This window comes from Marinobacter sp. 1_MG-2023 (genome assembly GCF_030549045.1).
Classification (GTDB): Bacteria; Pseudomonadota; Gammaproteobacteria; order Pseudomonadales; family Oleiphilaceae; genus Marinobacter.
Window position 1 is genome coordinate 57,197 of sequence record NZ_JAUOST010000008.1, and the last position, 56,143, is coordinate 113,339.

The window sequence follows — 56,143 nt, forward strand, 5'->3', positions numbered from 1 at the left end:
CCTAGCGTCCCGGATGTTGCCTGGAAAGTGCGGCGCACCGTCGATAAAGAAGACTCAACGGCAGACCAGGTTGCCACCGCTGTATCAGCTGACCCCGCCATAGCGGCGAAACTGGTTCGTGCCTGTAACAGCCCCCTTTATCGCGGGTTCAGCGATGTGCGCAATGTGCGTGAGGCGGTTATACGCCTGGGCATGAGAACAACGCGGCAGCTTGTTACGGTATTCTCCATGCGAGAGGTGTTCAAAAGCCGCCAACCCTCTTTGCAGCACGAAATGGAAAATCTGTGGCGACATTCCCGTGAAGTCGCAGCCTTGTGCTGGGTACTGGCAGATCATGCCACGCGACTCAACCCGGAAGAGGCGCTGTTGGCGGGCCTGCTTCACGATATCGGTGTGGTGCCAATTCTGGTTCAGGCAGAGCACCATGTAAATCTGTTTGCCGACGACGCGAACTTGCAGAATGCGGTCAGCGAGCTCCGGGCAGATGTAGGTACAGCGATTATGGAAAGCTGGTCTTTCCCGCCCGCCTTTATCGATGCCGTTCGGCATGCAGAAGACTGGGATTACGAGAGTCGGGAGGAGGAGCCACAACTGGTGGACGTCGTGATCGTGGCCCAGCTTCATGCCATGATAGGTTCGAGCCAGAACGCAGGCTTACCGCCGTTCGACAAGGTGCCGGCTTATCGCAGGTTGGGCGATCTTGAATTGAACGCATCCCGCAGCCTTGAACTTCTGACCGAAGCGCGTGCGCGGGTCAATGAGGTTCAACAATTGCTGTCGATTCGATGACAGTTCCTATTTTTCCTCTCAATTCAGTTGTACTGCCAGGCGGCAGAATTCCGCTTCAGCTGTTCGAGCCTCGCTACATCGATATGCTGACCCGTTGCCTGAAGGATGATCAGGGCTTTGTTATAACCCTGCTGCGTGATGGCGCAGAAACCGGGCGCGTGGCGTCTTTTTACGATATCGGCACTTATGTGCGCATTATTGATTTTCAGCAGTTGGAGAACGGGCTGTTAGGGATCACGGTAGAAGGTGAAGCCAAGGTCGCTATCACGCAAAGTTGGCGCCAGGATGACGGGTTGAATCTTGGTGAGATGGAGTTTCTGCCGGTAGAGTCCTCTGGGGATATTCCTTCCGTTTTTCATGAGCTGCCATCCGTTTTGCGCGCACTTTTCCGGCATCCGGTTATTCAGGAGCTGGGTATGAGCGTTGATTATGCAGAGGCGCGAGATGTCAGCTGGCGGCTGACTGAGCTGCTACCCCTGGACAAGCAGGAAAAGCAGCATCTGCTTGAGATGCAGGATCCTCTGGCCCGTTTGAGTCGGCTGCAGGAATTGCTGGAAGCGCTCGAAGAGGGCTGAGGAAATCAGGAAGCTGGCGTGTAATGCTGTATGGCATCCGGCCACATGAGCCAGATGTAGTAGCCGCTGAACGTCAGCCAGGCTATTGCCGCCAGAAAAGTCAATATATCCGGAGCTATGGGAACCCGGTCAAACCGGCTGAAACTGGCCCTTGTTGCGCCGGTGATTGCCAAGCCCAGTAACAATCCCCCGACGATATCACTGAACCAGTGCACCCCCAGATAAAGCCGACTGAGGGCTACCGGAATCAGTGGTAACGATAACATGATGTATGTCTGCCAGCGCTTGCGGTTGCGAGCTTCGGCTGCCACAAAGCTGGCCAGTAGCGTTACGAGCACCGTAGTGCCTGTGGTATGGCCGCTGGGAAACGAGCCGGAAAAGGGTGGGTTGATAACCTGATCTGGACGCACAATGCCAATGGCAGATTTCAGGCCCCACACCAGCACGGTAGCCGTAACAGCAGCCAGCAGTATATGAATGGCGGCTGCGTAGTGCCCACGAAATACCAGTACCAGGCAAGCCAGCACGGCTGCCGCGAAAAGCACCGGTGAGTCGCCCATGAGGGTGGCAACGATTGCCGGGGCATCAAAGAGTGGCCGGCGTAAATCGCTGAACCATTGTAGTGCCAGCTGATCGAACGGCGTAATCAGGTCTGTCATGGCTGTGAGCTGCCCCCAGACAACCAGCAGGGCAATGGAGCCGAACGCCAGCATCAGCGAGGCTAACGGAAACTCACCCTCATGTGCCGGGCGCTCATTGGTGTAAAGGCGCCAGAAACGGTGGGTTGATTCATACTGGGCCATTTGCCGCTGTAGCCATAGATAAAACCTGCCATCTTCAGCGAGTCCCAGCTGAAAGCGAAAAAGTATGACGTAGATTGTCGCCAGAATCGCAAGACTGATACCAGTAACCAGGTAAAAATGCGGAGGTGGCTGAATTTCGCTCGCCAATGCGCTACCCACCAGAAACCCCGGCAGAATATAAACCGGTGCCCAGCCAAGGGCTGACGCTATATTGAATGCAAGGAAGCGGCGCCAGGGCATCAGAAGCGCGCCAGCGATGAGTGGGATTATCGGTCGGACAGGCCCGACAAAGCGCCCGATAATGACGCTTTTGCCGCCGTGACTTCGGAAAAAGCGCTCACCTTTTCTGATCAGTTCGGGGTGGCGGCTCAAAGGCCACACGTTTGTCAGCCGGCCCTGAAAAAGCCTGCCGATCGCAAAGCTTGTTGCATCTCCTGCGACCGCGCCCATTCCGGCCCACATTAGTGCAGTCATCAGAGGCATGCCGATCTGCGCCGCCAGTGCGGCAATGGCGAACAGCAGTGCGACACCTGGAACGATAATGCCTGCAACTGCCAGGGATTCAACAAATGCGGTGCTGAACAGCGCTAGCGACAACCATCCCGGGTTGGCACTTAGCCACGCGGTAAGATCCGTAAGCCAGACGCTGTTCATGAACGAAGCGTTTCTCCCGGACTGTACCAGGCAGTGTCAGCCCCGCGCCTGCGGGCTTCGAGCATGGCCTGGTGTGCGCGGTTGCGCAGAGTATCCGTACGAGTGTCACTGCTGCCGCGGGTTGTGCAGCCCAGGCTGACAGTGGCTTTGCCGATCACAGGCCAATGATGTTCCGAGATTGTGCGCCTTATGCGTTCTGAAATTACCCGAACGCCTTCTTCGGGTGTAAATGGAAGAATCAGGAAGAATTCCGAATCATTCAGTGTGTACAGGGTGTCGCCTGCCCGGATCACGTCGAACAGGTGCTGGGTCATATTGTAAAACAGCCCCTGTATACCCGGCTGTCCGTGAAGGTCAGCCGCCTCGTCGGCGTGATCTATGGTCAGGTTGATGACTGATAGGCTGTGACCGGTGGCAATGGCCCGGCTGATTTCTTTTTGTAGCGTTTCATCAAGAAAGCGAGCGTTGTGCGCGCCCGTAACCGGGTCGGTAATAGCAAGGTCTTCAGCCGACTGCGCCATATGGTCGTAATGCCATATATAAAGGGCTGCGACCGTCAGGACAATGAGCAGACCGCTAATCGCCGTCAAAGCGTCGGCGGGAGACTGCTTTACAAAGAGCACAATGGCCATTGGGGCAAGCAAAAGCAGAGACAGCATGAGCGCCTGGCGGAGCGGCAGTATCAGCAGATTGAGCACAAGTAGCGGCATGGCCCAGTGGGAGATGCCCGGGCTGTTCATGGTTAACATGGCCGCCAGAAGCCCACTGTTCAGACCCGAGAGAATAACCAGGTGGCCGGGCGCGGAGAGTTGGTGTCGGCGGCTAAGAAAAGTATAGGCAACGCCCGCGAGCGTCAGAGCTGCCATGCCAGCTGCCAGATAAAACAGTTCGTAAAAGCCATAGCGCAGGTTTTGTAGTGCCAGAGTAAAGATAAACAGGCTGGCAAGGCTGTAGCCAATGCTGTGTGTCCAGGTTCTCAGCCGGGTTTCTGTCATGGCGCAGATCCTTCCGCACGTGGCTGGGTGTTGTTGGGTGCCCAGGTGCTATAGGCTTGAGATCGGTTGCCGCCCTGTTGCTGTGCACGACGTAGAGCGTTGGCTGCGCTCTGATGCAGGCTGTTTGCATCATCGCCGATATTGAGCCCGGCAATGCCGGTGCTGACGGTCAAGTTCATGCCGTGAGTTTCGAGCAGCTTACCAAGCCCTTTGCGGATCGTTTCTGCCTGTGTGATGGCCTCATGGGTGGCTACGCCCGGTAGTATCACCAGAAATTGCAGATCTGCCGCCCGGTAGTAGGTGTCGAAATCCCTTATCTGAGAGTGCAGGAAGCGGCCGATTCGCGGAAGAATCGAGCGGATATCCTCGTCCGGATCATTGTCGCTGGCATGGGCGTCGAGACCAATCATGATGATGGACATGTCCGTTCCCTCGCGTTCGCTGCGCTGGATTTCCTTGTGCAGGTCTGCAGAAAGGTATTCGCGGCTGGCGGCCTGCGTGAGTTCATCTGTTCTCCTCAAAGGTGCCAGCTGGCGAGTTTTGTATTCGCGCAGAAAGATCAGCAGGGCAGAAAGTAGAATGGTTAGAAGAAAAGCGCTGATCATCTGGTGGCGATCAGCGATGCCTTCGGCCCAGTGTGCCGCGGCCATTGCAAGAACGACCATGATCACCGTTACCAGGGTGGCAATTCCCCTGGGGACCAGCGCAAATGCAATCAATACAAGGGCATAAAGCCAGTGACTGAGTGCCCAGGGGCCAGTCCAGAAACTCATCATCAGTAGTAGTATCAGGGTCGCAAAAAACAGTTTCTGAACGGTTGGCCAGGGGCTGGCTGCGCGCCCCGGATGGAAACTGCGCCCACTGATGATTATTCCCGCGGCAGCTGCAGCACATGCCGCGGTAAGCGGCTCTCCAAGTAAGGCGCACGCAACAGCCACGGCCACAAAAAATGCAAGGCTGGCGCGTGATAGCCGGCTGAGCAAAAACTTTTCGGCCTTCTGGGCCATGGTATTCGTCCTTTTCCGGGGTTCCCGTTGTACCGCAGCGGTATAATATCTGTTTGGGGTGCGTACTTGAAACGGGAAAGGTAAAGTTAGCGTCTTATTCCTGAATTCTGACTGAAAATACATAAGGTAAAGGGATGGATATTGCAGCTTATATGACCGAAGTCGGTCAGCAAGCCCGTGCAGCGGCAACACTTGTAGCCCGTTCGACGACAGAAACACGTAATCGCGCGCTGCTGGCAACCGCCGAAGCGCTGGATGCGGCTCGTAGTGAACTCGCCGAGGCGAATGCCCTGGATCTTGCCGGTGGAAGGGAAAGTGGTCTGGATGACGCTATGCTGGACCGGCTTGAGCTAACACCAGCGCGGATCGACACTATGATCGAAGGGCTTCGTCAGGTAGCCGGCTTGCCGGACCCCATTGGCGCAATTACCGACATGGCCTACCGCCCGTCCGGCATCCAGGTCGGTAAGATGCGTGTGCCCCTGGGTGTTATCGGCATTATTTATGAATCCCGCCCCAATGTAACCGTCGAGGCCGCGAGTCTGTGTCTCAAATCCGGCAACGCCACTATTTTGCGCGGCGGTTCTGAATCCATTCATTCCAATCAGGCTATTGCCCGTTGCCTGGCACAAGGTCTTGCGGAGGTCGGCTTGCCGGAATCGGCGGTGCAGGTTATCAAAACCACCGATCGCGCGGCTGTTGGCGAACTGATTACCATGCCGGAATATGTGGATGTCATTGTGCCCAGAGGTGGAAAGGGATTGATCGAGCGAATCAGTCGTGACGCACGGGTTCCGGTTATCAAGCACCTTGATGGTGTGTGCCATGTTTATATCGACAGCCATGCGGATCCGGAAAAGGCAGTGAAAGTTGCCGTTAATGCCAAAACTCACCGGTACGGCACCTGCAATACCATGGAAACCCTGTTGTTGGATAAGGAAATCGCTGCTGACATGCTGCCTCTGCTGGGCCCGGCTTTTATCGAAAAGGGCGTTGAGCTGCGTGGGTGCGAGCAGACCCGGGAAATTCTTACAGATATAACAGCAGCCACGGAAGCAGATTGGGAGGAAGAGTATCTGGCTCCAGTGCTGGCTATCCGCGTGGTAGAAGGCCTGGACGGAGCCATCGCCCATATTAATCGGTACAGTTCCCAGCATACTGACAGCATCATCACGGAGAACTACACTCGCGCCAGACGATTTATTACAGAAGTTGATTCAAGCTCGGTGATGGTTAATGCATCGACGCGCTTTGCTGACGGATTCGAGTATGGTCTTGGGGCCGAGATCGGTATCTCCACCGACAAAATACACGCCCGCGGCCCGGTTGGGCTTGAGGGCCTGACATCGCAGAAATACGTTGTCTTTGGCGATGGCCATATCCGGGCCTGATGCCGATGCATGTGATTTATGGCGGTACCTTCGACCCGGTGCATCATGGGCATCTGCGTCTAGCGCTTGAGGTCAGCGAGCGGCTGGGAAATGTGCCGGTCAGCCTTGTTCCCTGTCATATTCCGCCGCACCGGGGGCAGACCGGCGCCACGGCCGCGCAACGGCTGCGCTTGCTGGAGCTGGCAATAGAGGGCGAACCCCGCCTGAGCATTGATGACCGCGAATTGCGCCGCGAAGGAGCCTCCTATACGGCAGATACGCTGCGTCAGCTGCGCGGTGAACTGGGTGCAGATATACCTCTGGTGATGGTTGTGGGTACGGATGCATTCGCCGGTTTTGACAAGTGGAAAGAGTGGCAGAAGATATCAGGTCTCGCCCACATTATTGTTGTGCGGCGCCCGGGTGCTGAGCTGGATCCTGTTGGTGAACCTGCCAGATTGCTGGCGGAACGTGGCGTTGGGAATGATACCGGCAGTGAAGCTGGGAACATCGAAGCCTTGAGTCGCGAGGTGTCCGGCCGCATTCTGGAGCTGGATCCGCCCTGGTTGGACATCTCCGCAACCGGTATCCGTGAGCGCATTGGTAGCGGGCGATCCCCTCGTTATCTTATGCCCGATAGGGTCTGGGTGGAGATTCAGCGTATGGGGCTTTACGGGGCATGCCCCGTAAAGAACTTTTAGTGTTACAATCGCGTTTGAATACGACTTTTCGGGTGGCCATTCCGGCCGGCACCCGGACAACAGGGTGATTATGCAGGCAGAGCAACTCAAAGATCTGATAGTGAATGCACTTGAAGACGTAAAAGCAAAGGACATCAGCGTTATTGATGTACGGGACCGCACCAGCGTTACCGACTTTATGGTTCTGGCATCCGGAACGTCCAACCGCCACGTAAAATCCCTTGCGGATTCTGTTGTCGTCGACGCCAAAGAGAAGGGTGTCCGTGTCAGCAGTGTAGAAGGTGGTGGTGGCAGTGACTGGATTTTGGTGGATATGGGAGATGTCGTTGTCCACGTGATGCTGCCTGCTACCCGCGAGTTTTACGACCTGGAGCGCTTCTGGCGCGATGCGCCGGATGTCGGTGCTGCGGGCAGCGAGTAACCGTGCGGTTGCGTCTGATCTGCGTGGGGCAGAAAATGCCCGACTGGGTCAGTAAGGGCTACGACGATTACGCTCGGCGTATGCCCCCGGAAATGCCGCTTGAGTTGGTTGAAATCGCCATGCCTCATCGTGGCAAAAATGCCGATATCCCGAGGTTGATGCAGCGCGAAAGCGACGCTGTATTAGCGGCTACAGGTTCCAGAGACCGAGTTGTTGCTCTGGAAGTGACTGGCCGCCCCTGGTCCACCGAAAAACTGGCCAGCCAGCTCGAAAACTGGCAGCAGGATGGTCGGGATGTGAGCTTTCTTGTAGGCGGCCCTGACGGCCTGGCAGAGCCATGCCGTCAACGTGCCGATCAGCAGTGGTCGCTCTCACCGCTTACCTTGCCCCACCCTCTGGTTCGAATCCTGCTTGCGGAGCAGCTTTATCGGGCCTGGTCGATTACCCGTAACCACCCGTATCATCGGGCCTAGGAAGCATCCATGCCGTGGGGTGAATTCAAGGACACAGCCGCCGAGCGCCGGCTTTTCCAGCGTCGTGCAATGGTTATGCTCGTGGTCGTGTTTTTGCTCCTGGCAACGCTCGTAGCGCGGATGTATCAGCTCCAGGTCGTGGAGCACGATATCTACACCACTCTCTCCGATAAAAACCGTGTTCAGGTCCAGTCTGTGCCGCCTCCCCGGGGGCTGGTTTACGACCGGAATCAGGTGTTACTGGCGGAAAATCGCCCGGTGTTCAGTGTAACCGTAGTGCCAGAACGGGTTGGCGGTATGGAAGCGACACTAGAGCAGTTGGCCAGGATTCTCGATGTTTCCGAAGAGGATATGGAGCGGTTTCAACGCCGTCTTCGTGAGCCCCGGCGCCCTTTTCAGGAAATTCCACTGCGTTATGACCTGACCGAAGACGAGATTGCTCGCCTGGCGGTGCATCGGCACGAACTGCCCGGCGTAGAAGTTGAAGCTGAGCTGGTTCGGTATTATCCCCATAGTGAGCTGACGGCCCATGCGTTGGGTTTTGTTGGTCGTATTAATCGCGATGAGTTGCAACGGATTGATCCGGTCAACTACGCCGGCACTAACTACATTGGGAAATCCGGTGTCGAACGCTTTTACGAAGAATTGTTGCACGGAAGAGTTGGTTATCAGCACGTAGAGACCAATGCGCGTGGACGAACTCTGAGGGTTCTGGAGCGGGAAAATCCCGTGCCAGGTGAAGATCTTGAACTGCACATTGATCTGCGGTTGCAGAACCGGGCGCATGAGCTTCTGGATGGCCGTCGGGGGGCTATCGTCGCCATTGAGCCTGCAACCGGCGGGATACTGGCGCTAGCCAGCGTACCGGGATTCGACGCTAACAAATTTGTCACTGGTATCAGTGTATCGGATTACCGCGAGTTGAGTGACAGCAAAGACAAACCTCTATTTAACCGGGCACTGCGTGGACAATACCCTCCCGGTTCCACGCTGAAGCCCATGCTGGCAATTGCAGCACTTGATAGTGGCGCAGTAACCCGGGATCTCACCATTTGGGACCCTGGACACTTCCAGATCAACTCCGTCGGCCGTCGTTGGCGAGATTGGAAGCGAGGGGGGCATGGTTGGGTTGATCTAACCTATGCAATGGCCCAGTCCTGCGACGTTTATTTTTATGAAGCTGCTGTGGAAATGGGCGTTGATACCATGGTCAGCTATTTATCCCGCTTCGGTTTTGGAGAAGACGCAACCCTGGATGTGTCCGGGGCTTTGAGTGGCCTTCTGCCGTCTCCCGACTGGAAGAGGGCCACGCGCAATGAACCCTGGTACCCGGGCGACACTGTCAATCTCGGGATCGGTCAGGGCTTCATGTTATCAACGCCCTTGCAGCTCGCCACCGCGACAGCACTGATCGCCAATCGAGGGGAGTGGGTCGAGCCCCGGCTTTTGAAGGGTATACAGGGGGATCGATCTCCAGAGGAGTTTTTGCCGGGTGAAACTCATGAGCCCCTGCAGCTGAAAGATCCCAGCGACTGGGATTTTATTGCCGATTCCATGGCCGAAGTTATGCATGGCGTGAAGGGAACAGCGCGCGGAGCGGGCCGCGGGGCGTCTTACCGTATGGCCGGGAAAACCGGCACGGCCCAGGTTTTCAGTCTTGCCGAAGATGAAGAATACGATGCTGAAGAGGTGCGGGAGCGGTTGCGTGATCACGCTTTGTTTGTTGGCTTCGCGCCCTTGAAAAACCCGCAGATTGCAGTGGCGATAATTGTCGAGAACGGAGGCGGGGGCAGCAGTACCGCAGCGCCTGTTGCCCGGGCGCTGTTCGACGCATGGATACAGGAGTTTTCTGAATCTGGCGACGGCGCGCTGGTCAGCCAGACCGATATTGAGAACGAGGTTCGTTAATGGCCACTCGGGAAGTGTTCAGTTCAACGGCAAGCAACCCTCTAGGGCGTCCAAGGGGGTTATGGTCAGCTCTGCACGTCGATCCGATACTGCTTCTGCTGCTTTTAATCCTGGTTTCCGGCGGCCTGTTTGTGCTTTATAGCGGCGCAGACCGCAATTTTGATGTGGTCAAAGCGCAAGGTCTACGTTTTGGCGTTGCCTTTATTGTGATGCTGGTTTTTGCCCAGCTTGACCCCTCCGTATTTCGTCGCTGGGCACCCTGGCTGTATGGCCTTGGGCTGGTGGGTCTGATAGCAGTATTGGTCGTGGGTGTCGGCGCGAAAGGAGCTCAGCGCTGGCTTGCACTGCCAGGGTTGCCCAGGTTTCAGCCCTCAGAACTGATGAAGCTGGTCGTACCCATGATGGCTGCCTGGTACCTGTCGCGGCATTTTTTACCGCCAAGGCTTTCCCGCATCGGTGTAGGCCTCGCGATAGTGCTGCTTCCCATGGTGCTCATTGTGAAACAGCCGGACCTTGGAACCTCCCTGTTGGTGGGTATGGCGGGGTTGTTCGTGGTGTTTTTCGCTGGCATGAGCTGGAAGCTGATCAGCGCATTTTTTGTTATGGTCTCTGTCGCCGCACCCGTGATGTGGTTTTTTGGTATGCGCGACTATCAGAAGCAGCGAGTGCTCACACTACTCGACCCCCAAAGCGACCCGTTGGGTGCAGGCTGGAACATTATCCAGTCCAAAACGGCCATTGGCTCCGGTGGTTTTGATGGAAAAGGTTGGCTTCAGGGTACCCAGTCGCATCTCGAGTTTCTCCCGGAGAGCCACACGGACTTTATTGTCGCCGTGCTGGCGGAGGAGTTCGGCTTCATTGGGGTTCTGGCGCTGCTCAGCGTATATTTTCTGATTATTCTACGGTGTCTCTTTATATCGGTTACCGCTCAGGATTCATTCAGCAGGCTGGTAGCGGGCGCGCTGACTATGACCTTTTTCATCTATATATTCGTAAACGTCGGCATGGTGAGTGGTTTGCTACCCGTGGTCGGGGTGCCCTTGCCGCTGGTGTCCTATGGGGGCACATCGACAGTCACGCTGATGGCCGCGTTTGGAATTCTGATGTCCATACACACCCATCGCAGGATGATCACGGCCTGATGTCAGGCTGGTAATGGTGATACGTGTAGGGAACCCGTTACAATAGTATACGCCGCGGTGTTTTATTCATTTTTCGGCGACTATTTCAGAGGGCGTCTGGACAGTGATATCAAATTGTTTTCGTTTTTGGCTGGCGGTATCGGCAGCTCTGGTAATAGCTGGCTGCGCCTCCTCCCCGACACCGGTCGGCACCGATCATTCGTCGCGCTACACCATAAGCCAGGACAGAGCTCCTTCCGGAAACTTTGATGCCTCCGGGTTGTCAGATGCCGTGCCGGTTTATCACGAGCCTGCCAGAGCCGGAAACATGTCATCGTATACGGTTTGGGGCAAGCAATACTCTGTCATGGATAGCAATGACGGTTATGTTGCCCGTGGCACAGCGAGTTGGTACGGCGAGAAGTTTCACGGTCACAAAACATCCAACGGTGAAACGTTCGACATGTACAAAATGTCGGCGGCCCATAAATCACTGCGGATTCCCGGATATGCAAGGGTGACCAACCTGGATAATGGTCGTACAGTTATCGTCCGGGTTAATGATCGCGGACCATTTCATGGTGACCGACTCATCGACTTGTCTTACGCTGCGGCCAAGAAGCTGGGTTATCAATCACGCGGAACTGCCCGGGTAGAAGTTGAAGCGATTACGGTCGAGTCGGATGGCCGCATGTTTATCGCAGGTCAGCCTTTTGCGCCAGGCGAAGAGCCGGTAGTGAAGCAGGCTGGACCCACAAAGGAAAGTACTGTAGCCGTAAACTATGGCGAGGGTGACGGTGGTGGGCTGTTTGTTCAGCTCGGGTCGTTCAGCAGTCGTGATCCCGCAGAACAGCTGCAGGTGCGCGCGAAAAGCGTGCTCAGCAATCCCGTACGGGTGCGTTCTGTAGACACTGACTCCGGGCGATTTCACCGGGTACAGGTTGGACCTTTCGAGGATGAGGGTAGCGCGAGAAAGACCCAGAGTCTGCTGGAGGCAAGAGGATTTTCTCAGTCAATTGTGCTGACCGATTCACACTAGGCGTCAGGCCAAACTTAAAAATACACTTAACGACGAATGAATGGACCCATGGCATTAAAATCAGTTTTTCGCTCGATTTCCCCTATTTTTGCGTCTTTCGCCCTGGTGTTGATGCTTTCTGTATCAACCAAAGCCATGTCGCAGACAGTGCTGATTCCTTCCCCGCCACAAATTGCTGGCAGCTCTTACGTGCTGATGGATCCGACAAGTGGTCGCATCATTATGGAGGAGAACAGTAACGAGCGGTTGCCGCCGGCCAGCTTGACCAAAATGATGACGGCCTACATTGTTGAGCGTGAGCTGGACGAAGGTCGGATCAGCATGACCGACATGGTGCCCATCAGCGTAAAGGCCTGGAAAACGGAAGGCTCACGGACATTTGTCAAAGAAGGTACCAGTGTATCCGTAGAGGATCTCCTCAAGGGCGTTATCATTCAGTCCGGTAACGATGCGTCTGTCGCGTTGGCAGAGTTTGTCGCAGGCAGTGAGGGAGCATTTGTGGATATCATGAACCAGCAGGCTCAGCTGCTGGGCATGAAGGACACCAACTTCGAGAATGCAACGGGTCTGCCTTCCCCGGATCACTTTTCCACGGCCTATGACCTGGCTGTTCTGGCACGTGCGATTATCAATGATTACCCGGAAAATTATCCGATTTACGCGGAGAAGCACTTTACCTACAACAACATCCGACAGCCTAACCGAAACAGCCTGTTGTGGCGCGATGACAGTGTTGATGGCTTGAAAACCGGCCATACTGAAGAAGCTGGATACTGCCTGGTTGCTTCTGCAAAACGCAATGATACCCGGTTTATTGCGACGGTAATGGGTACCAACAGTTCCCAGGCCCGATCCCAGGAAATCCAGAAAATGCTGAACTATGGCTTCCGCTACTATGAGAGCGAGCGCTTATTTCGCGCGGGTCAGGAGCTGATTGAAGCCAAGGTATGGGGTGGCCAGTCGGATACACTTTCTGTGGGCATGCTTGAAGACGCTCACGTGACCATCCCCCGTGGATCCCGGGAAAGCCTGGAGTCCAGTGTGGATCTCGATTCGGTAATCAAAGCGCCCATCAGTGCAGGTGATGAGCTCGGCCGAGTGAAGGTGTCGTTCAACGGAGAAGTGCTGATAGACCAGCCCGTGCTGGCCTTGACGGACATACCCGAGGGTGGCCTGTTCAAGCGTATCTGGGATGCCATCAAGCTCTTTTTCATTCAGTTATTCTAGTAAGGGCGATTTGAACCCGGGAGTAAAACGGCATGAGTGAGCCGAAAGCACCAAAAATTGAGTTTCCCTGCGACTATGCCATCAAGGTGATTGGTGACTCCGCTCCGGATTTCACGGAATTTGTGATCGGGGTTGTTGAGCAGCATGCACCGGGAATCAGTGAGTCGGATGTTTCCGTTAAAGACAGCAGCCAAGGGCGCTTCTGCTCGATCCGGATGACCATAGTCGCGACTGGCGAACCGCAGTTGAAAGCCTTGTTCGAAGAACTTAAGGCCAGTGGCCGCATACACATGGTGTTGTAAATCCGATGCCTGAGCTGATTGTCAGGTCGTTGGGGCGCCAGCCCTATCTGGAAACCTGGGAAGCTATGCAAAGCTTCACGGCCGACAGAGGCGATGACACAGAAGATGAGCTCTGGTGCCTTGAGCACCCCAGGGTCTATACACAGGGGCAGGCCGGAAAAGCCGAGCATATTCTGGCGCCCGGCGATATTCCGGTTATTCCGGTTGACCGGGGCGGGCAAGTGACCTACCACGGCCCGGGCCAGTTGGTGGTGTATCTGATGATTAACCTATCGCGCCGCAAGATGGGCGTGAGAGCGCTGGTTGATCTCATTGAGCAGGCTATTGTGCGCACATTAGCAGGCCTGGACATTACTGCTGAACCGCGGCCAGATGCCCCGGGCGTATATGTTGATGCTGCAAAAATCGCATCCCTCGGCCTGCGTGTGCGCCGTGGATGTTCTTTTCATGGCCTGGCACTAAATGTCGCCATGGACATGGAGCCATTTCAGAGAATTAATCCCTGTGGTTATGCCGGACTGGCCATGTGCCAGGTTAGCGATTTTGTTGCCTCCGCGACCATTGATGATGTTGAACAGCGCCTGGTGGCCGAGCTGGTCTCGGGCCTGGGTGACTCCAGTGTGAGCTACCGACAGAACCGCTAAATACAGCTCGAATCGGGTGGGTCAGGTGGTTACAGTATTCGTATAATGATTCAAGCCACCTGTTGCTGTTACGCTAAAGAGATTGAACCAGGTGGTTAAATTCTCCGATTCGGACAGGTGTACATGTCATCCAGACACTCAGGTAAATCCGTCTCACGCATCAAGACAGGTAGTTTTGAACGCCGGCTGAGCCTGACTCGTGCGGGGCTCTTTGCCGGAACACGTGTGGCTTCGCACATGGCGACCAATTGGTTCAGCAGCAAGGAGCGGCGGGATGAGCGCCATCGCGCCATGCTCTCCAAGCAGGCTCGCTTGCTGGTGGATGAGCTCGGCAAGCTGAAAGGCAGCGTAGTGAAAATCGGGCAGGTGATGGCGCTTTATGGCGAGCATTTCTTGCCCGAAGAGGTTACCGAAGCGCTGCATACATTGGAGGATCAGACGACCTCTCTGGAGTGGCCAGCCATAGAGCGGGTGCTCAAGGCAGAGTTGGGCGGTGAGCAGCTTGCTGAGCTGGATATAGACCCAGAGCCTATAGGCGCCGCTTCTCTAGGGCAGGTCCATCGCGCACTTCGGCGCAGTGATGGACTGGAGCTTGTGCTTAAGGTGCAATACCCGGGCGTTGCAGACGCTGTCGATAGCGACCTGAATTCTGTGGCCCAGTTGCTCAAAGTGGCTCGTTTGGTGAGTTTTGGGCCAGAGTTTGATGACTGGCTGGAAGAAGTTCGTCAAATGATGCACCGGGAAGTCGATTACCGGCTCGAAGCACGCACCACCGAGAAGTTTCGCCAGATGCTGGCAGATGATCCGCGCTTTGTGGTGCCCAGGGTGCTGCCGGAGTATTCCAGTGCACAGGTTATCGCCTCAACTTTTGAACATGGTCATTCGGTCAGCTCCGGTGCGGTTCGGGAGTTGTCTCTTCAACGCCGCAGCGCGCTGGGAGAAGCGGCCCTTGAGCTTTTCTTCCGGGAGTTGTTTGTTTGGGGCGAAATCCAGACAGACCCTAATTTCGGAAACTACCGTATTCGTATTGCCGGAGAAGACGGCGCGGATGTGGAGTATGACCGCATTGTGTTGCTGGACTTTGGCGCAGTTCAGGCCTATTCAAGGGGCTTTCTTGATCCAGTCATGCAGATGATCCGGGCCTCCTATGAAGATGACCTTGATGCAGTAATCGATGGTGGGGTAAAGCTGCGCTTCATGAGCAAGGACTGGCCCAGTGAAGTGCTCGAGAAGTTTGGTCAGGTATGTATGTCAGTTCTGGAGCCTTTATCCAGTGATCATGAATCTTGGCCCGACTACGCAGTTAACAGCCAGGGTCAGTATCGCTGGAAGCAAAGCGACTTGCCATCTAGGGTGGCCCGGCAAGCCGCGCGATCGGCCATCAGTCGCTATTTCAGGGTGCCACCGAGCGAATTTGTTTTTCTTAACCGCAAACTGATCGGTGTGTATACCTTTATAGCCGTGCTGCACTCTGAGTTTAACGGTGAGACGTTGTTGCGCAAATACCTTTACGGCGAGGGCGACGACACGCCCGACGCTTCGGCAACCAGCCAGATCACAAAGGCGTAACGCAGTCCTTTTCCGATACCCACGAGCACAACAAAGTTGAGCCAGGGCACGCGCATGATTCCGCCGACCAGTGTCAGAGCGTCGCCGCCCAGTGGCAACCAGCCCAGCAGCAAAGACCACTGGCCGTAACGATTGAAGCGGTTTCTGGCCTTGTGGAGCTGGGCTTCGCTGATAGGAAACCAGCGTTTATGCTTCAGACGATCAACCTGCCTGCCAATAATGCCGTTAACTACGGATCCCAAAGTGTTGCCCAATGTGGCCCAGACCCACAGCCACCATACTGAGTATCCCTGTACAACCAGCGTGCCTGTCAGTATTTCTGAATAGGCCGGCAACAGCGTTGCCGCGGCGAACGAGGTCAGAAACAGGGTCAGGTAGACCACAAAGTTCTCCTTGTCGTGATAAGTAATTGCTCCTTGAGTTCAATGAAATTGATCTACGTATGGTCCTGTACTATAGCGGCCATTCAAAGCATCAATTTTTAATTTTCCACAATCATGTCATCATGTTTTAAGAACTTTTGACACCCCTTTTAAATATCACCCCGGAATTATTCCGGGTTAACTCTTCCGGAGGTTTTTATGGAGCAGGTGACTATTTACGGTCGTTCGAGTTGCGGATTTTGTGTGCGCGCAATAAGCCTGTGTGAGTCTCGTAACATGCCGTATACCTGGATTGATATGATCGAACAGGGTATGACGAAAGCGGATATAGCTGACAAGATTGGCCGCGCCGTGCATACCGTTCCACAGATTCTTGTGGGCAGCAGATACATTGGCGGCTATGACGAATTTGCGGCTTATGTGCGCGAGTTGGAAGCGGGTAAAGTGCACTGAGGCACGTTCGGGAGATGTAAAAAAGGCCCTGCAAAAAGCTGCAGGGCCTTTTTTTGAGTGCCCAAAAAATTCCGGGCGGTCAGGCTGTCATTCAGAGCTGAAAATCTGTTTTCAGCTTCTTTTCTGCAAGCGTGTTTTTCAGTTTGGCAACCCGGGGTAAGCCGTTGTCGAAAGGAGGGAAGCTCTCGCCGGCAATCAATGGTTCGAGGTAGTCCCTGCAATCCTTTGTAATACCGAAACCATCATCCGTAATGTAGTGGATCGGCATTTTCTTTTCCTGGTTTGCAACTTCGCTCAGCGGTGCCTCTCCAATCTTCCAGGTGTAAGGCTTTGCCTGCTCTCGTACGATGGTGGGCATAAGTGCCTGTTTACCGTTCAGAGCCATTTCCACTGCTGCTTTTCCTACCGCATAGGCCTGCTCAACGTCTGTTGCTGATGCAATATGACGAGCACTGCGCTGGAGATAGTCAGCGACGGCCCAGTGGTATTTGTGTCCCAGTGCCTGCTTGACCATGTTGGCCAGTGCCGGCGCTACGCCACCGAGCTGGGTGTGGCCGAATGCATCTTTAGCGCCGGCATCGGCCAGAAAACGGCCATCTTCATACTGGGCACCTTCAGAAGCGACAACAACACAGTAGCCGTATTCTTTGACGCAAAAATCAACCCGCGCCAGAAACGCATCGCGGTTGAAAGGGATTTCCGGGAACAGAATGATGTGAGGTGGCTCGCCCTCTTCCTGCCCCGCCAGGCCACCGGAAGCCGCAATCCAGCCAGCGTGGCGCCCCATGACTTCCAGTATGAATACCTTGGTGGAAGTCTCGCACATGGATTTGATATCCAGACTGGCTTCCAGGGTGGAGGTGGCGATGTATTTGGCTACTGAGCCAAAGCCCGGGCAGCAGTCCGTAAACGGCAAGTCGTTATCGACAGTTTTGGGAACACCGATACAAGTAATGGGATAACCCATTTTCTCACCCATCTGCGAGACCTTGTATGCGGTGTCCTGGGAGTCACCGCCACCGTTGTAGAAAAAGTAACCAATGTCGTGGGCACGGAATACTTCGATAAGCCGCTCATATTCCCGGCGGTTTTCCGAGAAGTTTTTCAGCTTGTGCCGACAGGAACCGAAAGCGCCGCCCGGCGTGTGGATAAGCGCCTGAATGGCGTCATCACTTTCAAGGCTGGTATCAATCAGCTCTTCGTTCAGGGCACCCAGAATGCCGTTGCGCCCGGCAAAGACTTTGCCGATCTTGTCCGAGTGCTTGCGGGCGGTCTGAATGACCCCACAGGCACTGGCATTAATAACGGCGGTAACACCGCCGGACTGAGCGTAGAATGCGTTCTTGATGGCCATGTCGGGGTGGAGCCTCCTGCAGTTTCAATAATGGCGCAGATGATACGTTAAATGCAGACGATTTTCATGGCGGGAAATGCGAATGGTTGCGCTCTTGACGGGGTGGGGCGGATACGGGAGGCTTGTCGGGTTTCAACGGAGAGGACAGTCGGCGAATGCACATTCATATTCTAGGAATCTGTGGCACGTTTATGGGCAGCCTGGCTGTTCTGGCGCGGGAACTGGGCCACACAGTGACCGGTTCCGACCAGGGTGTTTATCCGCCCATGAGCACACAGTTAGAGGCGCAGGGCATCAGCCTGATGGAAGGCTTCAATAAAGACCACCTTGAGCCAAGGCCTGACCTCGTGCTGATCGGCAACGCCATGTCTCGGGGTAACCCCGAAGTTGAGGCGGTTCTGAATCGCAACATCGATTACATGTCAGGCCCGGAATGGTTGTCTCGCGAAGTGCTGCGGCACAGGTGGGTGCTGGCTGTGGCAGGGACCCATGGAAAAACCACGACTACCGCCATGCTGCTCTGGATTCTTGAGCAGGCGGGGCTGGCGCCCGGTTATCTGGTCGGGGGTGTACCCAAGGATTTCCCGGTTTCGGCCAGTCTAGGGAAGAGTGATTTTTTTGTAATTGAAGCCGATGAGTACGACAGCGCCTTCTTCGATAAACGTTCCAAGTTTGTTCATTACCGCCCTCACACTCTGATACTGAACAACCTCGAATTCGACCATGCGGATATTTTCGACAATGTCGAAGCGATTGAGCGTCAGTTCCATCACCTCGTACGCACGGTTCCCTCCCAGGGACTGATTATTCGCCCGAGCCTCGATGCGCATCTCGACAAGGCGTTGGCCATGGGGTGTTGGAGCCCGGTGCAGGATACGGCCATCGGCAGCGAGATAGCCGGGTCTGCAGATTGGCGCGCCGAGCTCTTATCGGAAGACGGTAGCCGGTTTATGGTTATCCATCATGAACAACCGGTTGCGGTAGTGAAGTGGGGGCAGGCCGGGATGCATAACGTACGCAATGCCCTGGCCGCGATTGCCGCCGCGAAGCACGTAGGCGTAACACCGGATCATGCGGTAGCGGCCCTGTGTCGGTTCTCTGGTGTGAAGCGCCGTATGGAATTGCTGGCCGATATCGGTGGAATTAGGGTGTATGACGACTTTGCCCACCATCCGACGGCCATTGCGACTACGTTGGAAGGTCTGCGCAATCAGGTTGGGGACGAACCGGTCGTTGCACTTATTGAACCCCGGTCCAATACCATGAAACAGGGCGTTCACCAGCATACGCTGCTGCCGAGTGCCGCGTTGGCCGACAGGGTTTATTGGGCCAACCTCAACAATATGGACTGGTTGCCGGAGCTGGTATCAGCATGGCAGACGGAAAACCCCGAGTCCGGGCAGCACAGTGTAGAGTCCAGCGTAGAGGCGTTAATTGAGCGCGTCGTGAAAGAGCTGCCCAGCCCTTGTCAGATAGTCATCATGAGTAACGGCGGTTTTGGCGGAATTCACGGTAAGCTTATTGCGGAACTTGAGCGTATTCATGGCTGATCCGACACTCAGGGAGCCAAAACGATGACAGAAACCACAGCCACCAGTCTGTCGAACGCCAGAACGATTAATCTGGCTTTTACGGGCGCTTCCGGTGCCCACTACGGCCTTCGCCTTTTGCAGTGCCTGGTGGCGGCTGGTTGCCGGGTTAACGTGATGATCAGCAAGGCCGCGCAAATCGTTATTGCGACGGAAACCGATCTGAAACTTCCGGGAACCCCACCGGCAATGCAGAAAAGTCTTTCTGAGTACGCGTCTGCCGAGCCCGGGCAGGTTCTGGTGTTTGGCCGCGAAGACTGGTTTTCGCCCCCCGCATCCGGGTCAGGTGAAAAAGCGCCTCTGGTGGTTTGCCCCTGCAGCACCGGAACCCTGTCTGCCCTGGCCACCGGTGCCAGCAATAATTTGATTGAACGTGCCGGCGATGTGGCACTCAAAGAAAGGCGCCAGCTGATTCTGGTGCCTCGCGAAGCACCTTATTCAGAAGTGCACCTGGAAAACATGTTGAAACTCACCCGAATGGGTGCGGTGATTATGCCGGCCAGCCCCGGGTTTTATCACCAGCCGGGCTCGGTGCAGGACCTTGTGGACTTTATTGTCGCCCGCATCCTCGACCATTTGGATGTTGCTCAGGATCTCATGCCCCGTTGGGGCGAGGCGCGCGTCAACGCAAAAGCGGAGCGTGACGATGGTTTTGGTCAGCATGATTGATGGTTTTAACCATTGAGCAAAACTGCCTGCCGGCAGAGACTTGGTGAACGCTAAAAACAATATTGTTCACTGACTGAGGTTCACCATGATTCCACGCACGCTCTTCGACGCTGACCTTGATGGTTTTCGGGATTCCGTTCGGAAATTCCTGGAGCAGGAAGCCGCGCCTTACCATGAACAGTGGGAGAAAGATGGACAGGTCAGCCGCGAGTTGTGGCAGAAAGCCGGCGAGCTTGGTTTTTTGTGCCCAACCATGCCGGAAGAGTACGGCGGCGTTGGCGCTGACTTCCGTTACAGTGCGGTCGTGATGGAGGAAGTTTCACGGGCAGGGCTTTCTGGCATTGGCTGGACCCTGCATTCGGATATTGTCGCACCCTACATTCTGAACCACGGCTCTGAAGAGCAGAAAAAGAACTACCTGCCCAAAATGGCCTCGGGAGAGATAATCACCGCTATTGCCATGAGTGAGCCAGGCGCCGGCTCTGATCTCCAGGGAGTCAAAACGACAGCGCTGAAAGATGGCGACCACTATATCCTGAACGGTTCCAAAACCTTTATAACCAATGGCCAGATGGCAGACCTGGTGATAGTCGTTGCTAAAACAGACCCGAAAGAAGGTGCTAAAGGCATCAGCCTGCTGCTGGTTGAAACCGCTTGGGAAGGCTTTGAAAAAGGCCAGAACCTGAATAAAGTCGGCATGAAAGCTCAGGATACCTCGGAGCTATTTTTCCAGGATGTAAAGGTTCCGGTTACCAACCTGCTGGGCAAGATGGAAGGTCAGGGCTTCTTTCAGCTCATGCAAGAGCTCCCTGCTGAGCGATTGCAGATCGGTCTCACCGCGATTGCTGCGGCAGAAGCAGCCTGGCAGTGGACGCTCGACTATGTAAAAGAACGCAAGGCATTCGGCAAGCCGGTCATCAAATTCCAGAATACTCGCTTTAAAATGGCTGAGATGAAGGCAGAGATTACGGCTGCCAGGGTATTCACTGATCGCTGCCTTGAACTTCACCTTGATAAGAAACTGGATATTCCGACCGCAGCAATGCTTAAGCAGTACACAACGGATCTTCAGTGTCGTGTGATGGATGAGTGTGTTCAGCTGCACGGTGGCTACGGCTATATGTGGGAATACCCGATAGCCCGCGCCTGGGCCGATTCGCGGGTTCAGCGTATTTACGGTGGAACCAACGAAATCATGAAAGAGATCGTTGCACGCGCATTTTAAATAGTAAGTTGCAAAACACCCGGGGGGCAGCTCCCGGGCTTGCCTGTTACCAAACTTTACAAATTGCCAAGCCTATCAAGGTCTCCGAAACTCACTTCCCCTAAAGTAACGGCACAACCTCTAACAAGGATAAATGGTTGCCGTGATGAATCGTCTGATTAGCCTGCCTGTTTCCGTTCTTTTACTCACCATTGCCGGCTGCGGTAAAGAATCTGATGAGTTGCCAGTCGATGGGCGTGACTTTGATGGTGAACAATACAGCGAGCCTGCACCCTATACAGGCAGGGTGATAGACGGGTACCTGAAAAATGCCAGGGTCTGGCTGGATATGGATGGTGATAGCCAGTACACCCCCGGGCCGTTCGTTTACGAGTTGCCCTCTGGGCGGAAGGTAACGCTGTTTTCTGGGGAGCCCACTGCCATGAGCGGTGAGGGTGGCCGGTTCTCGCTGGATACCTCTGAACTGTCGCTGGACCCGGAAGTGGGGCCGGATATCGACCCGCGCAGTTTTCCTTTATATGCCCTGGCCCTTCCGGAGAAAACCCTGGAGCAGACATACCGTGGAGATGTACCGGTTCTGCGTGCCTTCATGCTCTCTGCTGAACCCGGCGTACGCAATATTACCCCTCTGACAACCCTCGCCCGTTATCGCGGCTTGGCGGCATTGGGGCCATTGCTGGAGTCGACAGATGCATCGCTGTCTGGTTTGGCTGGTATCAACCTTTGGAAGGACTATGTGCTCGCCGAAGATGACCGGGCTCATGCGTATGCCCGCGCTATGGCGCGCTTCATGGCGAGCCAGTTCCCGGATGCGTACAACGATGAACTGGCCAGGCCCGACAGCGATGGCACAGAACGTTACCTCAGCCCTCAGAGTGCCTTCCTTCTGGGTATCTCCCTGGTACGGAACGTCGGTGACGTGGTTGCGGGCGTTGATTCGGCAGTTCAGGGCAGCTATGCAAACCTGGACGTCGATCTGGTCGATTTGCCTGAGGTACCGCTGGAGCTGAGTGATCCCGTGCTGCTGACAAACCAGCGAATCTATGCTCAGCCTGAGCGGTCGGATACGCTCCCCGCCAATCGTTCAGACCTGCTGATTTCGGCTGAGTTAATGTTTGATTACAGCGAGGATGGGCGTTTGCAATCCGTCAGCGCTGAAGGTTGCCTTGCGCCGTCTATGCAAGAGATTGCGAGGTTGGTCAACGTTAACGGCTATATGGCTAAGCTCAGTACCCAGTGGTTGCCCGAAGTCTCTCTTTCACCCCGAAGCAGAACTGCGTATCTGGATTCGGGGGTCGATGAGCGACTCGTGTTTGACTGGGCCGCCGGCACGGCCCGTTTTGAAACTGGCACGACGTGCCACCTGCACGAGGGCATTCAGCCAGGCTCCACCGAGTTGGGCGGAAACCCCGAGATAACCTATAGCTGGAGTTTGAACGGCGGTAAGTTAGCGGAGTTGGTCGCTCGGATTCCGCAACAAACCGGCACTCTCACCCGGGCGCTGGAGCCATTGTTTTCCAGTGCTCCCTCCGGGTTCCCGGGGTATCGGCTTCTGGAAGAGGGCGTAGAACTGGAATCCCTGGCTTACACCGGAGCGTTCCAGGGGTGCGCAGTTGAGAACGGTGTTGATGCTCAGAATACGGCACAAGTGGTAACCGGGTATCAGAACTATGCGTTCTCAGGATATGAGCCTCAACCGGCAAGTTTTAACGGGGGTGCATGGGAGTTCGATGTACGAGGCGACCTCAACCGCCCGCTCAGATACAGCTTTTTGTCGCCCGAAACGGCTGGGCTTGGCAACGTGGACGCCGATCGCGGGTTCGAGTGGGCGCTGTATTATCCTGCAGGAAGCACGGTCACTTCTCCTGGCGGCACTCCCAACCTCATTCGGGAAGCTTATCTCAAAAGCTACGCTGGAAGCCGCTCATGTGGCCGTGAGTTCGAGGGAGTGCCGTCGGGTGTTTATGCGCGGGTAGATTACGAATACAGGAATCTTTCCGAGTATCTTGTGGAGCGGTTTGAGTAGTGTGTACAAGGATGCGAAGCGCTGCGGGTAATTTAAATGCTGTTCCATTTCCTGGGGAAAGAAATGGTGCCGAGGAGAGGACTTGAACCTCCACGCCCTTGCGAGCACTAGCACCTGAAGCTAGCGTGTCTACCAATTTCACCACCTCGGCAGGTGATTTGCAGAATTTACCGTTAGTTTGTTGAAAACTGGGTGTTTCTGCCATAGATGAAGGTGTGCTTCATCAGATGGCGCGTACTTTAATAATTTCAACTGTAGCTGTCAAACGTTTTTTCCGTCGTTGGGCGGCAAGTAATTGTGCTTATAAATGGTGGGTTGTTAGGCAGTCTACCCGTACCAACGTATACTGTATTGAAAATGAATCTGAATAGCGCCGTTGTGGCGCCGCATTTAAGAGCAAGGATTTGAATGGTTTCCAGGAATAAAAAGCACAAGGACCCTCACGCAAATCGTGAGGCCCAGAATTACGAGAACCCGATTCAGAGTCGGGAATTTATCCTCGCGCACCTCAAAGACCGGGGTGCGCCGGCAACACACGAAACGTTGTGTTCTGAACTCGGTCAAACCTCTCCTGAAGGCATCGAGGCGTTGAGGCGCCGTTTGATTGCGATGTGCCGGGACGGTCAGCTTGTTTGTAACCGTCGCGACGCTTACCTTCCGATTGAGGAGGCCGATCTGGTCAGTGGCCGGGTTATTGGTCACAAGGATGGTTTTGGCTTTTTGGTACCGGACGATGGCGGGTCTGACCTGTTTCTTACCGCCCGACAGATGCGCCAGGTGTTTCATGGCGATCGGGTGGTTGCGCGAGTAGACAGGGTGGACGATCGTGGTCGGCGCGAAGGCGTTATTGTGGACGTTACCGAGCATCACACGCATCAGACTGTCGGTCGCTTTTTCAAGGAAAGCGGTATTGCTTTCGTGGTACCGGAAAATGCACGAATCAACCACGAAGTACTGATTCCCGAAGAGCACGCGGGCGGGGCGCAGCATGGCCAATACGTTGTCGTAGATATCTTGCGCCAGCCCACCATCCGTACTCAACCCACCGGCAAGATTGTTGAGATTCTGGGCGAGCACATGGCTCCCGGTATGGAGATCGACGTAGCTATTCGCTCTTACGATATTCCTCACAGTTGGCCTGAAGAAGTGGGGGCCCAGGCCGCAGCTATTCCAGGCGAGGTGGAAGAAAAAGACAAAAAGAACCGGGTGGATATCCGCAATATGCGGCTTGTAACCATTGATGGTGAAACTGCCCGGGATTTTGATGATGCTATTTATTGTGAGCCTCGAGGTCGCGGCGGGTATAGATTGGTCGTGGCAATCGCCGACGTGTCCCATTATGTGCGTGCAGGCTCTCCCCTTGATGATGAGGCGTTACGTCGCGGCAACTCGGTGTATTTCCCGGACCACGTAGTGCCCATGCTTCCCGAGAAGCTGTCCAATGGTTTGTGTTCGCTGAACCCGGATGTTGATCGGTTGTGCATGGTGGCCGATATGACCATCAGCGCAGCGGGTAATATCAGCGGATATACCTTTTATCAGGCGGTTATGCGCAGCCACGCCCGGCTGACCTACACCAAAGTCAGTGACATGCTGGAGAGACCGGATTCAGAGCCCGGTTATCGGTTGTCTGCCCAGTACGCGGATGTGCTTCCGCACCTGCATAATTTGTACGACCTATACAAATTATTGCGCAAGGCGCGAACAGCCCGTGGCGCCATTGACTTTGAAACCACTGAAACGCGAATTATTTTCGATGCAGAGCGCAAGATAGAAGAAATCGTGCCGGTGCATCGTAATGACGCCCACAAGATTGTCGAAGAGAGCATGCTGTGTGCCAACGTGGCTGCTGCTCGCTTCCTCAAGAAGCATAAAGTGCCAGCGCTTTACCGGGTGCACGATGGCCCTTCCGAGGAGCGGCTCAATGCCGTTCGCCTGTTCCTGGGTGAGTTGGGTTTACAGCTGGGCGGTGGCGATCAGCCGACTTCGGCGGATTATCAGGAGTTGCTGTCCCAGATAGTGGACCGGCCGGATGCCAATGTGATTCAGACTGTCATGTTGCGTTCGTTAAGTCAGGCGGTCTACAGCCCGGAAGAAAGTGGCCACTTTGGTCTTGGTTTTCCAAGCTATGCTCACTTTACTTCCCCGATTCGCCGCTACCCTGACTTGATTGTGCACAGGGCGATAAAGTCCCGGATTCACAATCCGGAAGTGACGAAAGATATTGTGTCGCCCACGGTTTTCGACGAGGAACTGGCGCACTATCCTTACGATTACGCGCGCATGCAGCAGTTCGGTGAGCACGTTTCCATGACTGAGCGGCGGGCTGACGATGCAACCCGTGATGTTATGGCGTGGCTCAAGTGTGAATTTCTGAGTGAGCACGTTGGAGAAGAGTTCGACGGGGTGATTGCCTCAGTTGTGCCCTTCGGGTTTTTTGTTGAATTGGCGGATGTCTATGTTGAGGGTCTGGTCCACATCTCAACGCTCAGTGGCGATTACTTCCATCATGACTCTGCGAAGCATCGCCTGATAGGTGAGCGAACTGCTGTAAGTTTCCGACTCGGTGACGAAGTGCGCGTTCGCGTTGTGCGGGTAGGGCTTGAAGATCGCAAGATTGATCTGGAGTTGATCAGTACGCCAAAACGCCGCCAGGCTGACCGGGATGCACTTGATGTGCCCAAGCGGGATAGCCGTGGAAAGAGTGGTAAGCGTGCAGATAAAGGGCGTGGCCGTGCGCCAGGCGCGGACAAATCCGGAAAAGCCAGGAAACCCCGCGAGGCGGGTAAGCCTGGTAAAGCGGGTAAGCCGGGCAGCGCTAAAGCGCAGTTAGTGGCTGAGGCCGCCCAGCAGGCTGGGAAAAAACCGAAGAAAAGCTCGGGCAAGCCCGGGGGTGCCAGCAAGCCCCGAAAAGCACGCAAGACAGATAAATAACAGGAAGCCGAACCAGTGTCCGGAGAATTTGTATTTGGCTGGCACGCGGTTGAGGCCGTTCTCAAGCGTGAGCCGGGAAGGTTGCAGCAGGTCTGGATTCAGACCGGGCGGCAGGATAAGCGGGTAGGTACTATTACGGATGCTCTGGATGAGCTCGGAGTAAGGTGGGCCGTTGTCCATCGTCGGGAGCTTGACGGGCGTGTTGCCGGTGTTCACCAGGGAATCGTTGCGGCAGTCAGTGAAAGCCGGGAATGGACAGAAGATGATCTTCTGACCCATCTTGCGTCGAGCGAAAAGCCCCCGTTCCTGTTGGTGCTGGATGGCGTGACGGATCCTCATAATCTGGGGGCCTGCATGCGCACCTGTGATGCTGTGGGCGTGCAAGCTGTGATTGCACCCAAGGACAAGTCAGCGTCGTTAACGGCGGTGGCCCGTAAAGTAGCCTGTGGCGCAGCCGAAACGGTTCCTTTTGTGCGTGTGACCAATCTGGCCCGTTTTCTTCGCACGATTAAAGATCAGGGCGTTTGGTTGATTGGTACCGCTGGTGAGGCGAATGCCACGTTGTACCAGGCTGATTTCAAAGGCCCGATTGCCCTGGTGATGGGAGCTGAGGGTGCGGGGATGCGGAGGCTCACGCGGGAACACTGCGATCAGCTCATTAATATCCCCATGCTTGGCCATGTCGATAGTCTTAATGTTTCGGTGGCAACCGGCGTCTGTCTATACGAAGCGCTGCGTCAGCGTCTTGGTTAACTCTTGCACAGAACGTTGTGTGCGCCTAGAATACGTCACCCCTTTTAGTAGGGGGAGGTTTTGTATTGTCTTTAATCAGGTAGGCAACGCCTCGCTTTTGATCAAGCCTTTCTCGTAAAGCCTTATCGATAAAGCAAAAAAAACCGGCGGCTCAGGCTGCCACCTCCTTGCTTTCATGCTTCCCGGTCCGTCCGTGAAGAAAGAAAGCTGTTCAATCCGTAGGGAGAACTCATGCGTCACTACGAAATCGTGTTTATGGTACACCCGGATCAGAGCGAGCAAGTGCCCGCTATGATCGAGCGCTATACCGGCGTCATCACTGAAGATGGCGGCAAGGTACATCGCCTGGAAGATTGGGGCCGTCGTCATATGGCTTACCCGATCAACAAGATTCACAAAGCTCACTATGTGCTGATGAACGTAGAATGTTCACAGGCAGCAATGGACGAGCTGACTCACAACTTCCGGTTCAACGATGCCATCATCCGCGACCTGATCCTGCGTCGCGATGAAGCTGTTGCTGATATCTCTCCGATGAAAGCCGCTGAGTCCCGTGAGGACCGTCGTTCAGGCGGAGATGATCGCCCGCGTCGTTCAGCTGAATCTTCTGATGATCGTCAAAACGACAGTCAGAAAGCTGAAACCCAGGACGAAGAAGAGTAATTAACCGGAGTTGAGGAGTTACGTTATGGCTCGTTTTTTCAGACGTCGCAAGTTCTGCCGGTTCACGGCAGAAGGTGTTAAAGAGATCGATTACAAGGATCTGGACACCCTGAAAGGTTACATCACTGAAACCGGCAAAATCGTGCCCAGCCGTATCACCGGCACCAAAGCACGTTATCAGCGTCAGCTGGCAACCGCTATCAAGCGTGCCCGCTACCTGGCACTGCTGCCGTACTCGGACAGCCACGATAACTAAGTAACAGATTTACAGGACTTGGGACCATGCGTGCACTGGCACAATTTGTAATGCGCGGTCCCCTGCAGGCCAGCGGGGTAGCAGCAGTTACGACTGCGATACCTTTGTTGTTCTGGATTGGCGCAGCGGTTGTCGGTCTGGTTATTCTCAGGCTTGGCATCAGTCAGGGACTTACAATCGGTCTCTGGGCACTGCTCCCGGCGCTTGGCTGGGGTGTGTTTGGAGGTGACCCGACGGCCCTGGGGGTGTTGCTGCAAGTGATGCTGATGGCATCATTGCTCAGAGCAACACTGTCCTGGGAAAGAGCCCTTCTCGGAGGGAGCTTTCTGGCGATAATTATGGGGCTTGTACTGCCCATGATTTATCCCGGGTTGCTGGACGACCTCGTGCGCGCCGGTGTCAATTTTTACGAACAGTACAATGCTGAAGTGGCTCGTTCGCTCGGAGAAGACCTCGAGACGGTTATACGGGACACCATGAACGCCAGTATGGCGGGCAGTTATCTGGCAGTAGGTGTGGGCATGACAATGCTTGCAAGATCATGGCAGGCGGGATTGTATAATCCCGGCGGATTCCGAACGGAATTCCATGGTTTGAGGTTGTCACCCGCAGTTGCTGTGATTCTTGTCGCCACCATGGTTATAGGTCCCTTTCTCGGGCTGAACTCCATGTTACTGGCCTGGGTAGCGGGAACGCCTATGTTCCTGGCTGGCCTTGCACTGATTCATGGCATTGTTGGGCGTAAAAAGTTGAGTGGGCAGTGGCTGGTAATGTTTTACATTGCACTGGTGCTTCTGGGCCCAAGTCTGATGATTCTGTTAGTGGTTCTGGCTTTTGTGGATAGCTGGCTGGATATCCGGAGGCGAATAAAGCCTGCCGGGCCGGCTGAATAAAGCACGAAGAGGTTAACGAGATGGAAGTTATTCTGCTCGAGAAAGTTGCAAACCTTGGCTCCCTGGGCGACAAGGTAAATGTTAAGTCCGGCTACGGCCGTAATTACCTGCTTCCGTATGGCAAGGCTGCGCCTGCCACTGAAGCGAACCTGAAGGCGTTTGAAGAGCGTCGCGCTGAGCTTGAAAAAGCTGCAGCCGACAAGCTGGCAACGGCTCAGACTCGCGCCGAGGCTCTGGAAGGTGCATCCTTCACAGTTACCTCCAAAGCGGGTGACGAAGGTAAGCTGTTTGGCTCCATCGGTGTTCGTGACATCGCAGACGTTATTACTGCTGCGGGCACTGACGTTGAGAAGAGTGAAGTTCGTCTGCCAGAAGGCCCGCTGCGGGCTACCGGTGAGTACGAAATCGAGCTTCACCTGCACTCAGACGTTGAAGTTACCGTTAAGCTGGCGGTTGTTGCCGAGTAATCCGCTTTCTCTGAAAGTGGAGTCGGGCTTGCCCCGACCTCTGTAGCACGCTAGTGGCAAACAGTGAGCTTTTTGGAGCTCATTGCTAGCCAAGCTAACAGGCCCGAACCGTTTAATACGGCTTTCGGGCCTGTTGCTTTCTGGTATGCTGTCAGAACCAAACCCCCTCCCATTGCTGCGACTATCTGCTTACACTGTCGTGGTTATGACGTTCAACTGAAGATGTGTTCATGGCAAAGCCTAATCTGAAGCCCGCGAGTACTGATCCCGAAACCAGCCGAATCAAGGTTCCTCCCCACTCCGTTGAAGCCGAGCAGGCTGTTCTGGGTGGCCTGATGCTGGACAACCGGCGATTTGATGAAATTACCGAGGTGATCTCGGCTGGTGATTTCTATCGCCAGGATCATCGGCTGATTTTTGGGGCTGTTGAGCGCCTGGCCAGCGAGAATGAGCCGCTTGATGTCGTTACACTGGCTGAGTTTCTCGAGCGTGCCGGAGATATCGAAGATGCCGGCGGGTTGTCTTATTTGGCTGAGATGGCAGAAAAAACTCCGGGAGCGGCCAATATCCGGGCCTATGCGGAAATCGTTCGCGAGCGCTCTATTCTGAGGCAGCTTGTGGAAGTCTCGGGTAAGATTTCAGATTCGGCCTTTAATCCCCTGGGGCGAAACAGTAATGAAATTCTGGACGAGGCTGAGCGCAACGTATTCCAGATTGCCGAATCCAGAGTTAAAGAAGGTTCCGGCCCTCAATCGATTAACCCTATCCTGACCAAAACCCTGAGCCGCATAGAAGAGCTGTTCGAGTCTGGTGAGCAGACGACAGGCATGACCACAGGGTTCAGGGATCTGGATGAGCAAACTTCCGGTATGCAGCCGGCAGATCTCATCATCGTGGCAGGCAGACCCTCAATGGGTAAGACCACCTTTGCCATGAATATCGTCGAGAACGCTCTTATAAGCACAGGAGCGCCGGTTCTGGTGTTCAGTATGGAGATGCCGGCAGACGCGCTTGCCATGCGTATGCTTTCGTCTCTGGGCCGGATTGATCAAAGCAAAGTTCGTGGTGGCAAGCTGGAAGAGGATGACTGGCCTCGGCTGACATCTGCGGTAAGCCTGCTTAAAGATAAACCTTTGTATATTGACGACACCCCTGGCCTGAGCCCAACCGAACTGCGTTCACGCGCTCGCCGGATTGCCCGTGAGAACGGAGGTAAAATCGGCTTGATAATGGTCGACTACCTGCAGTTGATGCGAGTTCCGGGCAACACGGAAGGCCGGACGGCTGAAATCTCTGAAATCTCCCGCTCTCTGAAGGGCATTGCCAAAGAACTAAGCTGCCCCGTGGTTGCGCTTTCACAGCTGAACCGAAGTCTGGAGCAGCGCCCGAACAAGCGCCCGATCAACTCTGATTTGCGTGAGTCCGGTGCGATCGAGCAGGACGCCGACGTTATCATGTTTGTCTATCGTGATGAGGTTTATAACGAAGATACGCAAGACAAAGGTATTGCAGAGATTATTATTGGTAAGCAGCGTAATGGTCCGATCGGGACGGTTCGCCTGGCGTTTATCGGCAAATACACTAAGTTTGAAGACTTGGCTCACGGTGACTACGGCGACTATGGTGGTGATTACTGATGCCGCGTAACACGGCCGCATACATTGATCTGAATGCCTTGCGCGCGAACTATCGCACGGCTTGCGAGCGTGCGGGAGATGCCAGGGTGATGGCTGTTGTGAAGGCTGATGGCTATGGCCACGGTATTGCCAGGATTGCATCCGCCCTTGCGGATATGGCGCCAAAGTACGCCGTTGCCTGCATTGAAGAAGCTTTTGCCATTCGTGCAGCAGGTCATGCTCAGCCCGTGGTGTTGCTTCAGGGTGTGCATGCTGCGGAAGATCTGGCGGATTGCGCAAAAAGTCAGTTCGAACCCGTGTTGCATGGGGAGCACCAGTTGCAGTGGCTGGAACAGAGTGGCCAATTGCCCGCTTTCTGGCTGAAGGTTAATACCGGCATGAACCGCTTGGGTTTTCGGTCAGAAGAACTCTCCGAGGTTATGGCCAGACTTGAGAAAATGCCAGCTTTTCATGGGCTTCAGGGTTTTGTCAGTCATTTTGCCTGTGCCGATGACGCCGGAAGCGCAATGACTTCTGTACAGACAGCCAACTTTGAGGCGGCAACCTTGCCCTGGCCCTCGCTGATGAGAAGTGTTGGCAATTCTGCAGCCCATTTTATTCCTGGCCAGCCATTGTTTGACTGGAGTCGTCCGGGTGTCATGCTTTACGGCGGTTCACCTATAGTTGGCAAGACAGGTCCTGAGTTGGGGCTTGAGCCCGTAATGACCCTTGAAGCGCCTTTGATAACCACCCGGACGGTCAGGGCCGGTGAAAGCGTTGGTTATGGCGCTGCCTGGGTGGCGGAGCGCGACACCCTGATGGGTATGGTGGCTATCGGATACGGAGACGGCTATCCACGGCATGCTGGCACGGGTACGCCGGCCGCAATTGGTGGTCGTCGCATCCGGCTGATTGGTCGGGTATCCATGGATATGTTGGCGGTGGATCTGAGTAATGTGCCAGAGGCCCGGGAAGGCGATTTGGTTGAGCTTTGGGGGCGCACCGTTGGAGTGGATGAAGTGGCGAGCTGTGCTGGCACCATTTCTTATGAATTGCTGACAGGCATCACCAGCAGGGTTCCTCGCATCTGCCGATAGTGTGTTCAGGTATCGCGTTTCAAATCAGTTTTATCCGGAGGCATTGAACTCTAGTGCATGTTCTTGTTGTTCACGATTACAGTCCCTTGGGGAAAGTTCTGCTTGAGCTGCTTCGGGAGACATCGTTGCATGTCAGTCCTTTGCTGGTCAGTGACCCGGCAAACGCAAACCTCAGTGCTCTGGAAAGCTGGATCCCCGAAGACACGGATCTGATCGTCAATGCGCTGTGGTTGGCAGACCCTGAGGCTGCAGAGCAAGATCCTGAGGGCACGAAAAAAACCGCGTTTTCCATGCCATTGGCAATTGCTGAGCATGCCCTTGACCGAGGTATGGCACTGTTCCAGCTCTCGTCGTGCTATGTGTTTGATGGCCGCAAGCAGAGTGGTTACATAGCCTCCAACCCGGGCCAGCCAGTAAATGAGCTTGGCAACTGGCAGTGGGAGTGTGAGCAGGCGTTGCGTACGCTTTTGCCTCGACACATCATTTTACGCACTGGCTGGAGCCTCAGCCGCTTTATTCGTAAGGTTCAGGCGAGCACCGCTTCGGAGGAGGCTCTGTCACTGCCTGGCAGGTGTGTGGGGCAGCCGGTTTCTGTAAGAGATCTTGCGCGGGTAATAACCGCCGTTATACAGCAGCTGGATTGCGGCGCCGAAGTGTGGGGGACATTCCAGTATGCTGGCGCGGAAGTTATCAGTCTGTATGAGCTGGGGCTGGCTATTGCCGGTTTGCCAGGTATTCCTGAGGTTCTTCACGTGGTGGATGGAATGCCGGCATGGGGAGCGGTGGAGCCGCCAAATACCACTTTGATCTGCACGAAAATTCGCAATACCTTCGGTATCAAGCAGTGTCCCTGGCGCTCAGGGCTGGTTGATGAGCTGGAATTACTGAGGCGCGATGAGACGCATGTAAAAAAACGAACGCCGGCCGAATAATGCCGGCTGTTCCCGGTTAAACCATGTTATTGCTGGCAGCCTTGGCGGGAAAACTCCCGGGTTACCAGCTGCAGTGCTTCGATATCAAGCAGCTCCACTTCACGGCCACGTGCACGGATGATGCCCTGATTCTGGAAGCGTGTGAAAACACGGCTTACCGTCTCAACCGCAAGTCCCAGGAAGTTGGCGATGTCGTTCCTTGCCATCGGCAGACTGAAATTAGTCCCCGACATGCGCCTGCGCTGGAACCGGCTGGAAAGCGAAAGCAGCAGAGAGGCGATACGCTCCTCAGCTGTATTTTTGCTTAACAGCATGGCGAGCTGGTGACTGTTCTGAATTTCATGGCTCATCAGGCGGTACATATGGTGTTGCAGTTCAGGTAGCTTGCCGGTGAGCTCTTCCAGCTTGTCTATCGGGAACTCGCATACGCTGGTTCGCTCCAGGGCCTTGGCAGTGCAGGCATAAGATTCACCGCTCATGCTGTCGAGACCGACGAGCTCGCCAGGCATGAAGAAGCCTGTAACCTGTTCCTCACCACCTTCGGTAATAATCGATGTTTTGACTGAACCGCTCTTCACAGCAAAGCAGGAGCGGAAGGGCGTGCTCTGGTCAAAAATGTGTTCGCCACGGTTGTACATGCGTCCCTGCTGAACAATGTCTTCCAGGCTGTCCAGGTCATTATCCTGAACGGCGAGTGGCAAGCACAGGTTGCTCAGGCTGCACTGATGACAGGACGCTTTCAGCGGAGAAGGGGCTTGGCGGAATCGTAGTGCTTGGGCCATCGCTTATAAACCGTCCAGATTGATGTAAGTCAAAATACTACTTTAATACGCAGAAGTCCGTTTGCCAATGACCAAACTTAAGGACATGTGCATATATCGAAAATAAAAGGTAAGGCTTGGTGCCAGGCCCTACCTTGACCTTCGTCAGGCGGGCAGCCTCTCAAATACCAGTGAGGCGTTTGTTCCCCCAAAGCCGAAGCTGTTGGACATAACGGTGTCGAGCGTTGTTTCGCGGCCCTGAGGGCCTACAAGGGGCATATTACCGATGGCTTCATCTACCGAGGCCAGGTTGGCGGTGCCGGAAATAAACCCGTTCTGCAGCATGAGTAGAGAGTAAATGGCCTCATGAACACCTGCGGCACCCAATGAGTGCCCGGAGAGGGATTTGGTGGATGAAATAGCGGGAATGTTTGAGCCGAAGGTGTTTTTTACCGCGCCAAGTTCCGCGGCGTCGCCGACAGGAGTGCTGGTTCCATGGGCGTTGATGTAATCAATCTTGCCGCGGATGGTTGCCATAGCCTGCTCCATACAGCGCTTTGCGCCTTCACCCGAGGGCGCCACCATATCGTAGCCATCTGAGGTGGCGCCGTAGCCGGTCAGCTCTGCAATAATGTTCGCGCCGCGCTTACGTGCGTGTTCAAGCTCTTCCAGTACCACCATACCGCCGCCGCCGGCGATAACAAAACCATCGCGCCCGGAATCGAACGGGCGTGATGCGGTTTCCGGCGCATCATTGTATTTTGTGGAAAGTGCGCCCATGGCATCAAACATCATGGTGAGGCTCCAGTCTTCCTCCTCACCCCCGCCCGCGAATACAATATCCTGCTTGCCGTTCTGGATCTGCTCCATGGCATGGCCGATGCAATGCGCACTGGTGGCGCACGCTGAGGACATAGAGTAGTTCACGCCGCGAATTTTGTAAGCGGTGGCCAGGCAGGCAGAAACCGTGCTCGTCATGATGCGTGGCACCATATAGGGCCCGATACGCTTGACGCCTTTTGCTCGCATTATATCGGTTGCTTCAACCTGGCTTGAGCAGGAAGAGCCGCCGGAGCCTGCAATCAGTCCAGTGCGATCGTTGGAAATCTGCTCTTCACTCAGACCTGCCTGGGCAATAGCCTGTTCCATCGCGAGGTAGCTGTACATGGCAGAGGGGCCCATGAAACGCCGCACTTTGCGATCAATAACGGTGGTATCAACAGTCGGAGAGCCAGAAACCTGGCTGCGAAACCCCATCTCTTTATAGGTTTCATTGAAGCGGATGCCCGAGGTTCCGTCCTTGAGGCTTGCGAGAACCTCGTCAAGTGAGTTTCCCAGGCAGGAAATGATGCCCATGCCGGTAACGACGACTCGTCTCATAATATTCTCCTTATTGCCGGCGGCCAGAACGGGATGCTTTGGAAGCGGCCTTCTTTTCTGCAAGTTTAGACTCTTTTTCAGCTTCGGCAGCGGCGGTTTCCTGTATTTCCCGTTCTACCATCGCAGGCGTTTCAAGAGAAATTCGCCCCAGAGTGCCAGCGCGAAATTCGTTGATTAGTACTTCAGAGACCTTGTTCAGGTCGGGAATGCCGCCACGGCCAAGGAACCTGCGCCTGGCTGCAATTTCGTCCATTACGGCCAGGCCATCTACGGGCAGCTTATCGAAACCGTAGCGGGCTTTGACCAATTCAGGGTAAGCCTCTCGCAGGTATTCGGCTTCAAACAGAGCGATATCTTCGAAATCCAGAACCGAGCTGCGAATGGCTCCGGTAATGGCCAGCCGATAACCGCAAGCCTCAGGCGAGAGCTTTGGCCACAGGAACCCCGGGGTATCGTAAAGAAGAATGTTGTCCGGCAGCTTGATGGTCTGCTGCGCTTTTGTCACGGCCGGTTCATTGCCTGTCTTTGCGGCCGGGCGCCCAGCCAGCGTATTGATCAGCGTGGATTTGCCCACGTTTGGTATGCCCAGAATCATTACCCGAAGAGCGCTCTTCTGGCGATCATGGTCTGGCGTCATCTCTGCGGCCAGACTGAGGATATCAAGTGCCTCGCCCCGTTGGTTGTGGGTGAGGGTAATGGTTCTTACCCCGCGCTCTTTCTCCAGCCACGTTTGCCACTGTGTGGTGATGTCCGGATCGGCCAGGTCGCGCTTGTTCAGAACCCTGATCAGTGGCGTTTCCCCACGCAGGGACGGCACCAGCGGGTTTTCGCTGCTGAAGGGGATGCGGGCATCCAGTACCTCAATGATGAGATCCATCTGAGGCATGATCTTTTTGATCTCCTTGCGGGCTTTGTGCATGTGCCCAGGAAACCAGTTAATAGCCATTTCTCTGCTCCAGCGTTGGTGAATCGCGCCATTATGAAGGGGAATGACCAAACTTTCACATTTGTTTCGATTCGCTGGTGGGGCGGGGTTTGAGCGGGCATGGTGACCAATATGTATAAAAACAGGGGATACCGGGGTGAAAATCAGGGCCGGGATGTTTTAGGGTGTCACCTCAGGTATCTATCGAGATCAAATCGCATAATCAATTTGTTAATGGAGATTTTCATGAAGCTAGCAAAACTGTTCGGTACCGCTCTTGTTGCCGTAAGCCTGTCCGCACCGGTATTGGCCCAGCAAGCAGCAGGTGGTCAGCCGGATCAGGTTGCCCAACTGGCACAGATGGTTGGTCTTTCGGAAGATCAACAGAAAGAGATCCGCGGAATTCTTGATGAAATGCAGGGCGAAATTGGAACATTGCGCGAGGAGGCCCGTGCGCTGCAAGAGCAGATGCAGAGTGAAATCAAAGCGGATTACGATGAAGACGCCATTCGCGAACACGGTGAAGATCTGGGTGATGTGACAGGTGAAATCGCCGCGCTTTCAACTCTGATGCAAGCCAAGGTAGACAGCGTATTCACTCAGGAGCAGCGTGACGAGCTCGAGATGAAAATGCAGCAGATGCGTCAACAGATGCAGCAACAGCGTCAGATGATGCAGCAGCAGGGTCAGTAATGGCCTGATGGCTGACTGAGGCCGTCCCACATGCCACGGTGGGGCGGCTATCCTTTAACCGCAGGTTGGTTGTCTTCTCAGTCGAGCGCTTTTACCGGAATCTGCATGGCGTTAGAACTGGGGACACTGGGCACTGCAAGCCCGAGATTATTCTTGTCGAATACCTTGTCTGCCCGGTAGCTGGAACGCACCATGGGGCCGGAAGGCACTTCCATAAAACCTTTTTCAAGGCCAATTTCGCGATACCTGTTGAAGTCTTCCGGTGTTACATATTTCTCGACCGGCAGGTGATTCGGTGTCGGGCGCAAATACTGGCCAAGAGTCAGAATGTCCACTCCGATTGCGCGGAGGTCGTCCATTGTGGCGAGAATTTCCTCTTCGGTCTCGCCCAGGCCCAGCATCAGGCTGGTTTTGGTAAGTACATCGGGTCGATATTGTTTGGCATGGGCCAACACGCTGAGAGTCTTCTGATAGCCGGCGCGAGGGTCCCGCACGCGACGCGTAAGCCGTTCCACGGTTTCTACATTCTGGGCAAACACCTCAAGGCCGGAATCCACCACCTTCTCTACGTTGGACATGACCGCATCAAAGTCGGGCGTCAGCGCTTCCACAGCGACGTCGGGTGTGCGTTGTTTGATCGCTGAGACGCAGGCGGCGTAATGGGCAGCACCACCATCATCCAGATCGTCCCGGTCTACGGAGGTAAGCACGATGTAGCGCAGCCCCATGAGCTCGACAGACTTGGCCGTGTTCTCCGGTTCGTCTTTATCCAGCCATCCGTTCGGGTTGCCCGTATCTACCGCACAGAAGCGACAGGCGCGGGTACATACGGAGCCCATCACCATGATGGTCGCTGTGCCGGCTGTCCAGCACTCGCCTATGTTGGGGCAGTGAGATTCCTGGCATACGGTACTTACCCGGTTATCGGTAACGTTTTTGCGCACCGCTTCGTAGCGTTCGCCACCCGGCATGCGCGCTCGTAGCCAGTTAGGCTTACGTTCAACTTTTACGGGCTCCTGATGCGTCGATCGCTTTACGCCATCCTTGATAGCCGAAAAGCCATGCTCATTGCGGAATTTGGAACCACTGGTGACGCGGGGCTTTGCGCTTTCGCTCATTGCAACCGGACTCTCATCAAGACTATAGGGAACCTTAGAGAATAATGGGGCGGCGGAGCAGTTACAAGGCGGGTAAGGGCAATCACTGGGTGCGGTAAGAGTTACCGGGTGCGACATTCGTCGTACCCGGTTGGGAGCTAGTGGCCAGGAGCAATCAGGCCTGGGCTTTTTCCAGTGCCTGAGTGATGTCGGCAAGTATGTCGTCTACGTGCTCAATCCCGATCGACAGACGCACCAGGTCTTCACTGACACCCGCGTTTTCGAGCTCTTCCGCATTTAACTGGCGGTGAGTAGTGGTTGCCGGGTGGCAGGCCAGAGACTTGGCGTCACCAATATTCACCAGGCGGTAGATCATATCCAGCGCATCGATAAATTTGGCGCCGGCTTCACGTCCGCCCTTAATGCCGAAACTCACGATGCCAGATGCTTTGCCGCCGCAAATCTTGTCGCAAGTGGCTTTGTATGGGCTGTTCGCCAGCGCTGCGTAATTCACCCACGCTACAGCCGGGTGATTCTGCAGGAAGTCGGCCACTTTTTCGGCGTTCTCGCAATGACGCTCCATGCGCAAGCTCAGAGTTTCCAGGCCCTGCATGATCAGGAACGAGTTGAATGGCGAGAGAGCAGAGCCGGTGTTGCGCAGAGGCACAACGCGGCACCGACCGATGAACGCAGCGGCGCCGAGGGCTTCGGTATAAACCACACCATGATAGGACGGGTCTGGCTCGTTCATCATCGGGAACTTGGCACCGTTGGCCTTCCAGTCAAACTTGCCGGAATCGACCACGCACCCGGCTACGGTTGTGCCGTGGCCGCCAATATACTTGGTCAGGGAGTGAATCACGATGTCTGCCCCGTGCTCGAACGGCCGGCAGAGATAGGGCGTGGCGACGGTGTTATCCACGATCAGCGGAATACCGTGCTTGTGTGCGATTTCGGCCCAACGGGCAATATCCACCACGTTACCAGCAGGGTTGCCAATGGATTCGCAGAACAGTGCGCGGGTCTGGTCATCAATAGCGTTATCGATGGCGTCGAAATCGTCGTGGCGGACCATGCGGCACTCAATGCCCTGATTGGGCAGCGAGTGGGCGAACAGATTGTAGGTGCCGCCATAGAGCTGGCTGGTGCTGACAATATTGTTACCAACCCGGCAGATTGTTTGCAGGGCATAGGTAATGGCAGACATGCCGGAGGCAACTGCGAGAGCGCCAACGCCGCCTTCAAGGGCCGTCATGCGCTCTTCAAGGACCGAGTTGGTCGGGTTCATGATCCGGGTATAAATGTTGCCCGCAACCTTCAGGTTGAACAGATCTGCACCGTGCTGGGTGTCGTCAAACGTGTAGGACGTGGTCTGGTAGATCGGTGTGGTAGCTGCCTTGGTAGTCGGGTCGCCTTTGAAGCCGGCGTGGAGGGCGAGCGTCTCGAATTTCATGTTAACTTCCTTGCGAATGGATAGTCGTTGTTATCGGTTTCGGACGTCAGTATGCCATATAGATTTAGCGGGGTTTATAACGGTATGCAATCGAGACATGCCGGAAGGTCATATGTACATGGTGAGGCAAGCTGGTACCGGGTAGTCCTTCGCGGTATGGAGCCTTATTTACGGGCTTCGGGCGCTGGCGATGATGAAGTTTTTTGGGTTGTTTCAGCTGTATCCGGGTCAGGAAAGATCGTGTCGTAACACCAGGTGAACACGAAGGCGTACACCAGATAAAACAGTGCAAATGAAACATCGACCAACAGCGCTTCGAGCAATCCGATGCCCATCCACCAGGCAATAATCGGAAGGAAGGCAATTAACAATCCCAGCTCGAAGCTGAAGGCGTGCAGAATGCGAACCTTGAAGGACTTGCGTGTTGAGCCTGTCAGCTTTTTAAGCGTGTGATCGAAGCCCAGATTGAAGATGTAATTCCATGTCGTGGCCAGGGTGGCGCCGATCAGCCCAAGCACACCGGTCTTTTCGAGGGAAAAGCCGAAGGCGACGGCTGCGAGGGGTACGGAAATCAGCAGCCCGACAACTTCAAAAGAAATCGCTTGCCGGATTCTGTCGCCGGTGGATCTCATCAGAACTCTCCGCAAGGGCAGGGCTTAGCGCCTTTTCGTTGCCCGGAAATAAAAAAAGGCCGCGACCTGAGTCGCGACCTTTTTCGAATACTGGTAGCAAGGGGCGGAGTTGAACCGCCGACCCCAGCATTATGAGTGCTGTGCTCTAACCAACTGAGCTACCTTGCCACTTCGCTTCACCAAAGGAAGCGGCGCGTATCTTATGTACGGAGGACGTAGGTGTCAATAGCTGGCTGGAAAATCTGATCATTTGTCCGTCTTTTTGGTCGGTTCAAGGCCGTATAAGATAATATAAAACAATGATTTGAATGAGATTTTTGATCTGCACAAATTCATCCGGATTTAACATGGTTCTGTCATGAGGTCAGGGGCGTTGTTGCTAATGCCAGAGTTAGACTAACCTGTAGTTGAGTATGACGCAGGGGGGCGTGGAAGTAAGGTGGACAGTCGGGTTGTACAGAGTGCTCAGGAACTTGCTTGGTGTGATGGCGGTGTGCGTGATGCTGCCCGGTTGTATGTCGATGAAAGCGGACCGCGACGTCACCATGTCACAGCAGCTTGATAAAGGAGAGCCCCGGTTTTTACTCTGGAGTACACGTCGGGTCGCATGGCTGGAGCGCGGAGACCCGCAGGGCTATCCAGTATTCTACGCCCACGGCAATCCTGGTTCCCGCCTGGAATTATTGTTTATGGATGCCAAGGCATGGGAATACGGGGTCCGGCTAATTGTTATGGACAGGCCCGGTATAGGCGGGTCCGATTTTGTCTCCAATTATGGGCTGCTGGATTTTGCCAGAGATATCGAAAAGCTGGCGGATGAGAAAGGGATTAAGGGTTTTGGTTTGATGGGCTGGTCGAGCGGCGGTCCACCGGTATTGGCGGCAGCTTACTACCTACCCCAAAGAGTCCGCTTTGCGATCTCCATATCCGGTTACACCAACTTTGGCGAGTACGCTGAGGCACGAGCGCTGATGAGTGAATACGGGCTGCGTGGCCCTGAACTGTCTGAAGAGCATCCCGTGTTGTTCAGACAGGCTCTCAAAGTGGCCCGATGGGCCGATCTGGCTTTGCCGGGAGTCTATATGGCTGTCGCAGAAGGCGAGATGCCCCCATCTGATCAGGCGCTACTTCAGGACAAGGCGCGCTCAGAGCTGTTTGTTCGTAATCAGCAGGAGGCGTTGGCACAAGGTGTGAAGGGGGCTATTCAGGATCTTAAAGTGCAATGGAAGGCCTGGCCTTTTGAATTGGCACAGATCCATGTGCCGGTACATATCTATCAGGGTGAGCGGGATACCTTCGTTCCCGTGGAGTTCGCGCGACACATGGCTCGGGAAATTCCCGACGTTTCGCTGGATATAATGCCGGAAAGCGGGCATCTGCTACCTCTGGATCCGATGTTTCTGGACTATCTTTTCAGAAGGGTTCAGCGTTATATCGCAGGAAATCCGGTCAGCAAGCCTTCCTGAGGATCTCTTCGCACACCTGGTCCTGGGTTTTGTGCTCGCCGTTGACGGTCAGGTCGGCGTAGAGGGTATAGAGCGCGCGCCGCTCGGCGAACAGTTCTTCCATTGTCTGCTCAGGGCGTTTTGAAATGCCTCTGAGGCTGAAGTCGCCAATACGCTGGCACACCGTTGCAAGAGGTATGTCCAGAAAAACAACCACACTGTTGCGCTTGAGATGCTGCATCGCACGTTCGCTGTAAACCGCGCTGCCACCGGTTGCAATGACGTGGCCGGTAACGTCCAGGTTGCACAGCACTTGCTCCTCAACGCTGCGCAAGGCTTCGTAGCCTGCATTATCAACAATGCTCTGTAAGCTGTCGCCGGCCTGTGACTGAATCAAAAGGTCCGTATCGACAAACGCCAGTGCTGCGGCCTTGGCCAGCACAACGCCCACAGTGCTCTTGCCTGAGCCTGGCATACCGATCAATACAATGTTATTCAGTGGAGAGGGCATAGGTGAGGCTTGGCCGCCGTTTAACGAAGTGTTATTGCAAGGCCCCTCCTCAAGATGAAAAGAGGGGCGAGTATGCGTTAAACGTTAAAACGGAAGTGGATGACGTCGCCATCTTCAACGATGTATTCCTTGCCTTCCAGGCGCCATTTTCCTGCTTCTTTAGACCCGGCCTCGCCGTTATATTTCACGAAATCCTCATAACTGATGATTTCCGCACGTATGAAGCCTCGCTCGAAGTCGGTGTGGATAACAGCAGCGGCTTGAGGTGCAGTGGCACCGATTTTAACGGTCCAGGCCCGCACTTCTTTTACTCCGGCAGTGAAGTAGGTCTGCAGATCCAGCAATCTGTAGCCGGCGCGGATAACGCGATCAAGCCCTGGTTCATCCATGCCCATTTCGCTCAGGAACATGCTTTTTTCATCATCTTCCAGCTCGGAAATCTCAGACTCGATTTTGTTACAAATAGGAACGACAACCGCGTTCTCGCTTTCCGCAATCTCACGCACGGTATCCAGGTACGGGTTGTTTTCGAAACCATCCTCGCTCACGTTGGCGATGTACATGGTTGGTTTGATGGTCAGCAGGCACAGTTCGCGGATCAGTTGCAATTCGTCTTTATCCAACCCCATGCCGCGCACGGGCTTGCCTTCGTTCAGCACGGGCAACAAGCGCTCAAAGATCTCGATCTGGGCTTTGGCTTCTTTATCGCCACCCTTGGCAATCCGCTGAACACGCTTGATGGCTTTCTCAACGGTATCCATGTCGGCCAGTGCAAGCTCCGTATTGATGATTTCAATATCGGCCGCCGGATCTATCTTGTTGGCAACGTGAATAACGTTGGGGTCGTCAAAGCAGCGCACTACGTGTGCGATAGCTTCGGTCTGGCGAATATTGGCGAGAAACTGATTGCCCAGGCCTTCGCCCTTGGATGCGCCTGCGACAAGGCCGGCGATATCGACAAATTCCATGGTCGTGGGCACGGTGCGCTGCGGTTTTACAATTTCCGCCAGTTTATCCAGCCGGGGGTCTGGCATGGCAACCACGCCTGCGTTCGGTTCGATGGTGCAGAACGGGAAATTTTCCGCGCCAATGCCTGCTTTGGTCAGTGCGTTGAACAGGGTAGATTTGCCGACGTTAGGAAGGCCGACGATGCCGCAGTTAAAACCCATGGAATGCCTCTGCTGGTACGAGAAAATTTGGCGGGATTATACCGGTGTCGGGCAGTGTGTGCGAGTAAGGGATATTCAGGGGGCTGAAGAGCTGAGCGTTTCGCTGTGGAGGTTCAGGCAATGTCCGGCTTGAAACTGTGTAAACGATTCATTGCAGTGGCCAGCTTTCCGGAAGCTGCGTCGGGCAGCACACGCATAGTTTCGTTGAATACTGCGTTCAGGTCTTCGGTTTCCCGTTTGCCAAGGCGGCCTAATACGTAGCCTGTTACCTTGCGGCTATCCCCGGGATGTCCGATGCCAATGCGCAAACGCTGAAATTCGTTGGTGCCCAGGTGTGCAATGGTGTCTCGCAAGCCGTTATGTCCACCGTGTCCTCCGCCTTTTTTCAGCTTGGCGGTGCCGGGGGGCAGGTCGAGTTCGTCGTGAGCGATGAGTATCTGACTTGGGGGGATCTTGAAAAAGTCCGCGAGAGCTTTTACGGACAAGCCGCTGCGGTTCATAAAAGTAGCGGGGTTCAGCAGGTGAAGCTCAAGGCCTTGCCACTGAATGCGGGCATAGTGCCCGTGATATTTCTTTTCGGGGCGGAGCGACTGGCCCGCATCGCGGGCCAGTGCTTCGACGAAGAGGGCGCCGGCATTATGGCGGGTATTCTCGTAGTCCGGACCGGGGTTACCCAATCCAACCACCATGACAATATCCTGTGCCATCTGCCAACGCCTCCGGAGTAATTACTCCTTGTCTTCGCCTTCTTCGCTTTCACCTTCGGCTTCGTCTTCAGCTTCGTCAGTCTTGACGCCTTTTGGCTTGTTGATGGATACAACAGCCTGGTCGTGCTCTGAGTCGTGCTGGAGAGCCGGGATACGAACGCCTTCTGGCAGTTTCAGATCGCTCAGGTGGACAACCTGGTCCATCTCAACGTCTGCCAGATCAAGCTCGATGAACTCGGGCAGGTTCTGGGGCAGACAGGCGACTTCAATCTCGGTCATCAGACGGAATGCAACGCCGCCGAAGGTCTTGATTGCCGGAGCTACATCTTCGTTCAGCAGGTGCAGAGGAACCTGAACAACGATTTCGTGATCCTTGTCTACGCGCTGGAAGTCAGCGTGAGTCAGCAGCAGTTTGTACGGGTGCCGCTGAAGATCCTTCATGATTACGCTTTCTTTCTTACCATTCAGTTCGATGGTCAGAATGTGCGAGAAGAAGGCTTCGTTTTCCAGAGCTTTTTTCAGCTCGTTGTGCCAGATGGAAATCGGAGTAGCTTCCTTGTTACCACCGTAAATGATGGCTGGAATTTTACGCTCTTCGCGACGCAGGCGGCGGCTCGCACCTCTCCCCTTGTCGTCACGAGGAAATGCTTCAATAACAAAGTCCTGAGACATGGTTTGTACCTCAATCGTCACCTGAACTGCCCGCGACCAGGCGTTGGGACAGGTGATGTTTTCGAAAAGCCGGATTTTTCCGGCTGACTAAAAGAGTCGGGAGCCTGATTAGGCTCCCGACTCGGTAACTTTCTTGTATCTGCTGTAACCTGTTGTTTTCCCGAGTGTTGCGGCTTTTAGCCTACTCAGACATTCTCAAACAGGGCGCTTATGGATTCTTCGTTGCTAACGCGACGAATAGATTCCGCAAGCAGTCCAGCCATACTGAGGGGGCGGATTCTATCACAGTTTCTGGCTTTGTCACTCAGTGGAATGGTGTCACAGACCACCAATTCGTCCAGGTCGGAGGCCTCGATGTTTTCGATAGCCGGGCCGGAAAGCACAGGGTGAGTGATATAGGCCACTACCCGGGATGCGCCACGCTCTTTAAGAGCATTCGCCGCTTTGCACAAAGTGCCGGCGGTATCCACGATGTCGTCAACCAGGATGCAGGTCTTGCCGTCTACATCACCAATGATGTGCATAACCTGAGAGACGTTCGCCTTCGGGCGGCGCTTATCAATGATGGCCAGGTCGGCATCATCCAGTCGCTTGGCCACGGCGCGGGCACGCACAACACCGCCCACATCCGGTGAGACCACGACAAAGTTCTCAAAACGCTGCCTTTCTATGTCTTCAAGCAGTACCGGTGTGGCGTAGATGTTATCAACCGGTACGTCGAAAAAGCCCTGAATCTGGTCGGCATGAAGGTCTACGGTCAGTACACGGTCAACGCCAATGCTGGAGATCATGTCGGCAACAATTTTGGCGCTGATGGCAACCCGGCTGGAGCGCACACGGCGATCCTGGCGAGCGTAGCCATAATACGGAATGACTGCTGTGATGCGTGATGCGGAAGCGCGACGCAGGGCGTCAGCCATCACGATCAGTTCCATAAGGTTGTCATTCGTGGGGTAGCACGTGGGTTGGATGATGAATACATCGTGTCCGCGTACGTTTTCATTAATCTCAACGGTGGTTTCGCCATCACTGAAGCTGCCTACAGTGGCTTCTCCCATGGGGATGTGGAGTTTTTTGGCGATAGCGTGGGCAAGCTCTGGATTGGCATTGCCTGCGAAAATCATCAGTTTGGACACGACGGGACCCTTCTCATTTTCGGCGGTTGAGTCAGAAGAAGCGGGAGAAAGTTGGCTGGGGTGGCAGGATTCGAACCTGCGCATGACGGGATCAAAACCCGTTGCCTTACCACTTGGCGACACCCCAGTATCGTGCTTTTTTGGCATCATTCCAGCTCTGTCAGCTTTTGGTGAAGAGGTGATACGTTCACCCCTTTAGCTACGAACCCGGTGATGCCGGAGGGTTTGCTTTCCCAGATAATCCGGGCTGCGGATTCTGTAGGGAAACGTCCAAATATGCAAGCCCCGGTTCCGGTTAATCTTGCAGGTCCGAATTTTGTGAGCCATTCCATGCTCTGATTGACTTCAGGATACAGCCTTCTGACTACATCTTCACAGTCGTTTCGGTACCTCGAGGCGTCTCCCTCAAAAGCGGGCGCTATTTTGATTCTCGGGGTGTTCCTTGTCAACCCTTGCGCTGAAAATATCTTTCCTGTGTTGATGTTACAGGCAGGTTTCAGCACCACAAACCAGTCTTCTGGTGGGAACGCGGGGGTTAGTTTTTCGCCAACCCCTTCGCCAAAAGCAGCGTGGCCGCGTACGAAAATCGGCACGTCAGCGCCAAGAGCCAGCCCTGTCTCTGCGAGTTCATCCAACCCTAGTCCGAGCTTCCAGAGATGATTGAGCCCAAGCAGGGTTGTCGCCGCATTGGAGCTTCCGCCGCCCAGACCGCCACCCATGGGTAGGCGCTTTTCGATGGCTATGCTTACCCCTGGTAGCTCTCCTGATGCCTTTTCTGCAAGAGCATGCGCAGCTTTCATGATCAGGTTGTCTTCATCAGGGACGCCCGGAACCGGGTTCTCCAGCCGCACGCCGGTTTGCGCAGGGCTCAGGCTCAGTGTGATGTCATCACCGTAGTCCAGGAACTGAAACAGCGTTTGAAGCTCGTGGTAGCCATCCGGGCGCCTGCCAACGATGTGCAGAAAGAGGTTCAGTTTGGCGGGCGAGGGTAAGGTAATGCTGGTTGTCACGGCGTCAGGTCCTGCCAACTGCTCACCACCACACGCACCCGTTTATCCTCTTTAAGTGCAGTAATCCGTGCAGGCAGAGCAGGGGTGTTGCCTTCCAGCGCATGCCAGCGGTCGTAGCGGATTTCCCAGCCAGCCTGGCGAATCAGGGTCAATTCACCACGGTCGTTAAACAGCAGTCGGAAGTCACCGCCAGGTGCCGGGAGGCCGCGTATCCACCAGGTCATGCTCTCCAGGGGGAGTTGCCAGCCAGTGGCCGCTTGCATCAGCGCGTCCGGGTCGCCGGAACTGTAGTTGTCACCATTCGGAAGTGTAAGTTCAATGAACCCAGGCACACCTTTAAGGTTTGTACTGCCCATCCCGAGAAACGATGACGATAAGGCGAGGTCGTATGCCTCGCCCTCTTGTATCCAGTGGTTGATGATGGCGGTGCCGCTGTCCGAAGGCTGGCGCACAGCCAGTTTTCCTGATAATTGCCAGTGATCAAACTGGCTGAGCCTTACTGAGCGATCCTGCCAGTCGGCGGGCGGCTGATCTGTCATGCCATCCGGCAGAGGTTCAAGCTGGATGGTGGTGCAGGCGCTAAGCCCTGCAATCAGCAATAAGGCTGCCCAGGAGCGAATGAGCCGCCCCATCACTGGTCACCATTGCCGGTCAGCCGCTCAATCGTTTCGCGTAATATGGTGTGATCCGAATCCTGCTCAAGCCCTTCCTTCCAGATAATCTGCGCCTGCTCCTCTGCGCCGCTCATCCACAAAGCTTCACCGTAATGGGCAGCGACCTCCGGATCGGGGTAGGCAGCCCACGCGCGGGACAGATAATCCAGCGCGGGCTCGATCTGGCCTTCCTGAAACAGAATCCACCCCATGCTGTCGAGAATGGCAGGGTTGTTCGGGTCCAGCGTTAGCGCCTTTTCGATGTAGCCGCGGGCTTCCTTAAGCCGCTCGGTGCGGATTGCGAGAATGTATCCCAAGGCGTTAAGCGCCACGGCATTTTCGGGGTCGTTTGCAATAATTTGTTTGAGGTCTTCTTCGGCTTTGCCTGGCTGCTCCATAGTGTCGAAAAGCATAGCCCTCGCATAACGCAGTTGTATGTTCTCGGGGAAGTCTTCAAGTGCATTGGAGCCAACCTCGAGCGCCTCTTGATTCAGCCCCTGATCGAGCAGCAGGTTTACCTCAAGCAGCCAGAAATTTTCTGCTGCCTCAGGGTTGGCATCCCGCAGGGAGCGAATATTTTCAAGTGCTTCGTCGAGCCTGCCTTCCGTCGCCAGCAAGGTGCTGGCCCGGGCCAGGGATGGCAGATAGTAGTTGCCCTGTTCCACGCTTTGATAGTACCCGATGGCCTGTTCAGTATTACCAGCTTCATCTTCAATTCGCCCGAGATAATAGCTGGCTTCGCTGGTGTGATGGCCTTGCTCTGTGAGTTGTGTAAGTTCTTCTTTCGCTAGTTCCGGTTGCCCATTTTCGAGCGCAACAAGGGCGTGCGAAAGCCTCAGGCTGGGGTTGTCCGGGTAACGTTGCACCAGACGGTTGAATTCATCCTGAGCGGCCTGCAGTTCACCTTCACTGATGAGCATGCGACCGTACAGAGTGCCCATCTGCCGGTTTGCCGGGAACCGTCGGGTATTTATCAATAGGTGGTCGAGGGCTTCGACCGTTTGCCCGGCCTGATACAGAAGGTCGCCTTTGAGGATAATGGCAGGCTGGAAATTGGGCTTGTTTGCCAGCAGAGGTTCCAGGCGACGAAGGGCGGCTTCAGGTTGGCCGGTGATTTTCAGCAACAAGGCGATGCTGTATTCCAGTTCCGGTGTGTCCGGGTGGCGACTTGCCATCTCTTCATACAGCCCCAGCAACTCCACCTGCTGTTCCGGAGGAAGGTTTGCTGCCATGGCAGCAAGACTGTCAAAATCTGCGTCGCCGCCCTGGTCCAGAATCTGCTCCATGTAGCCCAGCGCAGCTTCGAGGTCATTGCGTTTTACGGATTGAATGGCCGAAACCCTCAGCGCCTGGAGGTTGCCGGGGTCCACGTCGAGCCATAACTCTGCCAGCTGCTTCTGGGCGTTGTCGCCATTGAGCGACTGGGCAATACGCATGGCGCGCTCAATAACATTCTTGTCCCGGGACTGCTGCGCGGCTCGGAGGTAGTTGACCAGCGTGACGTCATACCTGCCCCGCTGTGCTGCAATTTCAGCTGAGAGGAGAAGATAAAGGGTTTCCGGCTCAAAATCAGCGTATTCGACGGGCGGCTCGCTGCTTGCTTGCCCGATACCTTCCTGTTCGTTCTTGGGGGTTGTATCGTCGAGGGCGGTTGTGTCCCCCGAACCGGTTATACTGGCGCAACCTGCCAGTGAGAGGGCGAACAGGCAGGTAACCAAAAGCAGTGCGGATTTGTGCATGCAACTTCCCGTGATTTGTCGACTACGCATCTTGAATAACCCGGGATCTCTCGTTTTATTGAGCTGAGTCGGGGACCGGTTCCCTATAATGGCATAAGCTCCTGTTCTTGCCCAACCTGTCCGCACTTCCCGAAGCACTGGCTGTTTGGGGTGGCAGCTGAAGGCTCTGGCGGCTAAAATGCCTGCAAAATGGCGCTTGTTTACACAGCTCACCGTTAAAGGATTGTATAACCATTAAATGGCACTGCTAACGCTGGGAATCAACCATCGCACCGCCCCTGTTGAGTTACGGGAGCGAGTTGCCTTTACGCCTGAGCGTATGTCCGAGGCGTTTTCTGAGCTGCGTGCGGCTTCTGGCGCCACTGAGGCGGCCATTCTTTCTACCTGTAATCGCACTGAACTCTACCTGGCGGGCGATGACGACTGCGCGCCGTTGGTGTTGCGCTGGCTGGCAGGCTTCCACGATCTGGAGGCAGCCGAGCTCGAAGAAGTGCTCTATATTCATCGCGATGCAGATGCGGTGCGGCACATGATGCGGGTTGCCGCCGGGCTGGATTCCATGGTTTTGGGTGAGCCCCAGATATTCGGCCAGCTGAAGGATGCCTATGCTCTGGCCCGGGAACACGGCGGGAGTGGATCCTTCTTGTCCCGCATGTTTGAGCAAACCTTCTCCGTTGCCAAACGCGTTCGAACACAGACCGCCATTGGCGAGAATCCGGTTTCTGTGGCTTATGCCGCCGTGAGCATGGCCCATCGTATTTTTGCGGATATGTCGAAGAATAAGGCGCTGCTGATTGGCGCAGGCAAAACCATCGAATTGGTTGCACGCCACCTTGCCGATGCCGGCGTAAAGGATTTCATTGTTGCTAACCGCACCCTGGAACGCGCTCAGGCGCTGGCAGAATCCAGAGGCGGCCGGGGTATCACCCTATCGGAGATTCCGGATTATCTTGCGGATGTCGATATCATTATTTCATCCACTGCCAGCCCACTGCCTATTCTTGGCAAGGGCGCGGTTGAGCGTTCGCTTAAAAAACGCAAGCACCGGCCGTTTTTCATGGTAGATATTGCTGTGCCCAGGGATATTGAGCCCGAAGTGGCTTCCCTGGCGGATGTTTATCTCTATACCGTTGATGATTTGCGCCAGGTGATCGAAGAAAATCTTCGTACCCGCGAGGGCGCGGCCCGTGAAGCGGAAAATCTCATAACTGCCGGTGTGCAGGAGTTCCTCAGCCAGCTCCGCGCACTGGATGCGGTTTCTACGCTGAAACAGTTCCGGCAGCGTGCGGAAGTGTTGCGAGATCTGGAAACCGAAAAAGCCCTGCGCGCATTGCGTAATGGCGGCGATCCCGAAACAGCGTTGCGCAGCCTGGCGCGAGGCCTTACAAACAAACTCCTGCATGAGCCTTCGATACAGGTTCGCAAGGCCACCACCGAAGGGCGCGCCGAGGTGACTGAATGGCTCAGAGAGCTGCATCAGCTTGATGTGTTGGACGCAGACGCGACGACCACCCCGGAAAAACTATGAAACCATCGATACAGTCCCGCCTCGAGCAACTAATTGAACGCTACGAGGAGGTGAGCGCTTTGCTCAGCGATCCGGCAACCATCGCCCAACAGGACAAGTTTCGGGAATTGTCCCGGGAGTATTCCGAGATTGAGCCGGTGGTGCAGTGCTTCAAATCGTGGAAACAATCGCTGGAGGATGTCAGCGAGGCAAAGGAGCTGGCCAAAGACGGCGATGCGGACATGCGCGAAATGGCCGCAGAAGAACTCGAAATTGCTGAGCAGAAAACCGAAGAGCTGGATGAAGAACTGCAGCGCCTGATGCTGCCAAAAGACCCCAATGACGGCAAAAACGTGTTCCTGGAAATCCGTGCGGGGACCGGTGGTGATGAAGCCGCCATTTTTGCCGGAGATCTTTTTCGCATGTACAGCCGCTATGCTGAGCGCAGGCGCTGGCAGGTCGAAGTACTGAGTGAGAACGAGGGCGAGCACGGTGGTTTCAAAGAAGTGATTGCCCGCGTTGCGGGTGACGCTGTTTACGGTGCGCTGAAATTTGAATCCGGCGCACACCGGGTACAAAGGGTGCCCGAAACCGAATCTCAGGGTCGTATTCACACCTCTGCCTGTACCGTTGCCGTTATGCCAGAAGCCGATGAGGCCGAAGCAATCGAGATCAACAAAGCCGACTTGCGCGTGGATACGTTCCGTTCCTCGGGTGCGGGTGGCCAGCACGTTAACAAAACCGACTCCGCCATCCGGATTACCCACCTGCCAACCGGTATTGTGGTGGAGTGTCAGGAAGAGCGCTCGCAGCATAAAAACCGGGCCAAAGCCATGAGCTTTCTGGCCTCCAGGCTACAGAATGTTGAAACTGAGCGGCAGCAGAAAACCATGGCCGAAACCCGCAAAAGCCTTGTGGGCAGCGGCGATCGCTCTGAACGTATCCGCACTTATAACTTCCCTCAGGGCCGGGTAACGGACCATCGGATCAATCTCACCCTTTACAAGCTTGATGATGTGATTGCGGGTGATCTGGATGCCGTGGTTGTGCCGCTTCAGCAAGAGCATCAGGCGGAGCTTCTGGCCACGCTTTCTGATGACGAGTAAATCCTCACTTACCTGCGGCGAGTTACTGGACCGTGCAGTGTCCCGGATTGCCGGTGATACTGCCCGGCTCGATGCCGAGTTGCTTCTTGCCCAGGTAACCGGCCTGAGCCGCTCTGGCTTCCGGGCTTTTCCCGAGCGCGAAGTGAGTGCTCCGCTGGCGACAGAATTTGAAGACCTTGTAGAAAAGCGTGTGCAGGGGATGCCAGTCGCCTACCTGTTAGGTCATCAGGAGTTCTGGTCACTTCCGTTCAAAGTCAGCAACAGCACTCTTATTCCACGCCCGGATACCGAATGTCTGGTGGAGCAGGCACTGGATTTGCCGTTGCCCGACAATGCCCGAGTTGTTGATCTTGGTACTGGTACCGGGGCCATCGCTCTGGCACTGGCCAGCGAGCGGCCTGGCTGGGTAATCAGCGCCTGTGACCTGATGGACGATGCGGTGGCATTGGCTCAGGCAAATGCCAGCCAGCTGGAGTTGCAGGTGGACGTTTTTCAAAGCCGCTGGTTTGCCGGGTTGCCCGCTGGCCGTTTTGACCTGATTGTCTCCAATCCACCTTACATCGCTTCAGGCGACCATCACCTCGGCGAAGGCGATGTTCGCTTTGAGCCGGCCACTGCGCTGGTATCCGGAGCGGATGGACTTGATGATATCCGCCTGATTGTGAGTGAAGCGCCTGACTGGTTGAATGCAGAAGGATGGCTGCTTCTGGAGCACGGATTTGATCAGGCCGACGCTGTTCGAGGGCTGCTCACCACCCGAGGGTTTGCTATGGTGGAAAGCCGGAAAGACTACGGCGGTAACGACCGCATGACCCTGGGGCAGTGGCCCCGAAAAGGAGCCCTCCATGCTCAATGATGAAGAACTCCTGCGCTTCAGTCGCCAGATTTTGATGCCGCGTTTTGATATCGCCGGCCAGGAAGCTTTGAAATCCGCCCGAGTACTGGTGGTCGGCGCCGGCGGCCTGGGCTGCCCGGTTGCGCTTTATCTGGGTGCAGCGGGAGTTGGCCACATAACACTGGTAGATGATGACGTTATTGAACTGGCCAACCTGCAGCGGCAGATAGCGTTTGAGACGGCCCAGATTGGTCAATCCAAAGCAGAAACCCTGGCTGCCCGGGTGCGCAGTATCAATCCGGCAGTGTCCATTTCTGTGGTTAACCGTCGCCTTGAGCAGGACGACTTTGCTCGGGAAGTTGCCGAGGCCAGTCTTGCTTTAGATTGTTCCGATAATTTCGCCACCCGGTTTGCGCTGAACCGCGCCTGTGTAGCTGCGGGCGTTCCGCTCGTTTCAGGCGCAGCCATCCGGGGTGAGGGCCAGCTCAGCGTCTACGACAGCCGTGATCCCGAATCCCCGTGTTACCACTGTTTATATCCAGAACAAGGCAATGAAGACCTGACCTGTTCTGAGGCAGGCGTGATCGCGCCGCTTGTTGGTATGATCGGTTCTGCCCAGGCCATGGAGGCTATCAAGGTGATTTCCGGCGTAGGCAAGCCACTTGTGGGCCGGTTGCTGATTCTGGATGCCTGGGAAATGCAGTGGCGTGAAATGAAGCTTACAAAAGACCCCGATTGTCCGGTTTGTGGCTCGAAACAGTAACAGCCTGGCCGAAGCGGGTGCGGGAGGGGACCCTCCAAAACACGCTGTGAATACGTCCGTGTACGCTCGGCTCCGCCATCCATGGCTCCGCACGGTTTTGGAAGCTCCCCTCCCACGCCCGCTTCTACACTGTTCGTCAGTCTAGTCTTTTAGTGCCTGGAACTTCGCGATTGCCTCTTTTCTGCTCTCTTTCAAATCAACAATAGGCCGGGGATACCCGCCAGGAATAACGCCGCCTTTTGACGGATCGTGAATGCGCTTGTTATCCAGCTTCGCCAACTCAGGTACCCACTCGCGGATAAACTCGCCCTTTGGATCAAAACGCTCGCTCTGGGTAACCGGGTTGAACACCCGAAAGTAAGGCGCTGAGTCTGTGCCGGTCGATGCGCTCCACTGCCAGCCGCCGTTGTTGGAGGCCAGGAAGCCGTCCACCAGTTTTGACATAAAATAAGCCTCTCCCAGCCGCCAGTCGATAAACAGATTTTTCGTCAGAAACATCGCCGTGACCATACGCAAACGGTTGTGCATCCAGCCGGTCTGGTTGAGCTGGCGCATGGCGGCGTCTACCAGAGGGATGCCGGTTTTGCCGGCTTTCCACGCCTCGAAATGCTCATCTGGATCATTCCATTGTAACGCTTCGGTTTCGGGCTTGAAGGCGCGGTGCATGCTCACCCGAGGGCAGTGGTAAAGGGTATGGATATAGAAATCCCGCCAGGCGATCTCATTAACCCAGGTAACCAGGCCTTCCTGGTTGCCCCCCATTCCCTGTGCTTGGCGCGCTGCAATCAGGCACTGTCGGCCGGAGAGTACGCCGTTTGCCAGGTAAGGGGAGAGCTGACTGGTGCCATCAAAAGCAGGGAAGTCTCTGCGTTCCTTGTAGGTGCCACCATGCTCGCTGAGGAAGTGCTCCAGCTGTGAGTGAGCAGCATCCTCACCGGTTTCTACCAGAGCTGGCGGGGCATCTTCAAAGCCTTCAGGAATGTTTGTAATACGTTCAGGCTGAATGGCCTTGCCCTGGGGTTCAGGTACCGGGTATAGCGTGGGATGGGTTTCATCAATCCAGGCACGCCAGCGACGGGAAAAGGGTGTAAACACGGAATAGGGTTCGCCCTGGCCGGTCAGTATTTCACCTACAGGCGCTACCGTCTGGTCGCGGTACTTGCGGGTAGTGATACCCAGTTCATCAAAGCGCTGCTTCACAGTCTTGTCGCGTTTGCGCTCGTTGATGCCATACTCTTCATTGAAGTGTAGCGTGCTGACACTGTGTTCCCGGCAATGGCTTTCAAGGGCGTTGATGCTGTCACTGAAACGTTCAGCCTCGATAAACGTAAGCGGTATACCGAGCTCTGCCAATTGCTCAGCCAGAGCGTTGGCGTGGGCAACAACGAACTGAACCCGCGCCGGTGACCAGTCGTGCTCCTGCCATTGCGCGGGCGTCAGAATGAAACAGGCTCGAACGCCTGTGTTACCCCTCGCTGCTCGGGATTCTTTGCAGGCGGCGGTGAGGGCGGCGTTGTCGGCTATTCGCAGGTCGTTTCTGAACCATACCAGTTGCGTCATAGTCTGTTCCGTATCGGTTTCCGGCTTTGAATGTAAGGGTAATTACATCGCACTGAGGCAATAAAATCACATAGTTGGATATTCGCCCGGGGTCGCTGATTGGATTATAGTTGTTCCAACTTTACCTGCAGTATTCGTCGGAGATTTACAGCGTTTATGGATACTGAAACCGAAAGCCGGTGTGACGGTGAATGGGCTCAACCCTATCAGCTTTTGTCTGGCCAAACCCAGCACCATAGGCTTGGGCATGTTCGGTTGTGGGTCACCCTACTGGATAAAGAATGGCAAGTGCGCACGGAAACCCGGGAGCCGGAAACCGACCCAGTGGGCTGGACCGAGTCCATAGGCCATCACCTGCCACATACAAGCGCATCTTTGCAGCGCTTTATCCGGGAGGGCGATTCGTCAACGGTTACTTTCGTACCGGCGGTGGCTAACCTTCCGACGGTCATTCGTCCTTATCACCCATTGACCATTCCCGGCGGTGCCCGCTGTACCATCTACGTGGGAACGGTTGTCTGGATGAAAGTCTGTGTCGGGCAGAGTCAGACGCTTCTCACCGAAATTCCCCTAGAGGTTCCTTCTCTTACCTGGGTGGGGCGAAACACCATGGAAGGCGAGCTGTGCTATGCGTCGTCAAACTTTGGCCGGCTAGTGCTGGAGGCAGTGCCAAAGCGGCCATGGCGGGCGGTGACACCGGTCACGATTATTAATCGCAGGACCGAGCCCCTGATGTTGGAACGCTTCAGCCTGCCCACGCCACTGCTGTCGCTACACCGGAGTGAGCGCGGGGAGCTCTGGACACCGGGTGTGGTGGTAGAAGTAGCAACCGATATGAGTTCAGCAAGCCTGCATGTTGATGAGGGCTTACTCAAGTCTGCGGGTCCATGCCAGCAAGTGGCGCCGGCCCGGGAAAGAGCCAGCAGAGGGCGCCTGGTGCGAGCCATCGACCGGGTGTTTGGTTAATGCATATTCTGCGGAGTAATCATTGTGGCTGAAGGGCTGAAAACGGGTGCGATGAATTTCTTTTCCGGCGTAGCCTGGGGGCAGTGGATCAGTACTGGCTTTTTGTTGGTGCTTGGCATAGTCCTCGCCTCGCTGGCTGCGCGCAGTGTGACAAAGGTGATGGCCAGTCGCAGTTCCCGGCATCACACCGTTATGGTCCGGCGGCTGGTGTTTTACGTCATCTTTTTACTGTTTGGCGTGGCGGCGCTCAGGGAAGCCGGGTTTTCGCTGGACGTCGTGTTGGGCGCGGCCGGTATTCTTACCGTCGCCATAGGTTTTGCGTCGCAGACGTCTGCCTCGAATATGATCAGTGGCCTCTTCCTGCTTGTCGAAAAACCGTTTGAAATCGGTGACTTCATTGAAGTGGAAGCCATCATGGGGGAAGTGGTCGGAATCGATATGCTCAGCGTAAAGCTACGCACCCGAGACAACCTGTACGTGCGCATTCCCAACGAAACCCTGATCAAAACGCCGGT

General features: G+C 55.2%; 55 protein-coding genes and 3 tRNA genes (2 of these 58 cut by a window edge). 35 read left to right on the top strand and 23 right to left on the bottom strand.

From position 1 onward, the window contains the following. Together Q4606_RS16460 and Q4606_RS16465 are read left to right on the top strand one after the other, a co-directional pair. Nucleotides 1-789, top strand: partial view of an HDOD domain-containing protein gene (locus Q4606_RS16460; protein WP_303608156.1) — the 3' portion only. The gene continues 468 nt to the left of window position 1, outside the view; 789 of the gene's 1,257 nt are visible here — the last part of the coding sequence; the start codon falls outside the window, past its left edge; it ends in the stop codon at nt 787-789. Next, nucleotides 786-1,364, top strand: a complete 579-nt coding sequence (locus Q4606_RS16465; RefSeq protein WP_303594217.1) for an LON peptidase substrate-binding domain-containing protein — start codon at nt 786-788, stop codon at nt 1,362-1,364. The genes Q4606_RS16460 and Q4606_RS16465 overlap by 4 nt, the downstream gene beginning before the upstream one ends. Nucleotides 1,365-1,369: 5 nt before the next feature. Here Q4606_RS16465 and Q4606_RS16470 read toward each other — a convergent pair whose 3' ends face one another. Genes Q4606_RS16470 through Q4606_RS16480 form a run of 3 tightly spaced genes read right to left on the bottom strand, consistent with a single transcriptional unit; the run spans nt 1,370 to nt 4,823 of the window. Continuing rightward, nucleotides 1,370-2,821 carry a bifunctional DedA family/phosphatase PAP2 family protein gene (locus Q4606_RS16470; protein WP_303608157.1) on the bottom strand — a complete coding sequence of 484 codons (1,452 nt, stop codon included), beginning with the start codon at nt 2,819-2,821 and terminating at the stop codon, nt 1,370-1,372. Beyond that, nucleotides 2,818-3,816: a GGDEF domain-containing protein gene (locus Q4606_RS16475; protein ID WP_303608158.1), complete on the bottom strand. Its 999-nt coding sequence runs from the start codon at nt 3,814-3,816 to the stop codon at nt 2,818-2,820. Before Q4606_RS16475 ends, Q4606_RS16470 begins: the two co-directional genes overlap by 4 nt. Beyond that, nucleotides 3,813-4,823 (bottom strand): GGDEF domain-containing protein, encoded by a 1,011-nt coding sequence (locus tag Q4606_RS16480; RefSeq protein ID WP_303608159.1) that lies wholly within the window; start codon nt 4,821-4,823, stop codon nt 3,813-3,815. Before Q4606_RS16480 ends, Q4606_RS16475 begins: the two co-directional genes overlap by 4 nt. 134 nt (nt 4,824-4,957) lie before the next feature. Between Q4606_RS16480 and Q4606_RS16485 the strand changes: the two genes are divergently transcribed. From Q4606_RS16485 to Q4606_RS16535, 11 genes are all read left to right on the top strand, one after another. Further along, nucleotides 4,958-6,214: a glutamate-5-semialdehyde dehydrogenase gene (locus Q4606_RS16485; RefSeq protein ID WP_303608160.1), complete on the top strand. Its 1,257-nt coding sequence runs from the start codon at nt 4,958-4,960 to the stop codon at nt 6,212-6,214. A gap of 5 nt (nt 6,215-6,219) precedes the next feature. Next, nucleotides 6,220-6,894: a nicotinate-nucleotide adenylyltransferase gene (gene nadD, locus Q4606_RS16490; protein ID WP_303608161.1), complete on the top strand. Its 675-nt coding sequence runs from the start codon at nt 6,220-6,222 to the stop codon at nt 6,892-6,894. Nucleotides 6,895-6,964: 70 nt separating this feature from the next. Next, nucleotides 6,965-7,315 (top strand): ribosome silencing factor, encoded by a 351-nt coding sequence (rsfS, locus tag Q4606_RS16495; protein WP_303594208.1) that lies wholly within the window; start codon nt 6,965-6,967, stop codon nt 7,313-7,315. A 2-nt stretch (nt 7,316-7,317) separates the two neighbouring features. Then, on the top strand, nt 7,318-7,788 hold the full coding sequence (rlmH, locus tag Q4606_RS16500) for a 23S rRNA (pseudouridine(1915)-N(3))-methyltransferase RlmH (RefSeq protein WP_303594207.1): 471 nt from the start codon (nt 7,318-7,320) through the stop codon (nt 7,786-7,788). A gap of 9 nt (nt 7,789-7,797) precedes the next feature. After that, nucleotides 7,798-9,696, top strand: a complete 1,899-nt coding sequence (gene mrdA, locus Q4606_RS16505; protein WP_303594206.1) for a penicillin-binding protein 2 — start codon at nt 7,798-7,800, stop codon at nt 9,694-9,696. Continuing rightward, nucleotides 9,696-10,838 (top strand): rod shape-determining protein RodA, encoded by a 1,143-nt coding sequence (gene rodA / locus Q4606_RS16510; RefSeq protein WP_303594204.1) that lies wholly within the window; start codon nt 9,696-9,698, stop codon nt 10,836-10,838. The genes mrdA and rodA overlap by 1 nt, the downstream gene beginning before the upstream one ends. Before the next feature lie 103 nt (nt 10,839-10,941). Then, on the top strand, nt 10,942-11,856 hold the full coding sequence (locus tag Q4606_RS16515; RefSeq protein WP_303594202.1) for a septal ring lytic transglycosylase RlpA family protein: 915 nt from the start codon (nt 10,942-10,944) through the stop codon (nt 11,854-11,856). Between the two features lie 48 nt (nt 11,857-11,904). Further along, nucleotides 11,905-13,083 (top strand): D-alanyl-D-alanine carboxypeptidase family protein, encoded by a 1,179-nt coding sequence (locus tag Q4606_RS16520; protein ID WP_303608162.1) that lies wholly within the window; start codon nt 11,905-11,907, stop codon nt 13,081-13,083. A 32-nt stretch (nt 13,084-13,115) separates the two neighbouring features. After that, a complete protein-coding gene (locus Q4606_RS16525) occupies nt 13,116-13,385 on the top strand; it encodes a YbeD family protein (RefSeq protein ID WP_303594199.1) in 270 nt (89 codons plus the stop codon). Nucleotides 13,386-13,390: 5 nt separating this feature from the next. Next, nucleotides 13,391-14,029, top strand: coding sequence for a lipoyl(octanoyl) transferase LipB (lipB, locus tag Q4606_RS16530; RefSeq protein ID WP_303594197.1), 639 nt, complete (start codon nt 13,391-13,393; stop codon nt 14,027-14,029). Between the two features lie 123 nt (nt 14,030-14,152). Continuing rightward, complete coding sequence (locus Q4606_RS16535) at nt 14,153-15,598, top strand: AarF/ABC1/UbiB kinase family protein (RefSeq protein WP_303594196.1); 1,446 nt, start codon at nt 14,153-14,155, stop codon at nt 15,596-15,598. Here the strand turns inward: Q4606_RS16535 and Q4606_RS16540 are convergent. Beyond that, nucleotides 15,538-15,981 (bottom strand): YqaA family protein, encoded by a 444-nt coding sequence (locus Q4606_RS16540; protein ID WP_303594194.1) that lies wholly within the window; start codon nt 15,979-15,981, stop codon nt 15,538-15,540. The two genes, Q4606_RS16535 and Q4606_RS16540, sit on opposite strands and share 61 nt — an antisense overlap. Before the next feature lie 198 nt (nt 15,982-16,179). Here Q4606_RS16540 and Q4606_RS16545 point away from each other — a divergent pair, with 198 nt between their 5' ends. Beyond that, on the top strand, nt 16,180-16,434 hold the full coding sequence (locus Q4606_RS16545) for a GrxA family glutaredoxin (protein WP_303594192.1): 255 nt from the start codon (nt 16,180-16,182) through the stop codon (nt 16,432-16,434). 91 nt (nt 16,435-16,525) lie between these two features. On the opposite strand, the gene Q4606_RS16550 is transcribed toward Q4606_RS16545, so the two are convergent. Beyond that, nucleotides 16,526-17,788: a 6-phosphofructokinase gene (locus tag Q4606_RS16550; RefSeq protein ID WP_303608163.1), complete on the bottom strand. Its 1,263-nt coding sequence runs from the start codon at nt 17,786-17,788 to the stop codon at nt 16,526-16,528. Nucleotides 17,789-17,943: 155 nt separating this feature from the next. Between Q4606_RS16550 and mpl the strand changes: the two genes are divergently transcribed. The 4 genes from mpl (at nt 17,944) to Q4606_RS16570 (ending at nt 23,297) form a co-directional block, all read left to right on the top strand. Beyond that, entirely contained in the window at nt 17,944-19,338 is a 1,395-nt protein-coding gene (mpl, locus tag Q4606_RS16555) for a UDP-N-acetylmuramate:L-alanyl-gamma-D-glutamyl-meso-diaminopimelate ligase (protein ID WP_303608164.1), read from the top strand. Between the two features lie 24 nt (nt 19,339-19,362). Further along, nucleotides 19,363-20,046 carry a flavin prenyltransferase UbiX gene (locus tag Q4606_RS16560; protein WP_303594187.1) on the top strand — a complete coding sequence of 228 codons (684 nt, stop codon included), beginning with the start codon at nt 19,363-19,365 and terminating at the stop codon, nt 20,044-20,046. 85 nt (nt 20,047-20,131) lie between these two features. Continuing rightward, entirely contained in the window at nt 20,132-21,271 is a 1,140-nt protein-coding gene (locus tag Q4606_RS16565; protein ID WP_303594186.1) for an acyl-CoA dehydrogenase family protein, read from the top strand. Nucleotides 21,272-21,416: 145 nt separating this feature from the next. Continuing rightward, nucleotides 21,417-23,297 (top strand): hypothetical protein, encoded by a 1,881-nt coding sequence (locus Q4606_RS16570; RefSeq protein WP_303608165.1) that lies wholly within the window; start codon nt 21,417-21,419, stop codon nt 23,295-23,297. A 64-nt stretch (nt 23,298-23,361) separates the two neighbouring features. On the opposite strand, the gene Q4606_RS16575 is transcribed toward Q4606_RS16570, so the two are convergent. After that, nucleotides 23,362-23,448 (bottom strand) — tRNA-Leu (locus Q4606_RS16575). Nucleotides 23,449-23,705: 257 nt separating this feature from the next. On the opposite strand from Q4606_RS16575, the gene rnr reads away from it, so the two are divergent. The 9 genes from rnr (at nt 23,706) to Q4606_RS16620 (ending at nt 32,908) form a co-directional block, all read left to right on the top strand. Further along, nucleotides 23,706-26,231 (top strand): ribonuclease R, encoded by a 2,526-nt coding sequence (rnr, locus tag Q4606_RS16580; RefSeq protein ID WP_303608166.1) that lies wholly within the window; start codon nt 23,706-23,708, stop codon nt 26,229-26,231. Between the two features lie 15 nt (nt 26,232-26,246). Then, nucleotides 26,247-26,984 (top strand): 23S rRNA (guanosine(2251)-2'-O)-methyltransferase RlmB, encoded by a 738-nt coding sequence (gene rlmB / locus Q4606_RS16585; RefSeq protein ID WP_303594182.1) that lies wholly within the window; start codon nt 26,247-26,249, stop codon nt 26,982-26,984. Between the two features lie 231 nt (nt 26,985-27,215). Further along, nucleotides 27,216-27,647 carry a 30S ribosomal protein S6 gene (rpsF, locus tag Q4606_RS16590; RefSeq protein ID WP_303594181.1) on the top strand — a complete coding sequence of 144 codons (432 nt, stop codon included), beginning with the start codon at nt 27,216-27,218 and terminating at the stop codon, nt 27,645-27,647. 25 nt (nt 27,648-27,672) lie between these two features. Further along, nucleotides 27,673-27,903 carry a 30S ribosomal protein S18 gene (gene rpsR / locus Q4606_RS16595; RefSeq protein WP_007154918.1) on the top strand — a complete coding sequence of 77 codons (231 nt, stop codon included), beginning with the start codon at nt 27,673-27,675 and terminating at the stop codon, nt 27,901-27,903. 26 nt (nt 27,904-27,929) lie between these two features. Beyond that, nucleotides 27,930-28,796: a hypothetical protein gene (locus tag Q4606_RS16600; RefSeq protein ID WP_303594180.1), complete on the top strand. Its 867-nt coding sequence runs from the start codon at nt 27,930-27,932 to the stop codon at nt 28,794-28,796. 20 nt (nt 28,797-28,816) lie between these two features. Next, complete coding sequence (gene rplI, locus Q4606_RS16605; protein WP_303594179.1) at nt 28,817-29,263, top strand: 50S ribosomal protein L9; 447 nt, start codon at nt 28,817-28,819, stop codon at nt 29,261-29,263. A gap of 230 nt (nt 29,264-29,493) precedes the next feature. After that, nucleotides 29,494-30,900 carry a replicative DNA helicase gene (gene dnaB / locus Q4606_RS16610; RefSeq protein WP_303594177.1) on the top strand — a complete coding sequence of 469 codons (1,407 nt, stop codon included), beginning with the start codon at nt 29,494-29,496 and terminating at the stop codon, nt 30,898-30,900. Beyond that, complete coding sequence (gene alr, locus Q4606_RS16615; protein WP_303594175.1) at nt 30,900-31,976, top strand: alanine racemase; 1,077 nt, start codon at nt 30,900-30,902, stop codon at nt 31,974-31,976. The genes dnaB and alr overlap by 1 nt, the downstream gene beginning before the upstream one ends. Before the next feature lie 53 nt (nt 31,977-32,029). Next, on the top strand, nt 32,030-32,908 hold the full coding sequence (locus tag Q4606_RS16620; RefSeq protein ID WP_303608167.1) for a sugar nucleotide-binding protein: 879 nt from the start codon (nt 32,030-32,032) through the stop codon (nt 32,906-32,908). A gap of 26 nt (nt 32,909-32,934) precedes the next feature. Here Q4606_RS16620 and fnr read toward each other — a convergent pair whose 3' ends face one another. The 3 genes from fnr to ylqF all read right to left on the bottom strand — a co-directional run bounded on the left by fnr (nt 32,935) and on the right by ylqF (nt 35,995). Then, nucleotides 32,935-33,690: a fumarate/nitrate reduction transcriptional regulator Fnr gene (gene fnr / locus Q4606_RS16625; RefSeq protein ID WP_303594172.1), complete on the bottom strand. Its 756-nt coding sequence runs from the start codon at nt 33,688-33,690 to the stop codon at nt 32,935-32,937. Between the two features lie 144 nt (nt 33,691-33,834). Next, nucleotides 33,835-35,049, bottom strand: coding sequence for a beta-ketoacyl-ACP synthase I (fabB, locus tag Q4606_RS16630; RefSeq protein ID WP_303608168.1), 1,215 nt, complete (start codon nt 35,047-35,049; stop codon nt 33,835-33,837). 10 nt (nt 35,050-35,059) lie between these two features. Continuing rightward, a complete protein-coding gene (gene ylqF / locus Q4606_RS16635; RefSeq protein WP_303608169.1) occupies nt 35,060-35,995 on the bottom strand; it encodes a ribosome biogenesis GTPase YlqF in 936 nt (311 codons plus the stop codon). 225 nt (nt 35,996-36,220) lie between these two features. Between ylqF and Q4606_RS16640 the strand changes: the two genes are divergently transcribed. Continuing rightward, the gene (locus tag Q4606_RS16640) at nt 36,221-36,667 is read left to right on the top strand and encodes a Spy/CpxP family protein refolding chaperone (RefSeq protein WP_303594167.1); all 447 of its coding nucleotides are present in this window, start codon (nt 36,221-36,223) and stop codon (nt 36,665-36,667) included. Nucleotides 36,668-36,744: 77 nt separating this feature from the next. On the opposite strand, the gene lipA is transcribed toward Q4606_RS16640, so the two are convergent. The 4 genes from lipA to Q4606_RS16660 form a co-directional block, all read right to left on the bottom strand. Continuing rightward, entirely contained in the window at nt 36,745-37,785 is a 1,041-nt protein-coding gene (lipA, locus tag Q4606_RS16645; protein WP_303594166.1) for a lipoyl synthase, read from the bottom strand. Nucleotides 37,786-37,939: 154 nt separating this feature from the next. Continuing rightward, on the bottom strand, nt 37,940-39,217 hold the full coding sequence (locus Q4606_RS16650; RefSeq protein ID WP_303608170.1) for an O-acetylhomoserine aminocarboxypropyltransferase/cysteine synthase family protein: 1,278 nt from the start codon (nt 39,215-39,217) through the stop codon (nt 37,940-37,942). A 164-nt stretch (nt 39,218-39,381) separates the two neighbouring features. Further along, the gene (locus tag Q4606_RS16655; protein ID WP_303608171.1) at nt 39,382-39,849 is read right to left on the bottom strand and encodes a PACE efflux transporter; all 468 of its coding nucleotides are present in this window, start codon (nt 39,847-39,849) and stop codon (nt 39,382-39,384) included. Nucleotides 39,850-39,940: 91 nt separating this feature from the next. Beyond that, a tRNA-Met gene (locus Q4606_RS16660) sits at nt 39,941-40,017 on the bottom strand. Nucleotides 40,018-40,310: 293 nt separating this feature from the next. Between Q4606_RS16660 and Q4606_RS16665 the strand changes: the two genes are divergently transcribed. Further along, complete coding sequence (locus Q4606_RS16665; protein WP_303608172.1) at nt 40,311-41,315, top strand: alpha/beta fold hydrolase; 1,005 nt, start codon at nt 40,311-40,313, stop codon at nt 41,313-41,315. Here Q4606_RS16665 and Q4606_RS16670 read toward each other — a convergent pair. The 9 genes from Q4606_RS16670 to Q4606_RS16710 all read right to left on the bottom strand — a co-directional run bounded on the left by Q4606_RS16670 (nt 41,299) and on the right by Q4606_RS16710 (nt 48,891). Then, the gene (locus tag Q4606_RS16670; RefSeq protein ID WP_303608173.1) at nt 41,299-41,805 is read right to left on the bottom strand and encodes a shikimate kinase; all 507 of its coding nucleotides are present in this window, start codon (nt 41,803-41,805) and stop codon (nt 41,299-41,301) included. The two genes, Q4606_RS16665 and Q4606_RS16670, sit on opposite strands and share 17 nt — an antisense overlap. A 77-nt stretch (nt 41,806-41,882) precedes the next feature. Then, nucleotides 41,883-42,974, bottom strand: a complete 1,092-nt coding sequence (ychF, locus tag Q4606_RS16675; RefSeq protein WP_303594160.1) for a redox-regulated ATPase YchF — start codon at nt 42,972-42,974, stop codon at nt 41,883-41,885. Between the two features lie 113 nt (nt 42,975-43,087). Continuing rightward, the gene (gene pth, locus Q4606_RS16680; protein ID WP_303608174.1) at nt 43,088-43,681 is read right to left on the bottom strand and encodes an aminoacyl-tRNA hydrolase; all 594 of its coding nucleotides are present in this window, start codon (nt 43,679-43,681) and stop codon (nt 43,088-43,090) included. A gap of 21 nt (nt 43,682-43,702) precedes the next feature. Continuing rightward, on the bottom strand, nt 43,703-44,353 hold the full coding sequence (locus tag Q4606_RS16685) for a 50S ribosomal protein L25/general stress protein Ctc (protein ID WP_303594157.1): 651 nt from the start codon (nt 44,351-44,353) through the stop codon (nt 43,703-43,705). Between the two features lie 185 nt (nt 44,354-44,538). Then, nucleotides 44,539-45,489 (bottom strand): ribose-phosphate diphosphokinase, encoded by a 951-nt coding sequence (locus Q4606_RS16690; RefSeq protein WP_303594156.1) that lies wholly within the window; start codon nt 45,487-45,489, stop codon nt 44,539-44,541. A gap of 52 nt (nt 45,490-45,541) precedes the next feature. Beyond that, a tRNA-Gln gene (locus Q4606_RS16695) sits at nt 45,542-45,616 on the bottom strand. Nucleotides 45,617-45,635: 19 nt separating this feature from the next. Then, entirely contained in the window at nt 45,636-46,499 is an 864-nt protein-coding gene (gene ispE, locus Q4606_RS16700; protein ID WP_303608175.1) for a 4-(cytidine 5'-diphospho)-2-C-methyl-D-erythritol kinase, read from the bottom strand. Then, nucleotides 46,496-47,131, bottom strand: coding sequence for a lipoprotein insertase outer membrane protein LolB (lolB, locus tag Q4606_RS16705; RefSeq protein WP_303594152.1), 636 nt, complete (start codon nt 47,129-47,131; stop codon nt 46,496-46,498). Before lolB ends, ispE begins: the two co-directional genes overlap by 4 nt. Further along, entirely contained in the window at nt 47,131-48,891 is a 1,761-nt protein-coding gene (locus Q4606_RS16710) for a tetratricopeptide repeat protein (RefSeq protein ID WP_303608176.1), read from the bottom strand. Before Q4606_RS16710 ends, lolB begins: the two co-directional genes overlap by 1 nt. Nucleotides 48,892-49,129: 238 nt before the next feature. Here Q4606_RS16710 and hemA point away from each other — a divergent pair, with 238 nt between their 5' ends. Genes hemA through Q4606_RS16730 form a run of 4 tightly spaced genes read left to right on the top strand, consistent with a single transcriptional unit; the run spans nt 49,130 to nt 53,102 of the window. After that, a complete protein-coding gene (gene hemA, locus Q4606_RS16715) occupies nt 49,130-50,419 on the top strand; it encodes a glutamyl-tRNA reductase (protein WP_303594147.1) in 1,290 nt (429 codons plus the stop codon). Continuing rightward, on the top strand, nt 50,416-51,504 hold the full coding sequence (gene prfA / locus Q4606_RS16720; protein ID WP_303608177.1) for a peptide chain release factor 1: 1,089 nt from the start codon (nt 50,416-50,418) through the stop codon (nt 51,502-51,504). The genes hemA and prfA overlap by 4 nt, the downstream gene beginning before the upstream one ends. Beyond that, nucleotides 51,494-52,360, top strand: a complete 867-nt coding sequence (gene prmC / locus Q4606_RS16725) for a peptide chain release factor N(5)-glutamine methyltransferase (RefSeq protein ID WP_303608178.1) — start codon at nt 51,494-51,496, stop codon at nt 52,358-52,360. The genes prfA and prmC overlap by 11 nt, the downstream gene beginning before the upstream one ends. After that, nucleotides 52,350-53,102, top strand: coding sequence for a molybdopterin-synthase adenylyltransferase MoeB (locus Q4606_RS16730; RefSeq protein WP_303608179.1), 753 nt, complete (start codon nt 52,350-52,352; stop codon nt 53,100-53,102). The genes prmC and Q4606_RS16730 overlap by 11 nt, the downstream gene beginning before the upstream one ends. Nucleotides 53,103-53,243: 141 nt before the next feature. On the opposite strand, the gene phrB is transcribed toward Q4606_RS16730, so the two are convergent. Further along, nucleotides 53,244-54,662, bottom strand: a complete 1,419-nt coding sequence (gene phrB / locus Q4606_RS16735) for a deoxyribodipyrimidine photo-lyase (protein WP_303608180.1) — start codon at nt 54,660-54,662, stop codon at nt 53,244-53,246. Between the two features lie 156 nt (nt 54,663-54,818). Between phrB and Q4606_RS16740 the strand changes: the two genes are divergently transcribed. Further along, nucleotides 54,819-55,628, top strand: coding sequence for a hypothetical protein (locus Q4606_RS16740; protein WP_303608181.1), 810 nt, complete (start codon nt 54,819-54,821; stop codon nt 55,626-55,628). A gap of 51 nt (nt 55,629-55,679) precedes the next feature. Beyond that, nucleotides 55,680-56,143, top strand: partial view of a mechanosensitive ion channel family protein gene (locus tag Q4606_RS16745; RefSeq protein ID WP_303594359.1) — the 5' portion only. Its footprint extends 397 nt past the window's final position; the window shows 464 of its 861 coding nt (coding positions 1-464); it begins with the start codon at nt 55,680-55,682; its stop codon lies beyond the right edge, outside the window.

What these genes read in the sequence shown, in the direction of transcription:
- ylqF (WP_303608169.1), bottom strand. Translation starts at nt 35,995, where the DNA reads ATGGCTATTAACTGGTTTCCTGGGCACATGCACAAAGCCCGCAAGGAG.
- Q4606_RS16560 (WP_303594187.1), top strand. Translation starts at nt 19,363, where the DNA reads ATGACAGAAACCACAGCCACCAGTCTGTCGAACGCCAGAACGATTAAT.
- Q4606_RS16480 (WP_303608159.1), bottom strand. Translation starts at nt 4,823, where the DNA reads ATGGCCCAGAAGGCCGAAAAGTTTTTGCTCAGCCGGCTATCACGCGCC.
- rpsR (WP_007154918.1), top strand. Translation starts at nt 27,673, where the DNA reads ATGGCTCGTTTTTTCAGACGTCGCAAGTTCTGCCGGTTCACGGCAGAA.
- Q4606_RS16670 (WP_303608173.1), bottom strand. Translation starts at nt 41,805, where the DNA reads ATGCCCTCTCCACTGAATAACATTGTATTGATCGGTATGCCAGGCTCA.
- Q4606_RS16650 (WP_303608170.1), bottom strand. Translation starts at nt 39,217, where the DNA reads ATGAAATTCGAGACGCTCGCCCTCCACGCCGGCTTCAAAGGCGACCCG.
- ychF (WP_303594160.1), bottom strand. Translation starts at nt 42,974, where the DNA reads ATGGGTTTTAACTGCGGCATCGTCGGCCTTCCTAACGTCGGCAAATCT.
- fabB (WP_303608168.1), bottom strand. Translation starts at nt 35,049, where the DNA reads ATGAGACGAGTCGTCGTTACCGGCATGGGCATCATTTCCTGCCTGGGA.
- Q4606_RS16475 (WP_303608158.1), bottom strand. Translation starts at nt 3,816, where the DNA reads ATGACAGAAACCCGGCTGAGAACCTGGACACACAGCATTGGCTACAGC.
- mpl (WP_303608164.1), top strand. Translation starts at nt 17,944, where the DNA reads ATGCACATTCATATTCTAGGAATCTGTGGCACGTTTATGGGCAGCCTG.
- Q4606_RS16730 (WP_303608179.1), top strand. Translation starts at nt 52,350, where the DNA reads ATGCTCAATGATGAAGAACTCCTGCGCTTCAGTCGCCAGATTTTGATG.
- nadD (WP_303608161.1), top strand. Translation starts at nt 6,220, where the DNA reads ATGCATGTGATTTATGGCGGTACCTTCGACCCGGTGCATCATGGGCAT.
- prfA (WP_303608177.1), top strand. Translation starts at nt 50,416, where the DNA reads ATGAAACCATCGATACAGTCCCGCCTCGAGCAACTAATTGAACGCTAC.
- prmC (WP_303608178.1), top strand. Translation starts at nt 51,494, where the DNA reads ATGACGAGTAAATCCTCACTTACCTGCGGCGAGTTACTGGACCGTGCA.
- Q4606_RS16565 (WP_303594186.1), top strand. Translation starts at nt 20,132, where the DNA reads ATGATTCCACGCACGCTCTTCGACGCTGACCTTGATGGTTTTCGGGAT.
- lipB (WP_303594197.1), top strand. Translation starts at nt 13,391, where the DNA reads ATGCCTGAGCTGATTGTCAGGTCGTTGGGGCGCCAGCCCTATCTGGAA.
- pth (WP_303608174.1), bottom strand. Translation starts at nt 43,681, where the DNA reads ATGGCACAGGATATTGTCATGGTGGTTGGATTGGGTAACCCCGGTCCG.
- Q4606_RS16465 (WP_303594217.1), top strand. Translation starts at nt 786, where the DNA reads ATGACAGTTCCTATTTTTCCTCTCAATTCAGTTGTACTGCCAGGCGGC.
- phrB (WP_303608180.1), bottom strand. Translation starts at nt 54,662, where the DNA reads ATGACGCAACTGGTATGGTTCAGAAACGACCTGCGAATAGCCGACAAC.
- Q4606_RS16545 (WP_303594192.1), top strand. Translation starts at nt 16,180, where the DNA reads ATGGAGCAGGTGACTATTTACGGTCGTTCGAGTTGCGGATTTTGTGTG.
- lolB (WP_303594152.1), bottom strand. Translation starts at nt 47,131, where the DNA reads ATGGGGCGGCTCATTCGCTCCTGGGCAGCCTTATTGCTGATTGCAGGG.
- Q4606_RS16535 (WP_303594196.1), top strand. Translation starts at nt 14,153, where the DNA reads ATGTCATCCAGACACTCAGGTAAATCCGTCTCACGCATCAAGACAGGT.
- alr (WP_303594175.1), top strand. Translation starts at nt 30,900, where the DNA reads ATGCCGCGTAACACGGCCGCATACATTGATCTGAATGCCTTGCGCGCG.
- rpsF (WP_303594181.1), top strand. Translation starts at nt 27,216, where the DNA reads ATGCGTCACTACGAAATCGTGTTTATGGTACACCCGGATCAGAGCGAG.
- Q4606_RS16520 (WP_303608162.1), top strand. Translation starts at nt 11,905, where the DNA reads ATGGCATTAAAATCAGTTTTTCGCTCGATTTCCCCTATTTTTGCGTCT.
- hemA (WP_303594147.1), top strand. Translation starts at nt 49,130, where the DNA reads ATGGCACTGCTAACGCTGGGAATCAACCATCGCACCGCCCCTGTTGAG.
- rplI (WP_303594179.1), top strand. Translation starts at nt 28,817, where the DNA reads ATGGAAGTTATTCTGCTCGAGAAAGTTGCAAACCTTGGCTCCCTGGGC.
- mrdA (WP_303594206.1), top strand. Translation starts at nt 7,798, where the DNA reads ATGCCGTGGGGTGAATTCAAGGACACAGCCGCCGAGCGCCGGCTTTTC.
- rsfS (WP_303594208.1), top strand. Translation starts at nt 6,965, where the DNA reads ATGCAGGCAGAGCAACTCAAAGATCTGATAGTGAATGCACTTGAAGAC.
- Q4606_RS16570 (WP_303608165.1), top strand. Translation starts at nt 21,417, where the DNA reads ATGAATCGTCTGATTAGCCTGCCTGTTTCCGTTCTTTTACTCACCATT.
- dnaB (WP_303594177.1), top strand. Translation starts at nt 29,494, where the DNA reads ATGGCAAAGCCTAATCTGAAGCCCGCGAGTACTGATCCCGAAACCAGC.
- Q4606_RS16470 (WP_303608157.1), bottom strand. Translation starts at nt 2,821, where the DNA reads ATGAACAGCGTCTGGCTTACGGATCTTACCGCGTGGCTAAGTGCCAAC.
- lipA (WP_303594166.1), bottom strand. Translation starts at nt 37,785, where the DNA reads ATGAGCGAAAGCGCAAAGCCCCGCGTCACCAGTGGTTCCAAATTCCGC.
- rnr (WP_303608166.1), top strand. Translation starts at nt 23,706, where the DNA reads ATGGTTTCCAGGAATAAAAAGCACAAGGACCCTCACGCAAATCGTGAG.
- Q4606_RS16740 (WP_303608181.1), top strand. Translation starts at nt 54,819, where the DNA reads ATGGATACTGAAACCGAAAGCCGGTGTGACGGTGAATGGGCTCAACCC.
- rodA (WP_303594204.1), top strand. Translation starts at nt 9,696, where the DNA reads ATGGCCACTCGGGAAGTGTTCAGTTCAACGGCAAGCAACCCTCTAGGG.
- Q4606_RS16550 (WP_303608163.1), bottom strand. Translation starts at nt 17,788, where the DNA reads ATGGCCATCAAGAACGCATTCTACGCTCAGTCCGGCGGTGTTACCGCC.
- Q4606_RS16640 (WP_303594167.1), top strand. Translation starts at nt 36,221, where the DNA reads ATGAAGCTAGCAAAACTGTTCGGTACCGCTCTTGTTGCCGTAAGCCTG.
- Q4606_RS16685 (WP_303594157.1), bottom strand. Translation starts at nt 44,353, where the DNA reads ATGTCTCAGGACTTTGTTATTGAAGCATTTCCTCGTGACGACAAGGGG.
- Q4606_RS16525 (WP_303594199.1), top strand. Translation starts at nt 13,116, where the DNA reads ATGAGTGAGCCGAAAGCACCAAAAATTGAGTTTCCCTGCGACTATGCC.
- fnr (WP_303594172.1), bottom strand. Translation starts at nt 33,690, where the DNA reads ATGGCCCAAGCACTACGATTCCGCCAAGCCCCTTCTCCGCTGAAAGCG.
- Q4606_RS16655 (WP_303608171.1), bottom strand. Translation starts at nt 39,849, where the DNA reads ATGAGATCCACCGGCGACAGAATCCGGCAAGCGATTTCTTTTGAAGTT.
- Q4606_RS16485 (WP_303608160.1), top strand. Translation starts at nt 4,958, where the DNA reads ATGGATATTGCAGCTTATATGACCGAAGTCGGTCAGCAAGCCCGTGCA.
- Q4606_RS16710 (WP_303608176.1), bottom strand. Translation starts at nt 48,891, where the DNA reads ATGCACAAATCCGCACTGCTTTTGGTTACCTGCCTGTTCGCCCTCTCA.
- Q4606_RS16600 (WP_303594180.1), top strand. Translation starts at nt 27,930, where the DNA reads ATGCGTGCACTGGCACAATTTGTAATGCGCGGTCCCCTGCAGGCCAGC.